The organism is Pararhizobium sp. (assembly GCF_035497515.1).
GTDB lineage: Bacteria > Pseudomonadota > Alphaproteobacteria > Rhizobiales > Rhizobiaceae > Pararhizobium.
In genome coordinates, this window is sequence record NZ_DATJDJ010000164.1 from 1 (window position 1) to 46,105 (window position 46,105).

Sequence of the window (46,105 nt, forward strand, 5' to 3'; positions counted from 1 at the left end):
GTACGACCAGTCGCCGCAGGAGACCCCCGCCTATACCAGCAATCCGAACTATGACGGCATGCCGCCGGGCCAGAATGGCGAGGCCTTCTCGCCCAAGCTGCTCGCCAAATACCAGGCGGCGCCGGACGTGGAACTGTTTGCGCAATGGGCCATGGCTTTCCGTTCCCCGACGGCCACCGAACTCTATCTCGATTACGGCGCGCCCGGCACCTATCTGAGGATCGGCAATCCGAATCTGAAGCCGGAAACCAGCAATGGTTTCGAAATCGGCGCCAATCTCGGCGACGAGGATTTCGGCGGCAGGATCACCGGCTTCTACAACCGCTATCGTGATTTCATCGACACGGAAGCCGTCGCGGGTTTCGATCCGACCTATCCCTTCGGCATCACCCGCAGCATCAACCGCGATCGGGTGCGAATCTACGGCGTCGAGCTTTCCGCGCACAAGCGTTTCGACAACGGGTTTCATCTCAACGGCTCACTGACCTACGCCAATGGCGAGGATTTGACGACGGGTGTGGAACTCGGTTCGGTGGCGCCTTTGAAGGGCGTGATCGGCGCTGGATATGCAACCGACACCTGGGGCGCCGATGTCACCTTCATCGCGGCCAAGTCGGTCTCGCAGAACAGCGACGCGACGCTCAAGGCGCCCGGATACGGGATCGTCGATCTCACGGGCTGGTGGAAGCCGGAACAGGTCGAGGGCCTTGCCGTGCGGGCAGGGGTCTACAACCTGTTCGACAAGGAATATTATGACGCCGTCAATGTTCGCGACGCCGTGCTTTCCAGCGCCGGACAATCCTATTTCTCCGAGCCGGGGCGCACCTTCAAGCTGTCGCTGACGCAACGGTTCTAGGCTCTGTCTTCGATTTTTCGCCCGCGGCGCTTGCGCAATCTCGCGTCACGGGCTAACAATTCCGCGATGACACAGGCACGCAACATTGCAATCTGGTGGTGGGCTCGCTAAAGCGGCCTTGACCAGTCATGCGTGATTGAGACGATAAGCCGCCCGGACGTTTCGAGGCGGCTTTTTTGTATTCGGGCCGCCGGAATGACGGGCCTGAATGGAGCGATAGATGGCGACGACAATTCTTGCAGACGGCGGGGAAACCTACACCACCAAGGGCGGCATTTCCGTCACCCGCCGGCGGCGCGAGGCTCCGTATGGCGAAGCGATCTCCAGCTATGTCGACAGGCTCGACGAGCGTCGGGGCGCGGTCTTTTCCTCCAACTACGAATATCCGGGCCGCTACACGCGCTGGGACACGGCGATCATCGATCCGCCGCTCGCCATCTCCTCCTTCGGACGGGCGCTGTGGGTCGAGGCTTACAACGAGCGCGGCGAAGCGCTTCTGTCGATGATCGCGGATCATCTGGCCGGCATCGCCGATATCACGCTCGGCGCATTGACAGGCCGTCGTCTCGACCTGACGATCAACATGCCGGACCGGGTGTTCACCGAGGAAGAGCGCTCGAAGATCCCGACGGTGTTCACGGTACTGCGCGCCGTCACCAGCCTGTTCTATTCGCAGGAAGATTCCAGCCTCGGCCTCTATGGCGCCTTCGGTTACGACCTGGCCTTCCAGTTCGACGCGATCGAGCTGAAATTGAAGCGCCCCGACGACCAGCGCGACATGGTGCTGTTCCTGCCCGACGAAATCCTCGTCGTCGATCACTATGCCGCCAAGGCGTGGATCGACCGCTATGATTTCGCCAAAGACGGGCAGACCACGGACGGCAAGGCGGGCGATATTGCTCCGGAACCCTTCCGCACAGTCGACAGCATCCCGCCGCATGGCGATCACCGTCCCGGCGAATATGCCGAGCTTGTCACCAAGGCCAAGGAAAGTTTTCGGCGCGGTGACCTGTTCGAAGTGGTGCCCGGCCAGAAATTTTTCGAGCGCTGCGAAAGCAAGCCGTCGGAAATCTCCAACCGCTTGAAGGCGATCAATCCGTCGCCCTATTCCTTCTTCATCAATCTCGGAAACCAGGAATATCTGGTCGGCGCGTCGCCGGAAATGTTCGTGCGCGTCTCCGGCCGCCGGATCGAGACCTGCCCGATTTCCGGCACGATCAAGCGCGGCGAGGATCCGATCGCCGATAGCGAGCAGATCCTCAAGCTGCTGAACTCCAAGAAGGACGAGTCTGAGCTGACCATGTGCTCGGACGTCGACAGAAACGACAAGTCCAGAGTTTGCGTGCCCGGATCGGTCAAGGTCATCGGCCGCCGCCAGATCGAGATGTATTCGCGCCTGATCCACACGGTGGATCATATCGAAGGCCGGTTGCGAGACGACATGGACGCGTTCGACGGTTTCCTGAGCCACGCCTGGGCCGTTACGGTCACCGGTGCGCCGAAGCTCTGGGCGATGCGGTTTATTGAAAGTCATGAAAAAAGCGCCCGGCTCTGGTATGGTGGCGCCATCGGCATGGTCGGTTTCAACGGCGACATGAACACTGGCCTGACGCTCCGCACCATTCGCATCAAGGACGGCATTGCCGAGGTGCGCGCTGGTGCCACATTGCTCAACGACAGCAATCCGGAAGAAGAAGAAGCCGAAACCGAACTGAAGGCATCCGCCATGATCGCAGCGATCCGCGACGCAAAATCCGCCAATAGCGGCGGCAACGGCCGTGACGTCGCTTCCGTCGGTAACGGCGTCAAGATTCTCCTGGTGGATCACGAGGATTCGTTCGTCCACACGCTGGCCAATTATTTCCGCCAGACGGGCGCGACGGTCACCACCGTGCGTTCGCCGGTCGCCGACGAAATTTTCGATCGGGTGAAGCCGGATCTCGTCGTGCTCTCGCCCGGTCCGGGCACGCCGAAGGATTTTGACTGCAAGGCCACGATCAAGAAGGCGCGGGCCCGCGATCTGCCGATCTTCGGTGTCTGCCTTGGCCTGCAGGCGTTGGCCGAAGCCTATGGGGGCGACCTGCGTCAACTCGCCGTTCCCATGCACGGCAAGCCGTCGCGTATCCGCGTACTCGAACCGGGTATCGTTTTTTCCGGTCTTGGCAAGGAAGTGACGGTCGGCCGCTATCACTCGATCTTTGCCGATCCCTCGACCCTGCCGCGCGATTTCATGATCACGGCCGAAAGCGACGACGGCACGATCATGGGCATAGAGCATACCAAGGAGCCGATCGCGGCCGTCCAGTTCCATCCGGAATCGATCATGACGCTCGGCGGCGATGCCGGCATGCGGATGATCGAGAACGTGGTGGCGCATCTGGCCAAAAAGGCGAAGATCAAGGCTGCCTGACAGAGCAGGGCCGCAAGGTTGAAAACCGTCGCGCCCGCAAGGACGCGGCGGTTCTTTTATTGAAACGGAGCCGGAAATGGCAACTGACAGTCACAAAAACAAGGCGCAACGCCTGGCGTTCTGGGGCATTCCGCTTGCCATTCTGGTGCTCGGCCTGAAACTGCTCGCCTGGTGGGTGACGGGGTCGGTGGCGCTTCTGTCCGACGGCCTGGAATCGATCGTCAATGTCGTGGCCGCCATCGTCGCTTTCCTCGTCATCGGTTACGCGGCCAAGCCCGCCGATGCGGGCCATCCCTTCGGCCATTACAAGGCGGAATATTTCTCGGCCGTCATCGAGGGCGTGCTGATCGTCGTGGCGGCGCTGCTGATTGTCTGGGAGGCGGTTCCGGCCATCCTTTCGCCGCGCCTGCTAGAAGCCCCGATGCTGGGCCTCGCGATCAATTTTCTCGCCGGCATCGTCAATGCAGTCTGGGCCTATGTGCTGATCCGCGCCGGCCGCGCCCTGCGGTCGCCTGCGCTGACAGCGGACGGTCACCATATTCTCTCCGACGTCGTCACCTCGATTGGCGTTCTGATCGGTCTCGTGCTGGCAATTGCCACCGGATATGCCCTGCTTGATCCCCTGCTTGCCGTGTTCGTTGCCTGCAACATCCTCTACCAAGGCTGGAAGGTGATTGCCCGTTCGATCGCCGGCCTGATGGACAAGGCGGTTGCCGCCGACGAAGAAGCGTCGATCAAGGCGGCGATCGCCGCCAATGCCACCGGTTCGCTCGGCGTCCACGACCTGAAGACCCGGGAGGCGGGTTCGGCGATCTTCGTCGATTTTCACATGGTCGTTCCCGCCGCCATGCCGGTCGGTGAAGCGCATGCTATTTGCGATCGCCTTGAAGACGCCATACGGGCGGTCAATCCCGGCGCCAAGATTGCCATTCACGTGGAGCCAGAGGGCGAAAAGGCCCATGGCATCCGCGTCAAAGTCACGGAAGGATTGAAATCATGACCCAGACGGATGTTTCCGGGCTCTCCCAACTCGGCCAGAACGTCGCTGCTCCAACGAGTCCCGAAGAAGCCGTCCTCGAACGCGTGCCGACCGGCCATGCCGGCACGGATTTCGTCGTCCGCTTTACAGCACCCGAGTTCACCTCGCTCTGCCCGATGACCGGCCAGCCGGACTTCGCCCATATCGTCATTGATTATATTCCCGATGGCTGGCTGGTCGAATCGAAGTCGCTCAAGCTCTACCTGCATTCGTTCCGCAATCACGGTGCGTTCCACGAGGACTGCACGATCGATATCGCCAAGCGCATCGTCGAACTGCTTGCGCCGAAATGGCTGCGGATTGGCGCCTACTGGTATCCGCGCGGTGGCATCCCGATCGACGTCTTCTGGCAGACCGGCAAGCCGCCTGAAAATGTCTGGCTGCCGGATCAGGGTGTCCAGCCCTATCGCGGTCGCGGCTGAAACGAAAAAGGCGGGCCTTTGACAGCCCACCTTTTCATTGGAATGGGGTGATGATCAGTTCCAGATCAGCGCCAAACCGGCGAATGCGGTCACTCCCCCGAGAATGCGCGAAATGATGCGTCCGGCTGATAGACGGCTGATGCCGAGGCCAAGGCCGATACCGGCCAGATGCAGAAGCGCCGTCGCGATGACGAAGCCAATGCTGAAGGGCAGGGCGCCGGCAGCCCCCAGTTCGCCACCATGGGCATAGCCATGAAACAGGGCAAAGACGCCGACGACGGCGGCGCAAGCAATCGTTTCCATTCGTACAGCCATGGCGACCAGGAGGCCAAGTGCTACGACCGAAGCAAGGATCGCAGGTTCGACGAAGGGCAGTTGGACGCCTGTCATCGCCAGCGCAAAGCCTATAGCCATTGTGCCGACGAAAGCGGATGGCACCGCCCAGAGTGCCCGTCTACCGATCTGTGCGGCCCAGAGACCAACGGCGACCATGACGAGGACATGATCGAGGCCCGACAACGGATGGCTGGCGCCGGCAAGCAGCGACCCGTGTTCGGCCGGATTGAGATGGGCAAAGGCTGGAGCGGTCGATGCGGCAAAGGCGACCGCGGCAAGAAGGAAGCGATTTTTCATTATGGACCCCACTGAAGGACGGGAGCGTGGGAGGCGACCCGCCGGATGCGAATTCGTGACATCGGCATCTTATTGCCGAACGAGCCGCTGTCCATACGGCAATTGCCTTAGCCGCCGTCTTTACCATAGCGGAAAACGCTTGCGGAATGCCCTTTCATCGGCAACCGCTTTTGTTGCATTGTTTTCGCAGTCGAGTCGCCTTATCTGACAACGGCAGGACAATTGATTTTATTTCGCGGGAGACTTCGCATGAACGAAGAAGACGACGACAAGACAAAGGAACTGCCGCTCGGCAAGGAAACGGAGGCGAACCTTTTCAAGTCGCGTTCGATCTTCATCTATGGCCCGATCACGCAAGAACTGGCGCAGAAGGTCAACACGCAACTCGTGGCGCTGTCCGCAGCCAGCGACGAAGACATCCGCGTCTACGTGAACTCGCCCGGCGGTCACGTCGAATCCGGCGATTCCATCCATGACATGATCAAGTTCATCAAGCCGAAGGTCTGGATGATCGGTACCGGTTGGGTCGCCTCCGCCGGCGCGCTGATCTATGTGTCGGTCCCGAAGGAACGGCGCATCTGCCTGCCGAACACCCGCTTCCTGCTTCATCAACCGTCGGGCGGCACGCGCGGCATGGCATCGGATATCGAGATCCAGGCCCGCGAGATCATCAAGATGAACGAGCGTCTGAACCGGATTTATTCCGAGGCAACCGGCCAGCCTTACGAAAAGATCGCCAAGGACACGGATCGTGATTATTGGCTGTCTGCCGACGAAGCCAAGACCTACGGCCTTGTCTCCCGGATCGTGACGTCGCAGGCCGAGATCTAAGCCATCGCTTGTGATTGAGTATCAAAACCCTGCCGGTTTGCCGGTGGGGTTTTGTTTGGGTATCGCTTAAGGTTTTGGCGTTTGCATCACTGGCGACGAGCCAACTGAAGAACTCAAATTGGTTTCTGCTCGCAACGGAACCATATCCATCACCGGTTTCCCGAAACGGGTAATCGTGATCGCCTCCCCAGCTTCTGCGCGGCGGATCAGCTCCGAAAACTGTCTTTGTCGATGCTAATTTGGATGTCGCTCATATATTTGCTTTAGTCGCGTGTGGCATATCTGCAATCGCAGAAGCTCAATTAATTCGTTTTTGCGGGCTATCCCTTGCCCTGAAATGCGTCTCCGGTTATACACCGCTTCATGTCGAACACAGGCGCCATCATCGTCGATCAGGTTTCCCGCGGGCAAGTTGCCTTTGCGGAACGTTCGCGCGCCTCGCTTCTTCTTCTCGGCCTTACACGCGGTTGCCGGGTTCTTTGAAGGAGCGCCCGGTGGCCCAAAGCCCACCGGCCCCAGCTCCTTGCCTTCCCTAAAATTCAGAACTGAAAAGAACCCGAGAGCCGCCATTTTCCATCGCCATGCGACCGTCGATCGGTTATTGCAGGCGGGAAGTGCGCCTTACAGATGAAGAGAAGCCGCAATGATCATGAAATCCCACACCGTCAAGCAGGGCATGCCCGAGGCCGCGGCCAAGTATCAGCCCTATCCGCAGATCAGCATTCCGGACCGTACCTGGCCCGGCAACACCATCACCAAAGCGCCGATCTGGTGCTCCGTCGATCTGCGCGACGGCAACCAGTCGCTGGTCGATCCAATGGGCCACGACCGCAAGGCGCGGATGTTCCAGCTGCTGCTGGACATGGGCTTCAAGGAAATCGAGATCGGTTTCCCTTCGGCCTCGCAGACCGACTTTGATTTCGCCCGCTGGTGCGTCGAGCAAGGCAATGTGCCCGCCGACGTTTCCCTGCAGGTTCTGGTCCAGTGCCGCCCCGAGCTGATCACACGCACGTTCGAAGCCTTGCAGGGTGCCAACAAGCCGATCGTGCATTTCTACAATTCCACCAGCGAATTGCAGCGCCGCGTCGTGTTCGCCAAGGATGTGCGGGGGATCAAGCAGATCGCCACCGATGCAGCCAAGATGGTCGCCGACATGGCGGCCAAGGCCGGCGGTGATTTCCGCTTCGAATACTCGCCGGAGAGCTTTACCGGTACTGAGCTGGAAGTGGCGCTGGAAATCTGCAATGCGGTTGCCGAAATCATTCAGCCGACGGCGGACAACAAGCTGATCCTCAACCTGCCGTCGACCGTCGAAATGGCGACGCCGAACATTTATGCCGACCAGATCGAGTGGATGTGCCGCAACCTCGACAACCGCGAGAACCTGATCATTTCGCTGCATCCGCACAATGATCGCGGCACCGGCATTGCTGCGACCGAGCTGGGCCTGATGGCCGGCGCCGACCGCGTCGAAGGCACGCTGTTCGGCAATGGCGAGCGCACCGGCAATGTCGACGTCGTGACGCTGGCGCTGAACATGTTCACGCAGGGCATCGATCCGCAACTGGATTGCTCCGACATCGAGCGGATCAAGGACGTCTACGAATATTCCAACCAGATGGTCATTCCCGAGCGCCATCCGTATGTCGGTGAACTGGTCTATACGGCCTTCTCCGGCTCGCACCAGGATGCGATCAACAAGGGCATGAAGGCGATCAAGGTCGCCAACAAGCCACTCTGGGAGGTGCCATACCTGCCGATCGATCCGCAGGATGTGGGACGGTCCTATGAGGCGATCATCCGCATCAACTCGCAGTCCGGCAAGGGTGGCATCGCCTATATCCTGTCAGAGGATTATGGCATCAACCTGCCGCGCAACCTGCAGGTCGAGTTCCGCGAGGACATCCAGCGTATCACCGACGAATTTGGCAAGGAACTGCCGTCGAAGGCGATCCACGCCCGCTTCATCGAGCGTTACGTTGATCAGCCCGGCGCGCGCATCCGTTTCGTTGACCACCACACCTATCCGGTCGGCGAACACAAGGGCGTGCGCGTCGTTGCCGCCGAGATTACCGACAACGGTGAAACAAAGCGGATAGAAGGCAAGGGCACAGGCCCGATCGACGGCTTCATCAATGCGCTGTCGATCTATCTCGGCATCGACATTTCGGTTGCGGACTATTCCGAACATTCGCTCCAGCATGGTTCCAACGCGGCGGCGATCGCCTATGTCGAGGTGGAACATCCAGGCGGCAAGCTGTTTGGCGTCGGCATCAACACCAACATTGTCGCGGCTTCGCTTGAAGCGATCGTTTCGGCCGCGAACAGGGTTCTGGACTTGAGATAACAGCTCAGATCCCGGTTGAAAATCGAGGCCATCGACGTGGTGGCCTCGAGAAAGCTGCCGGTTCTGATCGAATGTCACTCATTTCGCGTGTATTTTCTCCGAAAAAATTCGCGTTATTGCCATGGCGGCATGCCCGATCCCGGTTCACGCCGGGATGTCTTGAACATTCCCCATCATTCGAAGCGTCGCTGGTGCCCCGTTCGCGCCGGTCTGCAAGAGGATTCAAGATAAAAAGTGCATCGGGTTTTGGCACTGGAATGCGCCTCAGCATCGGCTTTGGCTTTCGTGTTCTACTTATGCTTCTTCTGACCCAGCAGTCGGTATCGCGGGTCAACGAAATCAACGACGACCTCGGTAAGATCAATGACGTCATCAGCGTCAAGCAGCGGTTCGCCATCAATTTTCGCGGCAAGGCGCCGGCGCCATGATACGCAAGGTCGCCTCGGCCTTCGGCAGCCGCTGCCCAGCTCCCGGTGACTGGCAGGAATTCTGATCACCGCCAGTGCACACAAATGACCGCATCCTTTCGGCGTGCGGTCATTTCTTCTGAAAACAGAAAATTTCAGATCGTCGCGGATACCGCTTCGGCGAGTTGCTGCAGGCTGGCATCCGCGGACGGGCCGACGACCACATAGGACACGCCGGATTTCTGCCAGGAAATCATCGCGATGTCGTCGCGCATGTTCTCCGTCATCTTGCTGTCGGCGGTGCCCGGCTTGCTCTTCAGAAAACAGATGGCGAAAATGTCGCCGTCCTCGTTCTGGTACATCAGCTGTGCCACCGGCTTGCCGGCCGCCACGAGAAGGCGGGCGCCTTCGAAGGTGAGGCCCTTTTCGGTCAGGTTCGGGAGGGCGAAGTTCACGCCGACGCTTGCCGACAGCCAGCTTTCGATCCTGTCGTCGGTGGCCGGTACCTCGACCAGATGTTCGGCTGTCTGGCGGGAATAGATGCGGTGATAATCGGCGATGTCGTCCAGCCAGGTGCGAGCGGACGCCACGTTTGTCGGCGCCATGCCGTCATTGCCGGTCTTGCCGATGATGAAACCGGTCGAGCCGCCAATGAGCAAAAGCGCGATCGAGGCGGCAAGCGCGCGCGGCCACAGGCGAACCTTCACCCGGCGCGGCGCGGATGTCATCACGCGCTCCGCCTTCGGGTTGGCGCCCGGGCCCTGCTTGATCTGGCGCACCAGCGACAGCGGCACCGGATCGTGCAGGAATTCCTCGAACGCCTTGTTGCCGAAGACGTTGCCGGCTTTCAACATTTCGAGCACCAGCCGGGCTTCGTCATCGCGCGCCACCAGCTGTTCGAGTTCCTTGCGTTCCGCTTCGTTGACTTCGCCGTCGATATAGGCCGACAGACGAACTTCGAGCGCGAGCCCTTTCGTGTTTTGCAACGCTCAGGCCCTCCTTTCCGTCGTCTCAGTAATCATTGCGGCCAGACGCATGCGCGCGGTCGAAAGCCTGCTCATCACCGTGCCGATCGGGATCTTCAGGATATCGGCGGCTTCCCGGTAGCTGTGGCCCTCGACATTGACGAGAACGAAGACGCTCGCCAGACCTTCCGGCATGGACAGGATCATCTTGTGCAACTGGTTGGCGTAAACGGCTTTTTCACCCGATGGTTCGATGGACAGTTCATCGTTTTCGGAGGCATCGACGGTTCCGCCGCCAGTGCGCACCTTGCGCTTTCTGATTTCATCGATCCACAGGTTGCGTGTCATTGCGTATATCCAGCTTTCGAGCCGTCCTTCACCGTTCCAGAGGTGATAGCGGGTGATGGCCCGTTCGCAGACCTCCTGCACCAGGTCATCGGCATCGGCAGCATTGCGCGTCAGTGTCATGGCGAAACGGCGCAACTTGGGCAGCACACTGACCAAGTCCCGTCTGAATTCGTTCGATTCTGCCGCTGGACGCATTGCTCTTCCAAAGAAACGTTCCGGATCGGGGCTTTATTCACCCCTGTCGAAATACACGCTGTTGATATGAAACATTTGACCCATGGTCTGCAAGTCAGCAGCGAGCCGGAAGAGCATATTTTGCCACATCGGGAGATTTCCCGATATTAAATAAGCGGCCGGGCGGGCCAGAAAGAGCAGCCCGGCCTGATGGCGAGGTCAATAATGACGGACGCCGCCGAGCGACTGCAGCAGTGCCTGATAGGCCCAGGTATTTTCACCGCCGCGATCACGGATTTCGAGCAGCTGGACCTTGGCGTCTTCTGTTCTGCCCTGCTCGACCAGCGCCTGGCCCATGTAGGAGCGGGCGAGGATGTAGTTTTCATCCGCCTGCAGCGCGCGCCTGTAATAGCTCATGCCCAGTTCCATGCGGCCGGCCTTGCGGTTGGAATAGCCGCGATAGTTGAGGATGCGGGCGCTGTTCTGGTCACGGACGGCGTCCAGCACCTTGAGCGAGTTTTCATACTGGCCGGCATAGGCAAGTTCCCGCGCCGCCTTGAACAGGGTGTCGTCGTCGAGCCCGCTCTTCTTCGGATCGACACATTCCTTCTTGTCCTTATCCCATACCTTTCCGTCCTTGCATTCGGTTGAGGTCTTGGTTTCTTCCGGCGGTTTGGTCGTGTCCTCACCCATCGCCCACGCTGTCTGGCCCAGGGCAAAGGTGGTGGCGGCTGAGAAAAATGCGATCAATGCAAACTTGCGGTTCATCATGGTCCACTCCTGGCTGAAAACTGCGTCCGGAAAACCGATTGCGCACGACATCTCCGATGTCGGCCGCCCCGTCTTCCACTCGGTCCTGTATGACGGACGACGAGCCCCGATTATTTCGCAAGCATACCGCCTTTTATGGCTTTGGCGAGTGACGCTCCGCTCATTTAGAACCGCGTCGTCTCCGCCAGCGTCACGGAGCGGCCGTCCACGGTGAGTTCGAACCGCTCGCGGATGAGGTTCCATTGTCCGGGGCTGCCGGAGATGGAAAACAGGTTGAAGGCGGCTGGCGGTTTCTTGCCGCCGCGCCCTTGCGAGGCCGAAGCAATGCCGACGACGGGCACCGGGTTCACCTGGCCTTTCAGCGAATAGACCGTGTTGAGATGCGTGTGTCCGTGCAGCACGAGTTCGGCCCCACCGGCCGAAATCGTCGCGGCAAAGCGCCGGATGCCGAGCATGCGCTTGTGCATCGAGGTCGCGCCGTGGATCGGCGGATGATGGATCATCACGACGCGGAACAGGCCGGCCTCGCCTGCGGCCCGCAGCAGGTTGACGGTCTCGCGCGCCTGACGGCTGCCGAAATAACCGCTGGCGGCAAAGGGCGGTGTCGCGACCGCCGTCGAGCAGCCGATCAAGGCGACCGGCCCGCGGATGCGCAGATAGGGATAGCAATGAAAATCCTCGTCCCATTCCGCCGGACCGCGCTCGCCGCGCATGAAGGGATACCAGGCCTTGGTGGTCTTCTCATAGGCGCCCGGCACGTAGGCGTCGTGATTGCCCGGCACGACCGAAATGGTTTCCGGCTCGCCGGCTGCCTTCAGCCATTCCGTCACCACCTCGATCTCGCGCGAGGATGCGAGATTGACCAGATCGCCTGTGATTGCCAAATGGTCCGGGTTAGCTCGGTCGATTTCATCCATCAGCAGATTGAGCGTATCGCCGACCAGATGGTTGCGGCGGTTGCGGTGCCAGTTGACGAAACCGGTGATCCGCTTCGACAGGAGTTCTCGGATCGAAAGTTCGGGCAGGGGGCCGAGATGAATATCGGAAATATGCGCGAGTTTGAACATCCTCCGTACCTAGCGCATATTCCGGAAAAGGGGAATCACTCACGGTGTATTATCCTCGGATGACGCCAAGCGAAGGAAAATCAACGGTATGACCGAAACGCCGCCGGAAATGCGGAGCTGGCGAGCAAGGCTCGTCACCCGGTTGATCCACGGATATTTTGCCTTTGCACGGGGCATGACCATGGGCGTGCGGGCGGCCTGTTTCGACGAGCAAGGCCGGATCTTCCTTGTCCGGCATTCCTACGTGCCCGGCTGGCACATGCCGGGCGGCGGGCTGGAACGGAGCGAGACGGCGTTTGCCGCGCTCGTCAAGGAATTGCGCGAGGAGGGTAACCTGGAACTGACCGAGAGGCCGGACCTGTTTCATGTCTACTTCAACCGGCTGACCAGCAAGCGCGACCATGTCCTGTTCTACCGCTGCCGAAACGTGCGGCAGATAACACCGAAAAAGCCGGATTTCGAAATCGTCGAAACCGGCTTTTTCGCTGTTGATGCACTGCCGCCGGAGACAACGCCGGCGACGCACCGCCGTCTGGCGGAGCTTGCCGGCCAAACCCCGCCGGCCGACGTCTGGTAGCGGTCAGGCGGAGAGTTTTTCGCGTCCATGCGGTGCGTCGAGGGCCAGCACCGGGCCGACGGGCACGACGCCGGTCGGATTGATCATTGTGTGGCTACGGTAATAGTGCTCCTTGATATGGCGCAGGTTCACCGTCTCGGCGACGCCATCGACCTGATAGAGGTCCTGCAGATAGGCCTGCAGGTTCTTGTAATCGGCGATGCGGCGAATGTTGCACTTGAAGTGGCCGACATAGACCGGATCGAACCGCACCAGCGTCGTGAACAGGCGCCAGTCGGCCTCGGTGATCGTGTTGCTGGTGAGATAACGCCGGGTCGACAAGCGCTCTTCCAGTTCGTCCAGTGCTTCGAACAGGATCGCAACATTTTCGGCATAGGCGTCCTGGGTCGTCGCAAAACCCGACTTGTAGACGCCATTGTTGACCGCGCCGTAGATCCGCTCGTTCAGCGCGTCGATCTCGCCGCGCAGGGCTTCGGGATAAAAATCCTCGTTCGATCCGGTGATCCCGTTAAAGGCGGAGTTGAACATGCGGATGATTTCAGAGGATTCGTTGGAGACCATCCTGTTCTGCTGCTTGTCCCACAGGACGGGCACGGTGACGCGGCCCGAATAATGCGAATCAGCCTTCACATAGACCTCCCAAAGGGCCTTCGAGCCGAACAGGTGATCGACCGTGCCGCCGATCTCGTTCTTGAATTCCCAGCCCTTCGACAGCATCAGCGGATCGACGATCGAGACGGTGATGAGGTCTTCCAGCTTCTTCAGCTTGCGAAAGATCAGGGTGCGGTGCGCCCAGGGGCAGGCGAGCGATACATAGAGGTGGTAGCGGCCGGCTTCCGCCTTGAAACCGCCTTCGCCGGAGGGGCCTGCCGAACCGTCGGCGGTGATCCAGTTGCGGAACTGCGATGCCGCCCGCTTGAAATGGCCCTTCGTTTCCTTGGTGTCGTACCAGACGTCCTGCCAGACGCCATCTACCAGCATGCCCATCGTGTTTGATCTCCTGCGGCATCGCCGCCATCTGTGGGTGTATTCCTTGCCTCTAGATAGCGCTTAAATCCGGCCGATATAGCCCGCGAACGCTGAACAGTGCGTTTTGGGCTTTGACGCCGGGATTTTTTCTGCTATCGGGCCTGACGCAATTTTTCATGCCGACGGATTCTATCGATGTTTTTCCCGGGAAGCCTACGACGACGCTGATGCTGAAAACGCCTTTGAGGGCGTAGCTATCGCCATTTTTCGTCTCGTATGCCCGGTTTCCCGATGTTCATGAAAAAGCACGACCTCGTCTATCTCACCGAAGACGCTTCCCACGACGCAGCCATCGAAATCATCAATGAAGAAGCGTTCGGTCCCGGCCGTTTCGCCCGTGCGGCCGCACGCATCCGCGAACAGGGGCCGCACGACCTGTCGCTGTCCTTCGTCTGCGCCGACGACGGCGAGACGATCGCCTCGGTGCGGATGACGCCGGTTATGGCCGGAACCATCAAGGGACACCTGCTCGGGCCACTCGCCGTTCGCCCCTCGCACAAGAACCGTGGCATCGGCCGCGAACTGGTGCGCATCGCCGTCGAAGCGGCCCGGCGCAATGGTTCGCAAGGCGTCATCCTGGTCGGCGACCCGCCCTATTACCAGCCCCTCGGCTTCGAAAAGGTCGCCTATGGCGCCCTGATTTTCCCGGGACCGGTCGATCCCAACCGGGTTCTGGTCGTGCCGATGACCGAAGGCGTGCATGCCGGGCTGAAGGGCGAGATTTGCTGGCGCGGGTGATCGGTTTTTCGACGACGAGCGGCGGATAAGCCGGTCGATCTCCCGCTCCGCTACGGCAAACTGCTGTGGTCTCCCCCATTTCCAAGGCGCGCCACCGCACGGTGGCCGCCTGAACAGTCAAATCCGGAGCAGTCGCTATCGCCCTTCGCGATGCCATGTCGCCGACAGCACGAACAATAGCGCCGCTAGCCCCAGGAAGCCTGCAAACAGCGACAGCGAATTGATGCCCTTCAGCACAGTCTCGTCGGTCATGCGCAGCGACATGCGCTGGTCGTCGGCGACGCGGACGGTGCCGCGTACCGGGAGGATCGCGGGGAGATCGACCGGGCCGTCGGCGCTGGCGAGGCGACGGACCAGGCCCTTGGTTTTTTCCGCCCAGGGCTTAAGCGTTTCCGTCGTCGAGATCGTTGCCTTGAATTCGGGTGCATCGACGCTGCCGACATGGACCAGCGTGTTGAGATCGCCATTGGTGACTTCGAACAGGCCCGTCTCGGTCGTCTTGACGCTGGCCTTGTAGAGGCCGGGCTCGCCTTCGGTCAGAGCCACCTGTTCGCTCCTGCCGGACGGATAGGTCAGCATTGCGGCGCCGGGATCGCCGGCAATGGTCTGGCGGGCGATTTCCAGCGTGCGGCCGCTGGCATGGGCGGTCAGTGCTTCTTCTTCCAGAGCCGGTTCCTGCATCAGCCAGTGGGCTGTGCGCCGATAGAGCGAGACGCTCGGCCCGCCGCCTTCGAAACCGCGCGCCCAGAGCCAGCCCTGATCGGACAGAAGCATGGCGACACGGCCCTTGCCGACGCGGTTGAGCACCAGCAGCGGCTTGCCGTCGGCGGCCTGCATCACCGTCTGGCCGAGCGGCCTGTCGACATCGACGGTGCGGAACCAGCGGCCCCAATTCGGCGGCTCGCTGTCGGCGCCTTCGAGACCACGGGTGACCGGATGCTTCTTGCCCTCGTCCGACAGGCGCGGATAGAAGGCCTTCTCGTTCATGAAGCCTGTCGGGCTTGCCGGCAGCACGGCCGAAAGCGGCGTCGTGGCGATCGAATCGTCGCCTGCATGTTCCGGTCCGGCGGCGATCAGCAGCGCGCCGCCGTTTTCGACATATTGCGCGATATTGTCGTAGTAGAGGATCGGCAGCACGCCGCGATGCTGGTAGCGATCGAAGATGATCAGGTCGAATTCCTTGATCTTGTCAACGAACAGTTCGCGGGTCGGGAAGGCGATCAGCGACAGTTCGTTGATCGGCGTTCCATCCTGCTTTTCCGGCGGCCGCAGAATGGTAAAATGAACGAGGTCGACGGCGGCGTCGGATTTCAGAAGGTTTCGCCAGGCCCGCTCGCCGGCATGTGGCTCGCCGGAGACCAGCAGCACGCGCAGGTTTTCGCGGATGCCGTCGATGACATGGACCGCGCGGTTGTTCGCATCCGTCACCTCGCCGTTCACAGGGGCGACGGCGAATTCGAGGATATTGTTGCCGCCGCGCGGCACAGTGAAGGCAAACGGCACATCGGTACCGGGCTCGGCCATTTCCGTGGCGATCTCGTTGCCATTGAGGCTGATGGTGACCTCGGCCGTGCCGCCGGGTGCCGCGCCATCGTCGACGATGCGGAAAGAGACTTTCTGTTCCTCGCCGACGATGCCGAAGCGCGGACCGCTGACGACCTCGATGCGGCGATCGAACTCGTCCGGCCTGCCGGTGATCAGCCCGTGGATCGGGGCGTCGAAGCCGAGCGGCTGGTTGACGTCGGGAACATCGTGGATCTGGCCGTCGGTGATGAAGATCGCGCCGCCGACGCGGGCGGGCGGAACATCGGCAAGCGCCGTCTGCAGCGCCGTGAACAGTTTGGTGGAGGGGGTTTCCGTATCCTCGTCGTCGGCGGCCTCGACAATGCGCGCCTCGATCTGCGGGAACTTGGCAAGCCGCTCCTTCAGCGTGGCAAGCGCCGCATCCGTCATGTCGCGACGGCCCGCATTGTCCTGGCTCTGGCTGCGATCGACAACGACGCCGACGATGGTCGAGAGCGGTTCGCGCTCCTCCTGGAAGAAGACCGGATTGGCGATGGCAAGGCATAAAGCCGCCAGCGCCGCCGTGCGAAAGGCTGCCCCCCTGATGCCGCGCCAGAAGCCGAGCGCCGACAACAGGATCGCGACGAGCGCAAGCACCGCGAGATAGGGCCAGGGAACGAGCGGCGAGAAATCGAGTGTCATGCCCACATCCTCACTGGCCAAGCCGTTCGAGCAGGGCGGGGATGTGCACCTGATCCGCCTTGTAGTTGCCCGTCAGCATGTACATCATGATGTTGACACCGGCCCGGAAGGCGTATTCGCGCTGCTGTTCGTCCGGCGGCACTGTCGGCAGCAGCGGCACCCCGTTGGAATCGATTGCCCAGGCGCCGGCAAAATCATTGCCGGTGATCATGATCGGCGAGACGCCATCGCCGGAGCGGGCAGGGCGCCCGGTCGGCTGCGAACCATTGTCCGGTTGCGCCTCGATCCAGAGCGGGCTGCCGCTGTAGCGACCCGGAAAGCTGGAGAGCAGGTAAAACGATTTCGTCAGCACGTTGTCGGTCGGAACCGGCTCCAGCGGCGGAATGTCGAGATCGGCGAGGATCGCCTGCAACCGTTCCGCATTCGGGCTGGAGCCGGAACTGGTGCCGAGCGAGGAAAACTGGTCGCGCGTATCGAACAGCACGGTGCCGCCGGCGCGCATATAGGCGTCGATCCGGCTGATTGCCTGCGCGCTTGGCATCGGCGCATTGGCGGAGACGGGCCAGTAGATCAGCGAATAGAACGAGAGTTCGTCCGCCGCGATATCGAGGCCCACGGGCGGGCCGGGCTCGAGCGTCGTGCGATAGGTCAGGAATTCGGTGAGGCCGGCGAGCCCACGCTCCGACAGGCGGTCCACATCCGTTTCACCGGTTACGACATAGGCCAGATGCGTCTTGTCCAGCCGCTCGAAAATCGCGTCGTCGCCCGGCTTGCTGTCATCGGCAAAGGCACGATCCGGCACCAGCATCATGGAGCCTGCGGCCAGTACCAGCAGGATCGCGGCGGCCGCCGGCATGCGCAGGCGGGCAAAGGCGCCGCCCATGAACAGGACCACGGCCGAGTCGACCAGCAGAAGCACGAGGGCAAGCGCAAACAGCGACGGCTTCAGCGACCAGGCCTCAGTGCCGATCAGCGGCTCGGTCGTATAGGCCGTCGAAAGACCAGTCGTGTCGATCGGCTTCAGTTCGGCGTCGCGTGGCAGGAGGTTCAGCGCGGTGAATCCTTCCTCCGAGCCATAGAGGCCAGGCGGGTTTTCGGGCGAGGAGGCAGGCGTCGTCCCCGCCTTGATGTCCAGCGGCCGGGCCTTGCCGGTCTCGCTGATCAGCACACCATCGGCATTGAGAAGACGGAAGGGCGGCAATGTCTGGCCCTTGGCGGTGCCCTCACCTGCGACGCCACCACTGCGCGACAGCTGTACGCTCCGGCGCAGCATCTCGACAAAATCACCGGAGATCGGCAGGTTTGACCAGGTCGCCTCGGCGCTGACATGGAACAGGATGATGCGACCGGCGCCTTGTGTCTTTGTCGTCACCAGCGGCGTTCCGTCGGCAAGGCTTGCCCAGGTGCGCGACGAGAGGTCGGCGGTCGGTTCGGCCAGCACCTGCCGCTTGACGAGGATGCCTTCGGGCCGCGGCATGCCGGCAAACGGGCTGAGCGCCGGATAATCGGCCAGCGGTTGTGGCTCCGACCAGGACAGGGCGCCGCCGAGCGCGCGTTCGCCCTGACGCAACGTCACCGGAACCAGTGGATCGTCGGCAGGCGCCGCTGCCAGTCTCGGGCCGGCGAAGCGCACCAGCGTGCCGCCGTTCTCGATCCATTTGGTGATCGGGGCGTATGTCTTTTCCGGCAGACGGCCGATATCGGCCATGATCAGCATGGACGGTTTTTGCGCCAGAAGTTCGGGGATCGATACGGCAAGATCGGCTTCGTTCGGCTGGATGAGATCGGCATAGGGCGCGAGCGCCCGGTTGATATAGTAGAGCGGCGAAAGCAAGGGCTGCGACTGGTCGCGCGCCTCGCCGCTCAAAAGCGCCACGCGGCGGCGGCGAAAACCGTCGTCAAGCAGGAAGGTGCCACCGGCAGTCGCCAGGCCATCGATGGAGATACGGGCAAAGTCATTGCGCAGTTCGAAGGGAGCGGCGAGGGTTCCCTTTGCCGTGCCTTCGCCAGCCGCAAAGGCGAGCGAACCATTGGCGATCGCCCGCCCGCGCGTGTCGTAGGCGGTAATTGGAAATGCGCGTGCACTTGCCGTCTCCAGACGGCTGGCGCTGACCACCATGGATTCGGCATCGTTGGCGGAGTTGGTGATGGCAACGGCGTGGTCGATGCCGCCCTCGATCAGCCGGAAATTTGCGGGCGTCAGCGCCGCAAGCTCAGCCATGATCTTCGTGTCGCCAGCCTCGATGCCATCCGACAGGAAAACCAGCGTGCCCGGTGTCGTGCCATTAAGAGCGGTGCGCAATGCGGTCACTGCAGTTTCGCGGTCAGGGCGCAGCGGTTGCGGCGATGCGGCGGCGACACGGTTGCGGGCTGCCGTTGCCGAGCCCGGCACGGCATTATGCTCGCTGTCTGCGGTAAAGACGATCGCGACCGGCAGGTCCTTCGATTCCGCGTCGCCGATCAGCGCGTCCGCCGTTTCCACGCGACGCTCCCAGTCGGTCGCGGTCGCCCAGCCGTTGTCGATGACCAAAGCCAGCGGTCCGTCCGCCGACAATGTATTCGAGCGCGGGTTGAACACCGGATCGGCGATGGCCAGAATGACGGCGGCGGCCATCAGCATGCGCAGCAGCGTCAGCCACCACGGGCTTTTAGACGGTGTTTCCTCGCGTTTCAGGACGCTGGCCAGGATGCGCAGCGGCGGAAAGACTTCCGTCACCGGCTTGGGCGGCGTCATGCGCAACAACCACCAGATCGCCGGCAGGGCAACGAGCGCCGCCAGCATCAGTGGATTGGCAAAGATGAAGGGCAGGAAGCTCACAACTGGCCTCCATGTGTCGCGCGTCCGGGCATGCCGGAAAGATACATATGCACGGCAACCAGCGCTTCCGACGCCAGGTGGTCGGTGCGGTGTGGCGTGAACGTCCAGCCGAGATGGCGCAGGTTTTCGCCCAGACTGTCCCGACGCGCGACATAGGCACGGCGATAGTCGTCGCGGACAATTTCGGCCCGGCCGGCGGTGAGCTTTTCGCCGGTTTCCGGGTCGGTGAACTCGGTGCGGCCGGCATAGGGGAAGCTCTCTTCGGCCGGATCGGCGATTTCAACCACGTGGCCGCGCAGTCCACGACGGGCGAGCGGGCCGAGTTGCGCCATGATTGTCTCGGCCGGATCGAGGAAGTCGCCGATCAGGACAAAGTCGCTCGCGCCACGGATCATGCCCGTCTGTGGCAGGCCGCCGGAGAGCGGCGTGTGCATCAGCGCGGTCGCCAGCCGCTCCGCAGCATTGCGGGCGGAGACCGGCTCCATCACCCCGGGGCAGCCGATCCGTTCACCGGAGCGGGCGAGGATTTCGGCAAGCGCCAGCATCAGCACCAGCGCCCGGCTTTCCTTCGAGACGCTGCCGAATTTCGATTTGTACATCATGGATGGGGAAAGGTCGGCCCAGAGCCAGATTGTGTGGGCGGCTTCCCACTCACGGTCGCGCACATAGGTATGATCGTCGCGGGCGGAGCGGCGCCAGTCGATGCGCGACAGGCTTTCGCCATCGCTATAGGGCCGGAACTGCCAGAAATTTTCGCCGATGCCGCGTTTGCGCCGGCCATGCCAGCCGGAAATCACCGTGTTGGCGATGCGTTTCGCCTCTACCATGCAATCCGGGATCAATCTGGCGCGGCTCTGCGCTCGGGAAAGAACTTCTCCGGACGGCGTCGGGTCGACGATTTGCCCTATGGCAGCCATTCATTATCCCTTGGCTTGATTAAGCCTTCGCCTGTTTGACCAGCCCGGTGATGACGTCACGCACCGTCATGCCTTCCGCCCGGGCTGAAAATGTCAGCGCCATGCGGTGCTGCAGAACGGGTTCGGCAAGAGCCATGATGTCATCGATGGATGGTGCCAGCCTGCCGTCATAGAGCGCGCGGGCACGGGCGCAGAGCATCAGCGACTGGCCGGCGCGCGGACCGGGACCCCAGGCAACGTGTCTGTCGGTGGCGTCATTGCCGTTGCCGGGACGGGCCGAGCGCACCAGCGAGAGGATGGCATCGACCACCTTTTCGCTGACCGGCATCTGCCGGATGAGGTGCTGGATATCCTGAAGCTGGCGGGCGTCGATGACGCCGTGGACCTCGTTTTCGCGGGTGCCGGTGGTTTCGAGCAGGATCTGCCGTTCGGCGGCAAGCTCGGGATAACCGACATCAACCTGCATCAGGAAGCGGTCGAGTTGGGCTTCGGGCAGGGGATAGGTGCCTTCCTGCTCCAGCGGGTTCTGCGTCGCAAGCACATGGAAGGGCTGCGGCAGGTCATTGCGCTGGCCGGCGACGGTGACGTGATATTCCTGCATGGCCTGCAGAAGCGCGGACTGCGTGCGCGGGCTGGCGCGGTTGATCTCGTCGGCCATCAGCAGTTGCGTGAAAATCGGTCCGGGCACGAAGCGGAAAGACCGGCGGCCGTTCTCGTCCTGGTCCATCACTTCGGAGCCCAGAATATCCGAAGGCATCAGGTCGGGGGTGAACTGGATACGGCTCGAATTCAGGCCAAGCACCGTGCCGAGCGTCGAGACCAGCTTGGTCTTGGCAAGACCGGGCACGCCGACCAGAAGCGCGTGACCGCCGGACAGGACCGCAAGCATCGTCTGTTCGACCACACTTTCCTGGCCGAAGATCACCTTGCCGACTTCCTTGCGGATCAGCGCGATCTCGCCAAGCGCCTTTTCCGCCGCGGCAATAATGGCCTTGTCGTCGGTTGCGTCGTCGGTCGATTTCATCACACCCATCGTTTGTCTCCAGTGGCCGGCCCCGCTGCCGAATCGCAAAAAGCGCTCTTTCCGTCGCTGATTTTCAATCTATGCTCCGATCAAAGGCTGACAAGACATGACCGGCGCACTATCTCGTGAGATAGGCCTCGAGAAATCGCAAGAATAGGGGCAATCGGGACGGAACAATGGCGGACGAGCAAATACATCAGACCGGCGATGCCGCGGGACTGGCAGCCTTGATCAGCCGGGCTGCGGGACAGACGAACGGCCAAACCAAGGGTTTGCCTCCGGTCGACAAATGGAATCCGCCCTTTTGCGGCGATATCGACATGGAAATCCGCGCCGACGGCACATGGTTCTACATGGGCACGCCGATCGGCCGGCAGCCGCTCGTGCGCCTGTTTTCCACGGTTTTGCGCAAGGACGAGGACGGCAGGACCTATCTTGTAACTCCTGTGGAAAAAGTCGGTATCCGCATCGTCGATGCGCCCTTCGTCGCAGTGGAAATGAACCTGACCGAAAATGACGGCGAGCCGGTGATCACGTTCCGAACCAATGTCGGCGATGTCGTGGAGGCCGGGCCGGAACATGGGCTGCGTTTCGTCATCGAAGGCGAGAACAGGGAATTGAAGCCTTATCTCCATGTGCGCGGCCGGCTGGAGGCGCTCGTCTCGCGCGCCGTGATGTACGATCTCGTCGAGCTTGGCGAGACGCGGACGATCGACAGCGTCGAGATGTTCGCGATCCGCTCCGGCGGCGTTCTGTTTCCCGTCATGCTGGCGCGAGAACTGGAAGCGCTTTCGGCATGACCGAGGCATTGTTTTCAGCGGAAGATTTTCGGCGTCGCGCGCTTGATCATTCCGGCAGCCCGGTGGATGACGCCTGGCGCGAGCATGGCGATTTCCTGCTCAATCCGGACACGATCCCCTATCTCGAAACGCTGAAGCTGAAGGATGCGGCCGTCCTCGTGCCGGTCATCGACGATGGCGACGAGGCCCGCGTGATCTTCACCCAGCGCACCAAGACGCTCCGCAAACATTCCGGACAGGTCGCTTTTCCCGGCGGCGCCATCGATCCGGAAGACGATACGCCCGAACGGGCGGCGCTGCGCGAAACCGAGGAGGAAATCGGCCTCGACCGGCGGTTCGTCGAAACGGTCGGACGGTTGCCGCATTACATGGCCATGTCCGGCTTTCGGATCACGCCAATCCTCGCGGTCGTTCAACCCGGATATGACCTTCAACTCAATCCGGCAGAGGTGGCGGCGGTGTTCGACGTGCCGCTGTCCTTCCTCATGAACCCGAACAATCACGGTCGGGGCCAAGTGACCTGGAAGGGGGCCGAGCGACATTTTTACAGCATGCCCTATGGTGATCAGCATATTTGGGGCATTACGGCGGGAATTGTCCGCATGCTGTATGAAAGGCTTTATGTATGACCTCCGTTGCCTCCGAGGCCTGGTTTTCCGCGCCGGCGCTGACCCGCGTCTTTGACCTGCTCAATGCCGATGGCGGCGAAGTGAGGGTGGTGGGCGGCGCCGTGCGAAACAGCCTGATGGGGCTTGCCGTCGCCGATATCGACATGGCGACGACGCTCCTGCCGGACGAGGTCGTGGCCCGCGCCAAGACGGCAAGCATCAAGTCGGTTCCAACCGGGATCGCGCATGGCACGGTCACACTCGTTATCGATGGCGTTCCCTATGAAGTGACGACGTTGCGGCGTGACGTGGAAACCAACGGCCGCCATGCCGAGGTCGCCTTTGCCACGGACTGGCGGGTGGATGCCGAGCGCCGGGACCTGACGATCAACGCGCTCTATGCCGATGCCAAGGGGGAGGTCATCGATCTCGTCGGCGGGCTGCCTGATATCGAAAAGCGCAACATCCGCTTCATCGGCAACGCGACTGAGCGGGTTGCCGAAGATTACCTGCGCATCCTGCGGTTCTTCCGGTTCTTTGCCCATTACGGGTCCGGTCGCCCGGACGCCGACGGGCTCAGGGCCTGCGCGCAGGCGCGCTCCAGACTGTCGGGCTTGTCGGCCGAACGCGTCTGGTCGGAGCTGAAGAAAATCCTCGCTGCCCGGGATCCGGGGCGGGCGCTTCTGTGGATGCGGACTGCCGGTGTCCTCACTGAAATCCTGCCAGAAAGCGAGAAATGGGGGATCGACGCCATCCCCGCCCTGATCGCGGCCGAGCAGGCCTTCAACTGGGAGCCCAACCCCTTGCTGCGGCTTGCCTCCATCATCCCGCCGGATGCCGAGCGCCTGGACGTCATGGCAAAGCGCCTGAGGCTGTCAAGGAACGAGGCCGCTGTTTTCGCCGAATGGGCCAAGGCGCCGCGCCTGCCGGCCACGATTGCCGACACGGCGTTCGATCGGCTTCTCTATCGTCACGGGACGGGTGGTTACGATACGAGCTTGCGTCTCGCTCTCGCCTCCGCCCGGCAGAAATCCGAGGGTGATCCGGCACAACTGCCTGAAACGGCCCGGCTGCAACGCCTGCTGACGCGGACAGAAAAATGGCAAAGGCCGATCTTCCCGTTGACGGGGGCCGATGTCTTGCAGAATGGCATCCCCGCCGGGCCGCGCGTCGGAGAAATATTGGGTGCGCTGGAAGACGAGTGGGTGGAGGGGAACTTCAATGCAGACCGGGCAACGCTCGTTGCCCGGCTTCAATCGATGGTCTGAGGTCAGGCCGCCTTCGTTTCGTCAACGATGCGTTCCTTGATATGATCGACCATGTTTTCGCGGATCAGTGTTTCGCCATGGGTTTGGCGCAGATGATCGACGGCGCGGCGAACGACTTCCGCGTCGCTGTCGGCGCGTGTGTGCCAGTCGCAACCCGGCACGAGGGACCCGCATTCAAACAGTCGCATGAGACTCCTCCTTGCATGTGACATTCCGCCCGTCTGCCGTTCGGCTGGCGGAATGGTCCAACTATAACCGAAATCGGGCTCGAATGGTTCCCCAATATCGGTTGCTGCCCGGTGCTTGTCTCGACATCGCCTTGAACCTTCCTTTTGAGGGTCACATTGTCGCCCGATCCATCCTGAAGTTTGGCCGCGGGGTTCGCCCTATTCGAAAAGGCGGTGAAAACCACCTTCAGATTGACCTAAGGAAGGAATGCATATGACCATTCGCCACATGCCCGTCGCGGCCCTGACCGCTGCAGCGCTCAGCCTGATCGTCATCAACTCGCCCGCATTTGCGCAAAGTGCTGCCGAGCCGCAAACCACCCAGCCGATGCAAGGAACCCCACCCGCCGCCATCAGCGACCAGAAGATCGAAGCCTTCGCGGTCGCCTATCTGCAGGTGGACAAGGTCAGGCGGGACTATGCCGCCAAGATCGGCGCCGAGAAGGACGCCACGAACAAGCAGAAGCTTCAGAACGAGGCCAACCAGCAGATGATCAATGCGGTCGAAAAGTCGCCGGATATGTCGCTGGACGAATACAAGACCATCATCACCGCGGCGCAGACCAATCCAGACGTCGCCAAGAAGGTGCAGGACAAGCTGAAGGTTTCGGCGCCCGCCCAGTAATCGCCATTTCGTCGGGGGCGGGGTGCGAGAATCTTCGTTCCCGCTCGCGGTCTGACGGCAAGAATCCGCTATAGGAAAATACGGCTTTGGTGCTATGCCTTCGTCTTCTCAAGACGTCCATAAAGGCATGCCTACCCTATGAGTTCTCCTCTTAGTCAAGAATTGATCGCTTCCATCCGCAACATCGCGGATTACCCGAAGCCCGGCATCATGTTTCGCGACATCACCACGCTGCTTGGCAATCCACGTGCTTTTCGCAGCGCGATCGATGCATTGATCCAGCCGTTTGCCGGTACCAAGATCGACAAGGTTGCAGGCGTTGAAGCGCGCGGGTTCATCATGGGCGGTGCGATGGCCCACCAGATGTCGGCCGGGTTCGTGCCGATCCGCAAGAAGGGCAAGCTGCCGCACGACACCGTACGCATCGCCTACAGCCTGGAATATGGCGTCGACGAAATGGAAATGCACCGCGACGCCATCAAGCCCGGCGAAAAGGTCGTTCTGGTCGATGACCTGATTGCCACCGGCGGTACAGCCGAGGGCGCGACCAAGCTGTTGCAGCAGATGGGCGCCGATATCGTTGCCGCCTGCTTTATCATTGATCTCCCGGAACTGGGCGGACGCAAGAAGCTCGAAGCGCTCGGCGTCGAGGTTCGTACACTGATCGAATTCGACGGTCACTGAACCAAAGAGGGCGCCCGATGGCATCGATAGGGGACGCGCTTCGCTCCGCCGCGGGCGAGGGGATCATAACGGGTGAGCAGGCCGAGAGGCTCGAGCCCTATCTGACCGGCCGAGGCGCCTGCATCGGCGGCGCAAGCGTTTTGACGGCGGACAACGTCGCCATGGCTGATGCGCTGCAGGCCGAGGAAAGCGAACAGCCTCGCTTCATTCGCGGCTTCCATGATATCCTCATCACCATCGGTATCGTGGTTGCGCTGGTCGGGCTCTGGGGTCTCGGCAGCCTTTTTGCCGTTTTGCCAGCCATTGTCATTCTCGCTGAAATCCTCGTGCGCCGGCAAAGGCTGGCGCTCCCGGCGGTCGTGCTGACCGTGGCACTCATCCAGTGGACGGGTGTGTTTGCCATGATGATGATTGCTGAGTTGGCCCCGGATGTCTTAAGGGACCTCGAACGTGCGCTTTTGGTTTTTCCAATAGGGGCTGTGACGCTCGCGATTTTCTACTGGCGTTATCGGGTGCCGCTCGCGCTCGCAGCTGTGCTTGTGTGTCTTTTCCTGATTGCTGTGAACATCGCTCTTCTACTGATCACCAAGGCGACGGGTGCTTTCTTCGTCTTCGTCGAATATCCAGCTCTCTCCGCATGTGTGCTGCTGATCGGTGCACTTGGCTTATTTGCGGCTGCCATGTCCTACGACATCGCCGATCCCGCGCGAAAAAGCCGGCTGTCGGATGTCGCCTTCTGGCTTCATCTCGCTGCCGCGCCGGCATTGCTCTACGCCATGCTGTCCTTCATTTTCCTGCGCAACATCAACGGCGACTGGTGGGGCGACGCAACGTCTCCTGGCGACGCGGCTGCCGTGCTTGCGATCGTCGTCGTGTTCATGGCGATCGGGCTGATCATCGACCGGCGCGCCTTCGTCACCTCCGGGCTGCTGTCGCTCGGTTTCGCCATCTGGACCATCCTGCAGCGCGGCGGCGCTTCACTCGGCGACTATTTCTCCGTCACGGTTCTCGCCGTCGGCCTCGTCGTGTTGCTCATCGGTATTTTCTGGCAAGCCTTGCGCCGGGCGGTCGTCTCACTCCTGCCCGAGACGATCACGTCCCGCCTGCACCCCATCTATCGCCCCAAGCGCTGAACGGTCACGGAAACTCGATCACCTTGCTTTCGAAGCGGATCACCGGCTGTCCGTTCTGGTTTTCGCCCTCGCACAGAATGGTGTTGACCCGCCAGCCCGGCCGCGATTCCAGGTCCTTGGCGGCAACGAAGGTGACGAAATAGGTGATGGTATCGCCGGCAAAGACGGGGCGCAGCCAGCGCATGTCGCGAAATCCGGGCGAGGGGCCAAGCTTCGGCGCCTCAATCCCCTGTTCCGCTAGCCGCCGGATTTCGTCCATCCAGTAGGGCACGAAACATTTCATCCAACCGGCGCAGGTGTGCCAGCCAGAGGCGCAGAGCCCGCCGAACAGCGAGTTTTTCGCCGTCTCGGCATCGAGGTGAAACGGCTGCGGGTCGAATTTCTCGGCGAAACCGATAATGTCCTCGGCGGTGAAGAGAACCGTGCCGATCGTCTCGCGCGTGCCTTCGGGGTGGAGTTCGGCCAACTTCATGCGCTGTCTCCCGTCGGCCGGCAGCGGATCATGTTGGCATAGTCGCAGATCGCCACCGTCTCGCCCCGCTGGTTGCTTACAACCGCGCGCAGCTTGACGATGCCGATCTCGGGCCGCGAGCGCGACACGCGCGCTTCGACGACGGTGCAGGCGCCCGAGAGGGTGTCGCCTGCCAAGACCGCCTTCTTCCATTCCATGCTGTCGACGCCGGGAGAGCCTTCCGACGCGGTCTCGAAAATATAGCTGTCGCAGAGCATGCGCATCATCATGGCACTGGTGTGCCAGCCGGATGCCGCGTGCCCGCCGAGAATGCTGGCCTTTCCGCCCTCATCCGACAGGTGCATCGGCTGGGGATCGAATTCCGCGGCGAAGGCACTGACCTCTTCGGCCTCTACTGCGACCGGCTTGAACTCGAACCGCCTGCCGGTGGGAAAATCTTCGAAATAAAGCATTCTTTGCGCCCTCCAACCGGCATGTTCTACCATCCCAACCGGTGATGGGAAACCAGCCGGTTGGGATGATCGCCCGCGAGCGATCAGGGCTGGAAGGGCAGGTCCTGGCCGTTGATCTTTACCTTCTTGGTCTCATCCACAACGATGTTCCACATCTGCCTGCCGTCCGGACCTTCCTTGGCGAGGCCCTTGACCATCAGCAACATGAAGGCGGCCTGGCCGAACTGCGGCACGGTCGCGGCGTTCTTCTGCAGGTATTCGACCGTCTTGTCGAAATCCTTGGCGTAGATCGTGATATCGGTGTTCTGCCGCTCCGGCTGGTCGGGATAGACGGTGGTCGTGCCCGACAGGCTGAAATCATAGATCGAGGAGCGGGCCGAGACATCGTCGTAACGGATCGTCATGGCGCCGCCCGGCAGGAAGATGCGGCCGACTTCTGTCGATTGCTCATCCGTCAGCGGCTTGTCCGCGTTGAAATCGGCATGATCGATGAAATAGGTGATGCCGCTGGCAAGATTGATGTTCTCCAGCGAGATGCGGGTGTTCATCGTCTCGGGCAGGGCGGAGACGAAGGCCTCCGGGATCACGCCCGGCGGTACCGATGGCTTGTCGATGGTGATGCCGAAGCCGACCTTCGCCTGGTCGCGCAGGCCATTGGTGTCGATCGTATAACGCAGGGTTTCGGCGCCGAAGGTTCCCGTCGGCGTGCCGACCTTGAGATTGGCGACCTCGATCGATTCCAGCAGCGTCTCGAACATCGGCAGGTTGGCGCGCACCAGTGCCTTCAACTCGACCTGTTCGGTCGCCAGCAGTTCCTTCTTGTCCTTCTCCATCTTGTCGAGCACGAAGAAGACGAGATCCTGCAACGGCTTGTAGCCCAGCCCGTTGAATGCGACATCGACTGTCAGGTTGTCGGCGGAAAGATCGACCTTGACCTTGGCGGGGTCAATGATGGTTTCGGTGAAGCCGTTCATCACCATGTTGGAACGGAGATCGACAGTTTGCGGCGTGGCGCGCTTGGCGTCGAGCGTCGACGTCAGCGCGCCGAAGGTGGCTTCTACAGATTGCAGCGGTGACTTCGACGTCATGGAGGCCTTGTCGGCACTCATTTTCGCCGATTTGAAATAGAGAAGGTCCGGATCGATCGTGCCATCAGCCTTCATGCCATCGATCTTGTAGCTGAAATCCGTCGTCTCTGTACCGACGGTGAATTGACCCTTCAAATCGAGATCCGCCGTCTGGTTGAACTGCCACAGGCCATCATCCATCGGCCGGATCAACGCCAGCCATGGCTGGAGCCCGGAAATGGTGAAGACCTTCGGATCGACATCCTTCAGCAACACGGTTGGATCAAAGGTCAGTTCATAATCCGTCGTGCCCGGACGGACCTTGATCAGTCCGGATTTCGCCAGTTTCTCGGGCAGATATTTGGTGAAGTTCTGTTCGATCTCCTGCGCGCCCTGATGGGTGATTTCCGCCGCCTGTGCGGATTGCGTGACAAGGGCGGTGGACAAAAGCAGGGCGGGAAGCAGGCGCATCCAAAAACTCCTCATTGAATATTGCGGCCAAACATATCGCCGATCGATACGAGGGCAAGCGGCACGTGCAAGAAAGCGGACACGGAAACGCCGCCCAATATGAACGGGCGGCGCCATCGTCTTATTCGAGGTTTGAAGGCCTTCCGTACGGTCGGCACGTCATTCCGTCAGGTGTTGAAGCGGAAGTGGATAACGTCGCCGTCGTTGACCACGTATTCCTTGCCTTCGTCGCGGCCCTTGCCGGCTTCCTTGGCGCCGGTTTCGCCTTTGTAAGCGATGTAGTCGTCATAGCCGATGGTGAAGGCACGGATGAAGCCGCGTTCGAAATCGGTGTGGATGACGCCGGCTGCCTGCGGCGCCTTGGTGCCGCGAACGATCGTCCAGGCGCGGGTTTCCTTGGGGCCGACGGTGAAATAGGTGATGAGGTCGAGCAGGTGGTAGCCGGCGCGGATCAGGCGGTCGAGACCCGCTTCCTCAAGGCCGAGGGCCGAGAGGAATTCCACCGATTCTTCTTCCGGCAACTGTGCGACTTCGGCTTCGATGGCGGCGGAGATGACGACGCATTCGGCGCCCTGTTCCTGGGCCATGGCGGCGACGGCTTTGGTGTGCTCGTTGCCGGTCGAGGCATCGGCTTCCGCGACGTTGCAGACGTATAGGACCGGATGCGAGGTGAGCAGGTTCAGACCCTTGAGGATTTCGATCTCTTCCGGTGCCAGGGTCTTCAGGAGCAGGCGGGCCGGCTTGCCCTCGTTGAGCAGCTTGACCACGGCTTCCATGATCGGCAGTTGCGCCAGCGATTCCTTGTCCTTGCTGCTGGCGCGCTTGCGCGTCTGGTCGACGCGGCGCTCCAGGCTTTCGAGGTCGGCAAGCATCAGCTCGGTCTCGATCGTGTCGGCATCGCCGACGGGGTTGATGCGGCCTTCGACATGGGTGATGTCGTCATCCTCGAAGCAGCGCAGCACGTGTACGACGGCATCGACTTCGCGGATATTGGCGAGGAACTTGTTGCCGAGGCCTTCGCCCTTCGACGCGCCGCGCACCAGGCCGGCAATGTCGACGAACGAGATGCGCGTCGGGATCAGTTCCTTCGACTTGGCGACATCGGCCAGCTTGCGCATGCGCGGATCGGGAACCGCCACTTCGCCGGTGTTCGGCTCGATCGTGCAGAACGGGTAGTTAGCCGCCTGTGCCTGCGCCGTCTTGGTCAGGGCGTTGAAGAGAGTAGACTTGCCGACATTCGGCAGCCCGACGATACCGCATTTGAAACCCATGGCACCTTGTCCATATCTTGAAAGACTGTGCCCTGCCTATGGGGGAAGGGCTCTTCCGGGTCAAGGCCTCGTTATAACCAAGCCAATTGAAAGAAGGCAGAGTTGCCTTACCTTGGCATGGTGGAGATAGCGTGATGGTCAAATTGAAGATTACAACCAAGGGGCAGGTGACCCTCAAAAGGGAAGTGCTTGATCATTTCGGTGCCAAGCCTGGAGATGACATTGAAATTGTCCTATTGCCGAAAGGTGAAGGAAATATCCATGCCATCGGGCGTAAGTTGCCGATCAAAAGTCTGTTTGGCATGTTCGCTTATAAGGCCAAGAGAACTCATTCAATCGACGAGATAAACGATGTGATCGAAGCGGGATGGGCGGGCGAGGTCAAATATTGAAAGTCATCGTCGGTACGAACGTTCTGATCAGAATATTCACACGCGATCACCCTGTTGAAAGTCACAGAGCTGAGGAGTTGTTGCGATCGTCTGAAGCTGTGAAATCAAACCAGACTCTCTGGGAAATGGTATGGGTTTTAAGAAGGGTTTACAAATTCACGGCAGCCGAACTCAAGCAAACAGTCGAATATCTGTCGTATGTGGGGCGAGTTGTTCTTGACCGCTGTGCAGTTGCACATGGTCTTTCTTTCATGAACGCTGGCGGCGATTTTGCCGATGGTATCATCGCGTTCGAGGGGCGCAGGCTTGGTGGCGAGGTTGTCGCGACATTTGACAAACGAACGGCGGCAATCCTGAAAAAGACCGATCAGGCCGTCCTGTTGCTCGCTGCCGATTGATGGTCGTTGCACGTCTTGCCTTGGTACTGATCGCGATGCACAATGTGTTCATTCTCCACTCACCCGCGAAAAGGGTGGATTTCCGATGGCCGAAAGCGACACCAGTCTCAGACCGAAAACCATCACCAAGCCCAAGCTGGAAAGGCCGAAGCTCTACAAGATCATCCTGATCAACGACGATTATACGCCGCGCGAGTTCGTCATCATGGTCCTGAAAGCGGTGTTCCGGATGAGCGAGGAGACCGGCTACCGGATGATGATGACCGCCCATAAGCTCGGCGTCTGCGTCATCCTCGTCTGCGCCAAGGACATTGCCGAAAGCAAGGCCAAGGAGGCGACCGACCTCGGCAGGCTGGCAGGCTTCCCGCTGATGTTCATAACGGAGCCCGAGGAGTAGGGGGCTTGCGTTTCATAAGCCGGCGGGGCGACGGACCTGGAAGCCGGTCTTGTTCTGGACGAAGCCGCAACCCTCGTAGAAGGCAAGCGTCGCCGTATCCGTCTTGCCCGTCAGCAGCATGACCTTGTAGCAGCCGGCGCTCCAGGCGCGGTCGAATGCCTGCCGGATCAAAGCGCCGGCATGGCCACGCTTGCGGTATCGGGCGTCCGTCACGACATTCTCGATCAGCCCATAGGATGCGCCGCCACGCGTCAGGTTGGGAATGACGGCAAGCGTCACGGTGGCGGTGACAGTCTCCAGACAGGCCAAGCAGCACGGTCATGCCGGGCTGTGCCGCAATTGCCGCGAAGCCTGCCGCAGTGGCATCCTCCGGCATGGCCGGATCATCCGGATTGAGCTGCCGGTAGAGGGAAAGAAGTGCGGGAAGGTCGTCTGCCGTCGCAGGGCGGATGCTGAAATCGTCCGGCGGCATCGGTCTATTCGCCCTTGTTGCCGAACAGTTTTTTCAGCATGTCGGCCATCGGACCGGTGGTCGGCAGGATTTTTGGCTGGGCATTGTTGCGGGCCTGGCGGATATGGGATTTCCCGGCCGGTTTCGCTGGCGCCGGTTCCGGTTCGGGCTTGCCGCCGGTGGCGAGCGTCAGTTTGTTGAGGAGTTGCGAGTCCTCGCCCTTTACCAGCATGTCGGCATTGTCGGCAATGGCCTCCAAGAGCGGCTCCAGCCAGACGCGATCGGCCTTTGCGAAATCTCCGAGGACATGGTTGTGCACCTGTTCCTTGGAGCCGGGATGGCCGATGCCGAGGCGCAGGCGGCGGTATTCCCTGCCGCAATGGGCGTCGAGCGACTTGATGCCGTTATGGCCGCCATGGCCGCCGCCGGTCTTGATCCGCGCCTTGCCCTGGATGAGGTCCAACTCGTCGTAGATCGCGACGATATCCTTGGGCTCCAGCTTGTAGAAGCGCATGGCCTCGCCAACGGCTTCGCCGGACAGGTTCATGTAGGTCTGCGGCTTGATCAGGAGCACGCGTTCGCCGCTGATCTCGCCTTCGGAAATCAGCGCCTTGAACTTCTTCGACCAGGGCGCGAACGTATGGCGCCGCTGGATCGCATCGACGGCCATGAAACCGATATTGTGGCGATTGCCGGCATATTGGCTGCCGGGATTACCGAGACCTGCGAAAATCTGCATGGATATATCTCTAACAGTCGGACGACAGCGCCGTGCGTCATATATGACGCATTCAGGTTCGCTGCAGCACTTTACACCGGCTGCATAATTTCATCCTTCAACGATTCCGGTTTAAGGATGAAATTATTCAGTAGGCTGTCTTGCACCGCGTCGGCGGCCGGATGTCAACCACCTGTCGTGTCGAAGACCTATTTTCCGGCCATGTCATACCGCTTGTAAATCTCTGCCTGGCCGCCGTTGGTGATCAGTTTGTCGAGTTCGACCTGCATGGCTGATATCGTCGCGTCGGGGACGGCGAGATTGCAGGCAATACCGGCCCGCGTTCCCTCCAGATTGAGCACCGTTTCGATCGGCTGTCCCTGCCGGCGCAGGCTTCCATGGGTGCGGGTCATGATCATCAGTTCGACCCGGTCGCTCAGAAGCTTCTTCAGCGACAGGTCGAGGCTGGGCGCGCTGTCAAGGCGCGGGAAGCCCTGCTGCTTGGCATAGATTTCCGCCGCGTCGTCCTTGTGCACGCCGATGCTGTAGCGTTTGGCTTCATCCAGTGTCGTCGGATTGAACGGTTTGCCGGCCTTGCGGACCAGGATCATCAGATCGAGCACCAGCGGCTGGACCCATTTGAAGCTGGCCATGCGTTCGGGCAGCAGGCCGGTGGTGAAGACGCAGGTATTGGGGGTGGTGCCCGCCAGCGCGAAGGCGCGGGCCCATGGCTGCATTTCCAGAGTGTAGTCGAGTTTTGCGCCCTGCATCAGCGTTTTGACCTGATCCACCGAAATGCCGACGATGCTGCCGTCTTTGGTGTAACTGAATGGCGGGTATTCTTCGGTCAGAAAGTGCAGGGGCTGGGCTTGGGCTGTACCGCAAAGGGCGAGGAGGAATGTGAATGCCGGATATTTCATGCTGGTCCTTACAGAGCTGTCAAACGAAGGTGGGAAGGCCTCGTCCGAATCCATTTATCATATAATATTATTAATATATTAGTGATGGCGAATATAATTCGCAAGGTTCAGGCGCGCATGTGCCGATGCAGAGATAACCCTATCGGTTCGGTCGCAGCCCGTATTTGACGAACAGCTTGTCCTGGGTGCCATCGGCAATCAGTGCAAACAGCGCGGCCTGCATTCTTGCCATCACGTCATCGGACATGCCGAGATTACAGGCGAAACCATAGAGCTTGCCCTCGAGTACGAGGGCTGATTCCACCGCCGTGCCCTGGTCGCGCATCATTTCGAAGGTCTTTTCCGAGGTCATCATCAGGTCGATGCGGCCGCTCAGCAGCTTCTTCTCGGTCGTTTCCATATCCACGGCGAGATCAATCTTCGGGAAATTGTTTTTTTTCAGAAAGTTGGCGGAAAAGTCCTCGCGCTGGGTGCCGACGGTGAAGCGCTTGGCGTCCTCGACCGATATCGGATTGATGCCGGACCCAGCCTTGCGCACCATCACCATGTGATCGACCAGCAGCGGCTCCACCCATTTGAATCGCTTGTCGCGTTCGTCGTCGTGGCCGGTGGTGAAGAGGCAGGTGGGTGCCTGGTTTTCGACGAGCGACAGAGCGCGCGCCCAGGGAAGGATTTCGAGGGAGTATTCGGCGCCAATACCCTCCATCATCAGTTCGGCCTGCTCGAACGATATGCCCTTGATGACGCCGTTCTCGCTGAAATTATAGGGCGGATATTCCTCCGTCAGCAGTTTCATCGGCTCGGCCTTCACAGAGCCGGAAAACAGGAGAACGAGTGCGAAAGCCAGCTGTCTCATACTCGTTTTCCCCTGGTTCGTCATGCGATGCTGGTCGCCTTTGCTTCAGACTCCATCTCCAGCATCAACAGCATATTTTCGATCGGCATGGGTCTGCTGAAAAGGTAACCCTGGCCGTAGTCGAGGCCGAGCTTGCGCAACAGTTCCCACTGCTCCTTCGTTTCGACGCCTTCGGCAACGACCGTGCAGCCCATCTGGTGCGAGATCGTCCGGATGCCCTTGATCAGCATGCGGCTCTTGCGGCGGATGTCGGCCGTCCCGGTCGTCAGCGACCGGGTGAAGGACTGGTCGACCTTGACGATATCGACCGGGAAGCGGTTGAGGTAGCTCAGCGACGAATAGCCGGTGCCGAAATCGTCGAGCGCGATCCGGCAACCGAATTCGCTCAACTGCTTCAGGACGGCGTGGACATCGGGATTGTCGAGCATCAGCACCGCTTCGGTGATTTCAATGACGATGCGGGCCGGCGCGATGTGGTTTTTCAGCAAAAGCGCCGCGAGCTTGTGGGGCAGGGTGGTCTCGAACTGCAGCGGCGAAAAATTGATGGCGAGATAGGTCGTCTCGGCGCCCTCGAGCTTTGTCAGGCGCGCCAGATGGCCGATCGCCTTTTCAAGCACGCGCTCGCCGATCTGGGCGATCGTTCCGGTTTCCTCGGCAATGCCGATGATCTTGGCGGGCGGCAGGATGCCCTTTTCCGGGTGGTTCAGGCGCATCAATGCCTCGAAGCCCGCGATGCGGCCGTCGCCCAGGCTGACGATCGGCTGCAGATAGGCTTCAAACCAGTCTTCCTTCAGCCCGGCCTCGATGTTTTGTTCCATCTCGTGGCGCTCGCGGGCCGTGTCGAGCATGCTGGTATCGAAGATCTGCATGCCGTTCTTGCCGTCGCGCTTGCGGGCATACATGGCCATGTCGGATTTCAGCAACAGTTCCGCGGCATTGGCGGCATGGTCCGGGTAGAGCGCGATGCCGACGCTGGCGCTGACCGAGAGTTCCGCACCCTCGATCAGGATCGGCTCGCGCAGGCTGGCGCAGATTCGGTCGCCGATCTCGCTTGCCAGGGCTTCCACCTCGGCGGCATTGACCAGAAGCGCGAATTCGTCACCGCCGAGGCGTGACATGGTGTCGTCCGGGCGCAGCGTCGTGCGGATGCGGGCAACGACCTGGCGCAGGACCTCGTCGCCGGCAGCATGGCCGAAATTGTCGTTGATCCATTTGAACCGGTCGAGATCGATGAAGATGCAGGCGAGCTGCATGTCCTGTTCGTCGGCGCTGCGGATCGCATCGTCGAGTGCAGCCTCGAAGCCCTGGCGGTTCAACAGGCCGGTCAGGTGATCGGTGATCGCCTGGGCGTGGTTGCGGCTTTCGGCCTGCTTCAGTTCGGTGACGTCGGTCATGACGGAGAGCGAAAGCGCGCCGCGCTCACCGCTGGTGGCGCTCTTCATTTCGAGAATGAGCACCGTCATCGTCTCGCCGTTCGCCTTGATGAAGGGCACGGTCACTTCACAGATATTGGGGTGATTCGAATTGGCGTTGGTGCGGCGCGCCCGATAGGTCTCGTGCCAATGCTCATCGACGAAATCGGTGAAGGTACGGCCGATGACGGCCTTGCGATCATAGCCGGTCGCGATCAGCCAGTAATCGCTGACGGCAGTGATGCGGTTGGCCGGATCGAGCGAGAACAGCATGGAGGGCGTGAGATTGTAGATGTCGGTGGCGCGGCTGTGCGCCAGCTTCAGCTCCTTCTCTTCCCGTTCCAGCCGGTTTTGCATCTCGTTGAAATTATGAGCGAGGCTGCCCATTTCGTCGTCCGAGGTCCAATCGACATGGTGACGCGAGCCGAGCCGGCGCGTCGCTTCGATCGCCGACGTCAGGCGCATCAGCGGATGGATGATCGTGACCCGGTTGCCGATGATGGCGGCGGCAAAGACGATGCCGATGGCGACGATCAGGATTGCGAAGACGGCAAGCTCGTCCTTGCTGAAACGCGACAGCAAGCCGGGCGAAGAAACCTGGACCTGAAGCGTGCCGACGGCTTTGCGACCGTCCTGCGAATTGTAGAAGATTTCCTTTGTCAGCGTGGTGTGCGGCAGGGTGGGATCGATGGTGATCATCGGCAGCTGAACAGAAATGGAATGCGAACTGTCACTGATCTGAACGGACATAACGTTGACATCGGCGATCAGCGAACGAGCGATCTGCTCGATGCCGTCCGTGTCGAAATCCCACAGCGGCTTGCCGAGCGCCTGCGTGCCAGCCTCCATCAGGATATTGGTATTCTGCAGCCGCTCGCGCGCAACGCGCTCCGTCGACAAAGTCAGAAACAAGGCGATCAGCGGGGCGACAAAAATCAGCATCGCGCCACAAATGATCGCAATAAAACGGTTCTCGACAGAGTGCATCATCGGACGCACCCTGCCGTCTTGCTTGTCTTACGTCTCATTAGGATTCTCGTACACTGAAGCCGAAATAGTCCCCCGCCAACAACTCACCACGAAAATCTTAAATGTTGCTGAAACCGAGAGATGAAAAATTGCGGCAACGATTGTGGCGACCGGTATTCAAGGTTGTCGCAAGACAACAAAAAACCCGCCACACGGTGGTGTGGCGGGCTCTTGATCAAGGCTATGAGGCCAGGATTATTCCGATGCGGGCTCTTCTTCCGTCGTGCCGCCAGCAGGCTGCGCGATGGTCGCGATCGTGAAGTCGCGATCGGCGATGACCGGCTGCGCGTTCTTCGGGAGCTTGATGTTCGAAATGTGGATACCGTCGCCGATCTTCAGGCCGGACAGGTCGGCCGTCAGGAACGCGGGAATGTCGTCGGCCGGAACGACCAGTTCGACTTCGTGGCGAACGATGTTGAGAACGCCGCCGATCTTGATGCCCGGGGACTTTTCTTCGTTGACGAAGTGAACCGGAACTTGAACGGTGACGACGCTGTCCTTCGAAATGCGAAGGAAGTCGACATGCATGGTGAAGTCACGGACCGGATCCAGCTGGTAGTCCTTCGGCAGGACGCGGATCTTCTCGCCGCCAACGTCGATCGTGGCGATGGTGGTCATGAAACCACCGGCGTGAATCTTCTGGGTGACTTCCTTCGTGGAGAGGGCGATGGAAATCGGTGCCTGCTTGTCGCCATAGATGACAGCAGGAATAAGACCGTTGCGGCGAAGTTCACGGGAGGACCCCTTACCAACCCGTTCGCGCGTTTCGGCCTTGAGCTCGTAGGATGCGTTGCTCATGGTCTTAACCTTTCTGGTGTTTTTGGAGAGTTCATCCGGCATTTCCATGCACGGGCTGAACCGAGACCTTTGACAGTCTCATCCGCGTTTGCCTCCAAGGGTGTCTGCGCGGACGCGCGTCCATAACCGGGAACGCGGCAGAATGCAAGCAAAGCCCGCCTTGAAAGAAAATCCATTCGCAGGTGGTCGCGGTTCGCCGATACCTGCCGGGCGTGGTTCCGTCCAGGGAACACGAAAACCGGCCGAAAGCCGCATGTGTGCGGATCAATGCCGTCTTGAACGCGTGAAGCGGGCGAGTGCCAGCATCAGCCCGCCGGCCAGAAGCCCCCAGAAGGCCCCGGATATTCCGGCAAAACCGACGCCGGACGCCGTGACCAGGAATGTGACCGCAGCCGCCTCCCTGTTGTCCTGATCCTTGAACGCCGCCATGGCGGACCCTGCGAAGGCGCCGATCAGCGCGAGGCCCGCGACCGCCTGAATGAGGATGGGTGGGGCAAGGCTGACGAAGGCCGTGACGGTGGCCGCCAACAGCCCGAAGACGATGTAGCAAATGCCCGCGACGACGGCCGACCAATAGCGCCGGGCCGGATCGTGATGCGCATCCTCACCCGCGCACATGGCGGCGGTGATGGCGGCCAGATTGACCGCATGGCCGCCGAAGGGCGCGCTGAGGATTGAGAACAGCCCGGTCGTGGCGAACAGGGGGCCGGGCCGGGGCTCATATCCATTGACCTTGAGCACCGCGATGCCGGGAATGTTCTGCGACGCCATGGTAACGATGAACAGCGGCAAAGCGATGCTGACGAGGCCGGCCAGGGTGAAGCTGGGGATCACCCATTGCGCGTGGGGAACAAGCGTTGCTGAAAGCCGGTTGATGGCATCCGCCGGCATATCGACCCCGAACGCCAGCACCAGAACGAAGGCGAGGAGGGCGGCGGGAACGGCGAACAGCCGATTGATGCTGCCGACGATCACCCAGGCGAGAACGATCGGCAGACCGAGCAACGGGTCGAAGGCAACGGCTTTCACCGGTGCAAAACAGAGCCCGATCAGCACGCCGGCCAGCATGGCATTTGCCAGGGCGGCCGGAATTGCCGCAACAGCCCGGCCCAGCGGTTTCCACAGGCCGGCAACAACGATCAATGCGCCGCAGATCAGGAAGCCTCCGACGGCGGTGTTGAACCCGCCCGCCACGGCGCCGGAACTGGCAAGCAGCGCGGCGCCCGGTGTCGACCAGGCGATGCTGACGGGCAGCCGCGTCGCTACACTCAGCACGATCGCGCCCACGCCCATCGACACCGAAAGCGCCATCAGCCCGGAGGCCGCCTGCGCCTCGGTCGCGCCGACGCCGGTCAGCCCGTGCAGCACGACCGCGAACGAACTGGCGAAGCCGACGAAGGCGGTGAGCACGCCCATGAAGAGGCTCTGGAGCGAGAAGTCACGAAACATTGCGGGAAACCGTGTTGCGAAAGTCGATGATGGAATCTGCCCTATCATATCGTCAGGTTCGTGCAATACCGGGCGCGGGTGCTGCCTGCTGTTGACCGACGAAAACGGTATCGCGCTCGAACGCCGCGGCGCCTCGGGCGAGGACAAGGATTTTCGAGGGCTCGGCCTCTGGTCGGGGACGATCTGGAGCGAGGCGAGCGTCGGCACCAACGGCATCGGCACGCCGATCGCCGACGAGCGGGCGGTGATCATCCAGCGCGATCAGCATTTTCTCAGTTGCAATACGGGCCTCAGTTGCGCCACGGTGCCGATCCGCGACCATCGCGGCAGGGTCACCGCAACGATCGATATATCCACCTGCCGCGACGATCTCGTCCTTGGCGCCACCCGCGCGGCGCGGCTGCGTCTCCATCTCGACGATCGCTGCCGGCGTTCCGGCAGCCGACCTCCTGAAAGAGGCACCCACAGGGCAGGGCGAGGATTTCATCGACGCCGAGCGCGCCGCACTTCGCCGCGTTCTATCACGTGTAAAGGGCCATGTTTCGCTGGCCGCCGATACGCTCGGCATCAGCCGCGCGACGCTCTATCGGAAGATGAAGAAGGCCCAGCATCAGGTCCGGACGAGCCGTGGACCATAAAGGGACGGTTCAGTCGAACAGGCTGGAAACCGATTCTTCCTGGCTGGTGCGGTTGATCGCTTCGCCGATCAGGCTGGCGGTCGTGATGACGCGGATATTGTGCGCCGACTGGACGGCCGTCGTCGGCTGAATCGAGTCGGTGATCACCAGTTCCTTCAGCTTCGAGGAGGTGACGCGGGCAACAGCGCCGCCGGAGAGCACGCCGTGGGTGATATAGGCGGTGACGCTGGTCGCGCCATTCTTCAAGAGCGCCTCGGCTGCGTTGCAGAGCGTGCCGCCGGAATCAACGATGTCATCGATCAGCAGACAGTCCTTGCCGGTGACGTCGCCGATGACGTTCATGACCTCGGATTCACCGGCCCGTTCGCGGCGCTTGTCGACGATCGCCAACTGGCAGTCGAGACGCTTGGCAAGTGCACGGGCGCGGACCACGCCGCCGACATCCGGCGAAACGACCATGACGTTTTCGAGATTGTAGTTTTCCTTGACGTCGCGCGACAGGATGGGCACGGCGTAGAGGTTATCGGTCGGGATATCGAAGAAGCCCTGGATCTGGCCGGCATGAAGATCGAGCGTCAGCACGCGGTCGGCGCCGGCCTCGGTGATCAGGTTGGCGACCAGTTTGGCCGAGATCGGCGTGCGCGGGCCGGCTTTGCGGTCCTGTCGGGCATAGCCGAAATAAGGAATGACGGCAGTGATGCGGCGGGCTGACGAGCGACGTATGGCGTCGATCATGATCAGCAGTTCCATCAGGTGGTCATTAGTCGGAAACGAGGTGGACTGGATGATGAAGACATCCTCGCCGCGCACGTTTTCCTGAATTTCCACGAAGATTTCCTGGTCTGCAAACCGTCTGACGGTCGCTTTGCCCAGGGGCAGGTTGAGATAATTGCAGATCGCTTCGGCAAGATGCCTGTTCGAGTTGCCTGCGAAAACCTTCATAGATGGTCCGCCTGTGCTGGCGCGGTCGTCGTCGCGCAATTCGTAAGCCAAGCCGGGATCTCGATCGCCCCAAGCCTATGCGCGCTTCATAACGCCCTTGACTTTGAATGCAAGGGGATTGCCGCGTTGCAGCGTAGTTTATCCTAAAAAGTTTTTAACGGGCGTGTCGCCGATGCGACGGCGACAGCAAAGTTCCGGTCAATGGGGAAGCATGATCCGGTCAGCCGGCGTTGCCGTCGCGCCAGCCGAGATAGGCATTGATGGTCTTGGTGGCAATGCCTTGCATGATCTGCGGCGGGACAGCCGACCAGAGATCCGCCGCCGAGCCTTCCACCACATCCTGCCCCTGGATCCGGTGAAGCCGGTTGCCGGAATTGTCCAGCACGTCCCAGACATAGATCACCGTCGTCCTGTTGCCGTCCTTGAAGGCCGAGAAATAGCCCTTGAGGATATGCCGGCTCGACGGATCCGATCCACTCTTGATCGTCAACCCGTGCGAGCGGGCTTCCGAGCCGAGCTGTTTCGACAGCGGCGTCACCGCCCCGACCGGCGCGCCGATAATCGGCAGGAAGCGGATCGAGCCCGTTGCGGCTGCCGGTGCGATCGACGCGGACTTCCGCGGCTGCTGCGCCGGTTCTTCGACCCGTGTCGTCTGCTCTGCGATGCGTTGCGGTTCAGTGGACGGCTCGACGCGAGAGGCATCGTCGAGCGATGCGGTGTCTTGCGGCTCGACGATCGGCATGGTTCGGGTCACTTGCCGTTCCTGCGCCGGGATTTCACCCTGCTGCAAGCGTCCGGCCTGCGCATCGAGCGATCCGGCCGGATCCGTGTAGTCGCTGTCGCCCTGGGCAAGCACAGTGCCTGTCGGACCTTCGTTGAAACCCTGTTGCTGCACGGACGAGGCAAGCGCGCTGCTTTGCACCGGCGTCGTTGCCTGCGGTGTTGTATAGGCCGTTTGCTGCGACATGGCGTCGAGGTCTTGCTGGTTGATCGGCGGGGAAACGAACGTGCCGCCGCCGACATCGACCTGCGGTGTCAGCGCATCCATGCTGTTGCAGCCCGAAAGAGCCGCAACCATTCCAAGGCCCGCAAAAAGCGCAGTCAGCTTGTGCATTGTTCTACCGTCCGGTTTCCTCGGTGACAGAGTGCCTGAAGGCCCCCACCTTCGTCTGTCGATCAGAAACACGATAGATCAAGTTTCCTAAGCAGATATGAAGTCCAACCCATACCGCGACAGCGCTTTCGGAGCGTTGTCGGTGGTCAGGTAGGTCTGGCCGAGCGTCATCGCCGTGCCGCTGTCGCTGTCCATGATGATCATATGTACGAACAGCGACATGTCGGGCAGGATGTCCTGCGGATTGCCGACGTGGAACATCTGCTGCTCCATCCAGGATGGCGAGAAGCGGGCGCCGAGCGAGTAGCCGCAGGCATTCAGCCGGTGACGGGTTAGCCCGCGTTCGTCCATGATCTTGGAATGGATATCGAACACGGTGCCGAACGTATTGCCGGGCCGCAGCACCATCTCGATCGCCTGGATGGTTTCACGGCAGGCGCTGTAGAGTTCGCGGTGGCGGTTGGACGGTTCGCCGATCACGACCGTCCGCATCATCGCCGCATGGTAGTGGGCGCTGACACCGGCCCATTCCAGCGTCAGCTGGTCCTGCGCCTCCAGCGTCCGGCGGCCGGCCTTGTAGCGGCACAGCAGCGCGTCGGCGCCCGAGCCGATGATGAATTCGTTGGCCGGATAGTCGCCGCCACCGGCAAAGACGGCGCCCTGCATGGCGGCGAGGATGGCGGCTTCGCTGCCGCCGGCATGGATCAGCGGGATCGCCGCATCCAGCGCGTCATCAGCAAGGCTCGCCGCCTTCTCGACATGGGCGATTTCCGCCGGGCTCTTGATCAGCCGCAGGCGACCGACCAGCAGCGATGCATCGACGATCTCGCCGAAGCTCATCAACTGGTTGTCGAGCAGGCGGGCGATGCGTCCGGTCATGCCATGGGTGTCGTATTCGACGCCGATGCGGGTGCCGAGCAGATCGAGTTCGCTGAGCAGGTTCTTGAGGTCCATCGTCGGATCGGCGTTGACGCGGTCCACCCAGACCTCGACGCGCTCGATATTCGACGTGTGCTTCGCCTGCCGGAGATCGGCCGAGCGGGTCAGCAACACCATCGACCCATCCGCCTTCACCACCAGAGTCTGGAAGAAGCAATAGCCGAACGTGTCGTAGCCGGTCAGCCAGTACATGCTTTCCTGGGCGAAAAGCAGCATGGCGCCGAGTTTCTCTTCCTTCATCCTGGCGGTCAGGCGCTCGAGCCGTGCTGCGTATTCGTCCTGCGTGAAGTGCAGTGCCATGTCATGCCTCCCGAATGGAAATTGCAGAAATCTGCCGGCCGTAATCCGGCTCGCTGCGATGGGTCGTGCGACGATAGGAGAAGAAGCGATCCTCGTCCGCATAGGTGCAAATGTCGAGATTTTCCGCCGTCACGCCGGCATCGGTGAGCCGCTTGGTCGTCAAACCCGGCAAGTCGAACATGGCGTGACCTTCTCGCTCGGACGGTGTGAAGAAAACGGCGTAGGCCGGATCCTTCTCCAGGAACCGTTCGAGGAACTCGGCGCCGACCTCGTAGTTCCGCCGGCTGATCGATGGGCCGAGGCAGGCAACGATGCGTTCGCGTGCAGCCCCCAGCGAAACCATGGCGTCGACCGTGTTTTCGAGCACGCCGGTCAGCGCGCCCTTCCAGCCAGCATGGGCCGCGCCGATCACGCCGGCCTCCGCATCGGCGAAAAGCACCGGACCGCAATCGGCCGAGAGCACGCCGAGCACGAGGCCGGGCGTCGCGGTTACCAGCGCATCGGCCTGCGGTCGGGCGCCGTCATAGCTCACATCGACGATGACGGTGTCGGGCGAATGGATCTGGTGGAGGGTCGCGAGCCTGTCCGTATCCGTGCCGAACCAGGCGCTGACCCGGGCGCGGTTCTCCTCGACATGCGCGCGCGCGTCATTCGAGCCGAGGCCGACATTCAGGCTGCGATAAAGACCTTCCGAGACGCCACCTTCGCGGGTGAAATAGCCATGCCGGATGCGGCTTCCAACTTTTTCCGTGAGAAGCGGGCTTTGGACAGGCGAGGGCAAGGCATCATCCTTCATCGGTTGTTTTGCCCTTTCGACATGCTGCGATGCAGTGGTTTTTCGGGCGTTTGATTTTTGTCAGCCCCGAGTGATTTGGCCGGATGTTGGCCTTCACGACCGCCGCTGTCAATCCACCGAAACGACCGTCGATGTCGCGCCCCGGTGTCGCGGGCAGCCTATTTCTGGAAGGGGATCAGTGCGACATCGGGGCTGCTGGCGGCGAGAACCTTGAACAATTCGCCCATTTTCCCGACGCCTGCGCCCGCCAGTCTTTCGGCGTCCGCCCGGATGTTTTCCTGAGTTTCCGCGTCCTTGTCGTGGCCGAGTGCCGATGCCCGTTCCGCCAGCCCGAGGGCGAGAAGGAAATCGCCCTGATAGGTCAGGCCGTTGATCTGCAGGCCCTCGGTCACGGCGCGGCGTGCCAGCTGTTCGAAATCGACATGGCTTGTGATGTCGGCTTCGCCGGGATGTTTCAGCGGTGGGTCGAACTCATGCTCACGCACCGCCTGCAACGTATCGCCGAGCCCGGTCACCATGTGGCCGTAGTCGATGATCAGGCCGGTTCCGCCGTTGGTGCGGATACGGCTCGCCAGGGCTGCCATGACGGCATCGCGGGCGGGGGCGATCTCGAAGATACCGCCGAGCGGCGCCGTCTGAGCCGAAGACGGCAGGAGCACCGGATCGATGCCGGCAACGCCAGCCGCGAACATCAGCTCGTCATTGGCGTCGAGACCGACGAGGCGCTCCTTGAAGCCCTGTGCCGTCATGACGAACTGGCGGATCGGAATGGCGTCGAACAGTTCGTTGGCGACGAGAAGCAGGAACCCGTCCGGCAATGTATCGAAACTGTCGTGCCAGTTCAGCTTGAACTTGTGGGCGACCAGCGTCTGCTGCTGCGCCTTCTGCAGCCGCTCGCTGGTTTCCACCAAATGCACGCTGGCTGCGTCATAGAGGGCCGGGGAAAGCTTGCGGATCACCCGCAGGATATCGGACATCATCGTGCCGCGACCGGGGCCGATCTCGGCGATGACGACGGGGCTCGGTTCGCCATGCCGCTGCCAGGCCTGAACGAGGAAGATGCCGATCATTTCGCCGAACAGCTGGCTGATTTCCGGCGCGGTGATGAAGTCGCCGGACCGTCCGAACGGTTCGCGGGTCTTGTAGTAGCCGTATTCCGGATCGGCGAGGCACAGCGAAAAATAATCGGTCACGCTGATGGGACCGTTGGCCAGGATGATGGACTTGATCTTTTCGCCCAGCGGGGTTGTCATGAAGCCCCCTTCAGGCCGTAGCGGGCGCGGCGCGGCGAGCCCGCATCACAGCCCAGAGACCGATGATAACCATCGGCAGCGACAGCAGCATACCCATCGTCAGCCAGCCGCCGAAGAGGTAGCCGAGCTGCGCGTCCGGCTCCCGGAAGAATTCGACGACGATGCGCGACAGGCCGTAACCGGTGACGAAGATGCCACAGACGAGGCCCGGGATTTTCAGGGCGTGGCGCCGGTAGATCATCACAGCCAGCACAGTCAGCAACAGCAGGCCTTCGAGCGCGGCTTCGTAAAGCTGGCTCGGATGGCGGGGGCCGGTTCCCGCGAGGCAGCCGTTCGCAGCCATCAGGTAGGTGTTGCAAAAGACGACGCTCCACGGAGCGCTTGTCGGTGCTCCCCACAACTCACCATTGATGAAATTGGCGATGCGGCCGAAGAAAAGACCGATCGGCACGACGGCAGAAACGATGTCGAACAGGCTCCAGACCGGGATCTTGTGGCGGCGGGCGAACAGGATCATGGCGATCATGGTGCCGATCAGGCCGCCGTGGAAGGACATGCCGCCGTTCCAGATTTCCAGCGCCCGGATGGGATTGGCGAGCACGCTGCCGAGATCGTAGAACAGGATATAGCCGATGCGCCCGCCCAGG

Annotated in this window: 45 protein-coding genes and 3 pseudogenes; 19 read left to right on the forward strand and 29 right to left on the reverse strand. The window is 61.2% G+C overall.

The features are described 5' to 3' along the window. From VL202_RS16170 to queF, 4 genes are all read left to right on the forward strand, one after another. The coding region (locus VL202_RS16170) for a TonB-dependent receptor domain-containing protein (RefSeq protein ID WP_325465113.1) at positions 1–856 on the forward strand (856 nt) is incomplete at its 5' end. A 220-nt stretch (positions 857–1,076) separates the two neighbouring features. Next, on the forward strand, positions 1,077–3,266 hold the full coding sequence (locus VL202_RS16175; protein ID WP_325465114.1) for an anthranilate synthase: 2,190 nt from the start codon (positions 1,077–1,079) through the stop codon (positions 3,264–3,266). Between the two features lie 76 nt (positions 3,267–3,342). After that, a complete protein-coding gene (locus VL202_RS16180; protein WP_325465115.1) occupies positions 3,343–4,266 on the forward strand; it encodes a cation diffusion facilitator family transporter in 924 nt (307 codons plus the stop codon). Further along, positions 4,263–4,727 carry a preQ(1) synthase gene (queF, locus tag VL202_RS16185; protein ID WP_325465116.1) on the forward strand — a complete coding sequence of 155 codons (465 nt, stop codon included), beginning with the start codon at positions 4,263–4,265 and terminating at the stop codon, positions 4,725–4,727. The genes VL202_RS16180 and queF overlap by 4 nt, the downstream gene beginning before the upstream one ends. A 54-nt stretch (positions 4,728–4,781) precedes the next feature. Here the strand turns inward: queF and VL202_RS16190 are convergent, their stop codons facing one another. Then, positions 4,782–5,360 carry a HupE/UreJ family protein gene (locus tag VL202_RS16190; RefSeq protein ID WP_325465117.1) on the reverse strand — a complete coding sequence of 193 codons (579 nt, stop codon included), beginning with the start codon at positions 5,358–5,360 and terminating at the stop codon, positions 4,782–4,784. A 249-nt stretch (positions 5,361–5,609) separates the two neighbouring features. Between VL202_RS16190 and VL202_RS16195 the strand changes: the two genes are divergently transcribed. After that, on the forward strand, positions 5,610–6,191 hold the full coding sequence (locus VL202_RS16195) for an ATP-dependent Clp protease proteolytic subunit (protein WP_325465118.1): 582 nt from the start codon (positions 5,610–5,612) through the stop codon (positions 6,189–6,191). Positions 6,192–6,257: 66 nt separating this feature from the next. Here the strand turns inward: VL202_RS16195 and VL202_RS16200 are convergent. Then, positions 6,258–6,407, reverse strand: a pseudogene (locus VL202_RS16200) (type II toxin-antitoxin system Phd/YefM family antitoxin); the annotation flags it as partial. Positions 6,408–6,834: 427 nt separating this feature from the next. Between VL202_RS16200 and leuA the strand changes: the two are divergent. Together leuA and VL202_RS16210 are read left to right on the forward strand one after the other, a co-directional pair. Further along, positions 6,835–8,538 carry a 2-isopropylmalate synthase gene (gene leuA, locus VL202_RS16205; RefSeq protein WP_325465119.1) on the forward strand — a complete coding sequence of 568 codons (1,704 nt, stop codon included), beginning with the start codon at positions 6,835–6,837 and terminating at the stop codon, positions 8,536–8,538. A gap of 71 nt (positions 8,539–8,609) precedes the next feature. Continuing rightward, the gene (locus tag VL202_RS16210) at positions 8,610–8,966 is read left to right on the forward strand and encodes a hypothetical protein (RefSeq protein WP_325465120.1); all 357 of its coding nucleotides are present in this window, start codon (positions 8,610–8,612) and stop codon (positions 8,964–8,966) included. A gap of 134 nt (positions 8,967–9,100) precedes the next feature. Here the strand turns inward: VL202_RS16210 and VL202_RS16215 are convergent, their stop codons facing one another. From VL202_RS16215 to VL202_RS16230, 4 genes are all read right to left on the reverse strand, one after another. Next, positions 9,101–9,931: an anti-sigma factor gene (locus VL202_RS16215; protein ID WP_325465121.1), complete on the reverse strand. Its 831-nt coding sequence runs from the start codon at positions 9,929–9,931 to the stop codon at positions 9,101–9,103. Between the two features lie 3 nt (positions 9,932–9,934). Continuing rightward, positions 9,935–10,453 (reverse strand): RNA polymerase sigma factor, encoded by a 519-nt coding sequence (locus VL202_RS16220; RefSeq protein WP_325465122.1) that lies wholly within the window; start codon positions 10,451–10,453, stop codon positions 9,935–9,937. Between the two features lie 198 nt (positions 10,454–10,651). After that, positions 10,652–11,200 (reverse strand): tetratricopeptide repeat protein, encoded by a 549-nt coding sequence (locus VL202_RS16225; RefSeq protein ID WP_325465157.1) that lies wholly within the window; start codon positions 11,198–11,200, stop codon positions 10,652–10,654. A 167-nt stretch (positions 11,201–11,367) separates the two neighbouring features. Further along, on the reverse strand, positions 11,368–12,270 hold the full coding sequence (locus tag VL202_RS16230) for a metallophosphoesterase (protein ID WP_325465123.1): 903 nt from the start codon (positions 12,268–12,270) through the stop codon (positions 11,368–11,370). Positions 12,271–12,358: 88 nt separating this feature from the next. On the opposite strand from VL202_RS16230, the gene VL202_RS16235 reads away from it, so the two are divergent. Further along, complete coding sequence (locus VL202_RS16235; RefSeq protein WP_325465124.1) at positions 12,359–12,847, forward strand: NUDIX domain-containing protein; 489 nt, start codon at positions 12,359–12,361, stop codon at positions 12,845–12,847. Positions 12,848–12,850: 3 nt separating this feature from the next. Here the strand turns inward: VL202_RS16235 and VL202_RS16240 are convergent, their stop codons facing one another. Then, positions 12,851–13,834: a glutathione S-transferase family protein gene (locus VL202_RS16240; protein ID WP_325465125.1), complete on the reverse strand. Its 984-nt coding sequence runs from the start codon at positions 13,832–13,834 to the stop codon at positions 12,851–12,853. A 279-nt stretch (positions 13,835–14,113) separates the two neighbouring features. On the opposite strand from VL202_RS16240, the gene VL202_RS16245 reads away from it, so the two are divergent. Continuing rightward, on the forward strand, positions 14,114–14,614 hold the full coding sequence (locus VL202_RS16245) for a GNAT family N-acetyltransferase (RefSeq protein ID WP_414692878.1): 501 nt from the start codon (positions 14,114–14,116) through the stop codon (positions 14,612–14,614). Between the two features lie 135 nt (positions 14,615–14,749). Here VL202_RS16245 and VL202_RS16250 read toward each other — a convergent pair whose 3' ends face one another. Genes VL202_RS16250 through VL202_RS16265 form a run of 4 tightly spaced genes read right to left on the reverse strand, consistent with a single transcriptional unit; the run spans position 14,750 to position 21,587 of the window. After that, positions 14,750–16,819 (reverse strand): hypothetical protein, encoded by a 2,070-nt coding sequence (locus tag VL202_RS16250; RefSeq protein WP_325465127.1) that lies wholly within the window; start codon positions 16,817–16,819, stop codon positions 14,750–14,752. A 10-nt stretch (positions 16,820–16,829) separates the two neighbouring features. Beyond that, complete coding sequence (locus tag VL202_RS16255) at positions 16,830–19,637, reverse strand: DUF4159 domain-containing protein (RefSeq protein ID WP_325465128.1); 2,808 nt, start codon at positions 19,635–19,637, stop codon at positions 16,830–16,832. Next, entirely contained in the window at positions 19,634–20,554 is a 921-nt protein-coding gene (locus VL202_RS16260; protein WP_325465129.1) for a DUF58 domain-containing protein, read from the reverse strand. The genes VL202_RS16255 and VL202_RS16260 overlap by 4 nt, the downstream gene beginning before the upstream one ends. Positions 20,555–20,573: 19 nt before the next feature. Further along, positions 20,574–21,587 (reverse strand): MoxR family ATPase, encoded by a 1,014-nt coding sequence (locus VL202_RS16265; protein ID WP_325465130.1) that lies wholly within the window; start codon positions 21,585–21,587, stop codon positions 20,574–20,576. Between the two features lie 167 nt (positions 21,588–21,754). Between VL202_RS16265 and VL202_RS16270 the strand changes: the two genes are divergently transcribed. Genes VL202_RS16270 through VL202_RS16280 form a run of 3 tightly spaced genes read left to right on the forward strand, consistent with a single transcriptional unit; the run spans position 21,755 to position 24,254 of the window. Further along, on the forward strand, positions 21,755–22,378 hold the full coding sequence (locus tag VL202_RS16270; RefSeq protein ID WP_325465131.1) for a DUF1285 domain-containing protein: 624 nt from the start codon (positions 21,755–21,757) through the stop codon (positions 22,376–22,378). Further along, a complete protein-coding gene (locus VL202_RS16275; RefSeq protein ID WP_325465132.1) occupies positions 22,375–23,007 on the forward strand; it encodes a CoA pyrophosphatase in 633 nt (210 codons plus the stop codon). Before VL202_RS16270 ends, VL202_RS16275 begins: the two co-directional genes overlap by 4 nt. After that, positions 23,004–24,254: a CCA tRNA nucleotidyltransferase gene (locus tag VL202_RS16280; RefSeq protein ID WP_325465133.1), complete on the forward strand. Its 1,251-nt coding sequence runs from the start codon at positions 23,004–23,006 to the stop codon at positions 24,252–24,254. Before VL202_RS16275 ends, VL202_RS16280 begins: the two co-directional genes overlap by 4 nt. A 2-nt stretch (positions 24,255–24,256) precedes the next feature. Here the strand turns inward: VL202_RS16280 and VL202_RS16285 are convergent, their stop codons facing one another. Continuing rightward, positions 24,257–24,442, reverse strand: coding sequence for a DUF1059 domain-containing protein (locus VL202_RS16285; protein WP_325465134.1), 186 nt, complete (start codon positions 24,440–24,442; stop codon positions 24,257–24,259). Between the two features lie 253 nt (positions 24,443–24,695). On the opposite strand from VL202_RS16285, the gene VL202_RS16290 reads away from it, so the two are divergent. From VL202_RS16290 to VL202_RS16300, 3 genes are all read left to right on the forward strand, one after another. Continuing rightward, positions 24,696–25,106, forward strand: a complete 411-nt coding sequence (locus tag VL202_RS16290; protein WP_325465135.1) for a DUF4168 domain-containing protein — start codon at positions 24,696–24,698, stop codon at positions 25,104–25,106. 138 nt (positions 25,107–25,244) lie between these two features. Then, positions 25,245–25,790 (forward strand): adenine phosphoribosyltransferase, encoded by a 546-nt coding sequence (locus VL202_RS16295; protein WP_325465136.1) that lies wholly within the window; start codon positions 25,245–25,247, stop codon positions 25,788–25,790. Between the two features lie 17 nt (positions 25,791–25,807). Beyond that, positions 25,808–26,923: a hypothetical protein gene (locus VL202_RS16300; protein WP_325465137.1), complete on the forward strand. Its 1,116-nt coding sequence runs from the start codon at positions 25,808–25,810 to the stop codon at positions 26,921–26,923. Positions 26,924–26,927: 4 nt separating this feature from the next. Here VL202_RS16300 and VL202_RS16305 read toward each other — a convergent pair whose 3' ends face one another. From VL202_RS16305 to ychF, 4 genes are all read right to left on the reverse strand, one after another. Further along, on the reverse strand, positions 26,928–27,395 hold the full coding sequence (locus tag VL202_RS16305; RefSeq protein ID WP_325465138.1) for a MaoC family dehydratase: 468 nt from the start codon (positions 27,393–27,395) through the stop codon (positions 26,928–26,930). After that, entirely contained in the window at positions 27,392–27,847 is a 456-nt protein-coding gene (locus VL202_RS16310) for a MaoC family dehydratase (protein ID WP_325465139.1), read from the reverse strand. Before VL202_RS16310 ends, VL202_RS16305 begins: the two co-directional genes overlap by 4 nt. Before the next feature lie 83 nt (positions 27,848–27,930). After that, complete coding sequence (locus VL202_RS16315; RefSeq protein ID WP_325465140.1) at positions 27,931–29,385, reverse strand: hypothetical protein; 1,455 nt, start codon at positions 29,383–29,385, stop codon at positions 27,931–27,933. A gap of 167 nt (positions 29,386–29,552) precedes the next feature. Beyond that, positions 29,553–30,656, reverse strand: a complete 1,104-nt coding sequence (gene ychF / locus VL202_RS16320) for a redox-regulated ATPase YchF (protein WP_325465141.1) — start codon at positions 30,654–30,656, stop codon at positions 29,553–29,555. A 134-nt stretch (positions 30,657–30,790) separates the two neighbouring features. On the opposite strand from ychF, the gene VL202_RS16325 reads away from it, so the two are divergent. The 3 genes from VL202_RS16325 (at position 30,791) to clpS (ending at position 31,843) form a co-directional block, all read left to right on the forward strand. Continuing rightward, complete coding sequence (locus VL202_RS16325) at positions 30,791–31,048, forward strand: AbrB/MazE/SpoVT family DNA-binding domain-containing protein (protein WP_325465142.1); 258 nt, start codon at positions 30,791–30,793, stop codon at positions 31,046–31,048. Beyond that, a complete protein-coding gene (locus VL202_RS16330) occupies positions 31,045–31,446 on the forward strand; it encodes a type II toxin-antitoxin system VapC family toxin (protein WP_325465143.1) in 402 nt (133 codons plus the stop codon). The genes VL202_RS16325 and VL202_RS16330 overlap by 4 nt, the downstream gene beginning before the upstream one ends. 85 nt (positions 31,447–31,531) lie before the next feature. Next, positions 31,532–31,843: an ATP-dependent Clp protease adapter ClpS gene (clpS, locus tag VL202_RS16335; protein WP_325465144.1), complete on the forward strand. Its 312-nt coding sequence runs from the start codon at positions 31,532–31,534 to the stop codon at positions 31,841–31,843. Between the two features lie 12 nt (positions 31,844–31,855). Here the strand turns inward: clpS and VL202_RS16340 are convergent. The 7 genes and pseudogenes from VL202_RS16340 to VL202_RS16370 all read right to left on the reverse strand — a co-directional run bounded on the left by VL202_RS16340 (position 31,856) and on the right by VL202_RS16370 (position 39,443). Next, positions 31,856–32,315: pseudogene (locus VL202_RS16340) on the reverse strand (GNAT family N-acetyltransferase). Positions 32,316–32,319: 4 nt separating this feature from the next. Beyond that, positions 32,320–33,033 carry an aminoacyl-tRNA hydrolase gene (pth, locus tag VL202_RS16345; RefSeq protein WP_325465145.1) on the reverse strand — a complete coding sequence of 238 codons (714 nt, stop codon included), beginning with the start codon at positions 33,031–33,033 and terminating at the stop codon, positions 32,320–32,322. Between the two features lie 188 nt (positions 33,034–33,221). Then, complete coding sequence (locus tag VL202_RS16350; RefSeq protein WP_325465146.1) at positions 33,222–33,932, reverse strand: substrate-binding periplasmic protein; 711 nt, start codon at positions 33,930–33,932, stop codon at positions 33,222–33,224. A 139-nt stretch (positions 33,933–34,071) separates the two neighbouring features. Beyond that, positions 34,072–34,788, reverse strand: coding sequence for a substrate-binding periplasmic protein (locus VL202_RS16355; RefSeq protein WP_325465147.1), 717 nt, complete (start codon positions 34,786–34,788; stop codon positions 34,072–34,074). A 20-nt stretch (positions 34,789–34,808) separates the two neighbouring features. After that, on the reverse strand, positions 34,809–37,190 hold the full coding sequence (locus VL202_RS16360; protein WP_325465148.1) for an EAL domain-containing protein: 2,382 nt from the start codon (positions 37,188–37,190) through the stop codon (positions 34,809–34,811). 234 nt (positions 37,191–37,424) lie between these two features. After that, positions 37,425–38,027 carry a 50S ribosomal protein L25/general stress protein Ctc gene (locus VL202_RS16365; protein WP_325465149.1) on the reverse strand — a complete coding sequence of 201 codons (603 nt, stop codon included), beginning with the start codon at positions 38,025–38,027 and terminating at the stop codon, positions 37,425–37,427. Between the two features lie 264 nt (positions 38,028–38,291). Then, positions 38,292–39,443, reverse strand: a complete 1,152-nt coding sequence (locus VL202_RS16370; RefSeq protein WP_414692879.1) for a benzoate/H(+) symporter BenE family transporter — start codon at positions 39,441–39,443, stop codon at positions 38,292–38,294. On the opposite strand from VL202_RS16370, the pseudogene VL202_RS16375 reads away from it, so the two are divergent. Then, positions 39,337–40,114 (forward strand): annotated as a pseudogene (locus tag VL202_RS16375) (helix-turn-helix domain-containing protein). The gene VL202_RS16370 and the pseudogene VL202_RS16375 overlap by 107 nt on opposite strands. 9 nt (positions 40,115–40,123) lie before the next feature. Here VL202_RS16375 and VL202_RS16380 read toward each other — a convergent pair. The 6 genes from VL202_RS16380 to lgt form a co-directional block, all read right to left on the reverse strand. Further along, the gene (locus VL202_RS16380; protein WP_325465151.1) at positions 40,124–41,056 is read right to left on the reverse strand and encodes a ribose-phosphate pyrophosphokinase; all 933 of its coding nucleotides are present in this window, start codon (positions 41,054–41,056) and stop codon (positions 40,124–40,126) included. A gap of 220 nt (positions 41,057–41,276) precedes the next feature. Next, positions 41,277–42,170, reverse strand: coding sequence for a hypothetical protein (locus VL202_RS16385; protein ID WP_325465152.1), 894 nt, complete (start codon positions 42,168–42,170; stop codon positions 41,277–41,279). Between the two features lie 87 nt (positions 42,171–42,257). After that, entirely contained in the window at positions 42,258–43,409 is a 1,152-nt protein-coding gene (locus tag VL202_RS16390) for a Xaa-Pro peptidase family protein (RefSeq protein WP_325465153.1), read from the reverse strand. A gap of 1 nt (position 43,410) precedes the next feature. Next, positions 43,411–44,205 carry a peptidoglycan editing factor PgeF gene (gene pgeF, locus VL202_RS16395; RefSeq protein ID WP_325465154.1) on the reverse strand — a complete coding sequence of 265 codons (795 nt, stop codon included), beginning with the start codon at positions 44,203–44,205 and terminating at the stop codon, positions 43,411–43,413. A 158-nt stretch (positions 44,206–44,363) separates the two neighbouring features. Next, positions 44,364–45,458 carry a class I SAM-dependent methyltransferase gene (locus VL202_RS16400; RefSeq protein WP_325465155.1) on the reverse strand — a complete coding sequence of 365 codons (1,095 nt, stop codon included), beginning with the start codon at positions 45,456–45,458 and terminating at the stop codon, positions 44,364–44,366. Positions 45,459–45,468: 10 nt separating this feature from the next. Next, positions 45,469–46,105: prolipoprotein diacylglyceryl transferase (gene lgt, locus VL202_RS16405; RefSeq protein WP_325465156.1), on the reverse strand; the 637-nt coding region annotated here is incomplete at its 5' end.

Coding starts and splice junctions, on each gene's coding strand:
- VL202_RS16315 (WP_325465140.1), bottom strand. CDS start 29,385: ATGCGCCTGCTTCCCGCCCTGCTTTTGTCCACCGCCCTTGTCACGCAA.
- VL202_RS16230 (WP_325465123.1), bottom strand. CDS start 12,270: ATGTTCAAACTCGCGCATATTTCCGATATTCATCTCGGCCCCCTGCCC.
- clpS (WP_325465144.1), top strand. CDS start 31,532: ATGGCCGAAAGCGACACCAGTCTCAGACCGAAAACCATCACCAAGCCC.
- VL202_RS16370 (WP_414692879.1), bottom strand. CDS start 39,443: ATGGGCGTGCTCACCGCCTTCGTCGGCTTCGCCAGTTCGTTCGCGGTC.
- VL202_RS16275 (WP_325465132.1), top strand. CDS start 22,375: ATGACCGAGGCATTGTTTTCAGCGGAAGATTTTCGGCGTCGCGCGCTT.
- VL202_RS16270 (WP_325465131.1), top strand. CDS start 21,755: ATGGCGGACGAGCAAATACATCAGACCGGCGATGCCGCGGGACTGGCA.
- ychF (WP_325465141.1), bottom strand. CDS start 30,656: ATGGGTTTCAAATGCGGTATCGTCGGGCTGCCGAATGTCGGCAAGTCT.
- pgeF (WP_325465154.1), bottom strand. CDS start 44,205: ATGAAGGATGATGCCTTGCCCTCGCCTGTCCAAAGCCCGCTTCTCACG.
- queF (WP_325465116.1), top strand. CDS start 4,263: ATGACCCAGACGGATGTTTCCGGGCTCTCCCAACTCGGCCAGAACGTC.
- VL202_RS16400 (WP_325465155.1), bottom strand. CDS start 45,458: ATGACAACCCCGCTGGGCGAAAAGATCAAGTCCATCATCCTGGCCAAC.
- VL202_RS16245 (WP_414692878.1), top strand. CDS start 14,114: ATGAAAAAGCACGACCTCGTCTATCTCACCGAAGACGCTTCCCACGAC.
- VL202_RS16210 (WP_325465120.1), top strand. CDS start 8,610: ATGTCACTCATTTCGCGTGTATTTTCTCCGAAAAAATTCGCGTTATTG.
- VL202_RS16195 (WP_325465118.1), top strand. CDS start 5,610: ATGAACGAAGAAGACGACGACAAGACAAAGGAACTGCCGCTCGGCAAG.
- VL202_RS16235 (WP_325465124.1), top strand. CDS start 12,359: ATGACCGAAACGCCGCCGGAAATGCGGAGCTGGCGAGCAAGGCTCGTC.
- VL202_RS16385 (WP_325465152.1), bottom strand. CDS start 42,170: ATGCACAAGCTGACTGCGCTTTTTGCGGGCCTTGGAATGGTTGCGGCT.
- VL202_RS16300 (WP_325465137.1), top strand. CDS start 25,808: ATGGCATCGATAGGGGACGCGCTTCGCTCCGCCGCGGGCGAGGGGATC.
- leuA (WP_325465119.1), top strand. CDS start 6,835: ATGATCATGAAATCCCACACCGTCAAGCAGGGCATGCCCGAGGCCGCG.
- VL202_RS16305 (WP_325465138.1), bottom strand. CDS start 27,395: ATGAAGTTGGCCGAACTCCACCCCGAAGGCACGCGCGAGACGATCGGC.
- VL202_RS16180 (WP_325465115.1), top strand. CDS start 3,343: ATGGCAACTGACAGTCACAAAAACAAGGCGCAACGCCTGGCGTTCTGG.
- VL202_RS16220 (WP_325465122.1), bottom strand. CDS start 10,453: ATGCGTCCAGCGGCAGAATCGAACGAATTCAGACGGGACTTGGTCAGT.
- VL202_RS16175 (WP_325465114.1), top strand. CDS start 1,077: ATGGCGACGACAATTCTTGCAGACGGCGGGGAAACCTACACCACCAAG.
- VL202_RS16240 (WP_325465125.1), bottom strand. CDS start 13,834: ATGGGCATGCTGGTAGATGGCGTCTGGCAGGACGTCTGGTACGACACC.
- VL202_RS16350 (WP_325465146.1), bottom strand. CDS start 33,932: ATGAAATATCCGGCATTCACATTCCTCCTCGCCCTTTGCGGTACAGCC.
- pth (WP_325465145.1), bottom strand. CDS start 33,033: ATGCAGATTTTCGCAGGTCTCGGTAATCCCGGCAGCCAATATGCCGGC.
- VL202_RS16225 (WP_325465157.1), bottom strand. CDS start 11,200: ATGAACCGCAAGTTTGCATTGATCGCATTTTTCTCAGCCGCCACCACC.
- VL202_RS16355 (WP_325465147.1), bottom strand. CDS start 34,788: ATGAGACAGCTGGCTTTCGCACTCGTTCTCCTGTTTTCCGGCTCTGTG.
- VL202_RS16365 (WP_325465149.1), bottom strand. CDS start 38,027: ATGAGCAACGCATCCTACGAGCTCAAGGCCGAAACGCGCGAACGGGTT.
- VL202_RS16250 (WP_325465127.1), bottom strand. CDS start 16,819: ATGACACTCGATTTCTCGCCGCTCGTTCCCTGGCCCTATCTCGCGGTG.
- VL202_RS16285 (WP_325465134.1), bottom strand. CDS start 24,442: ATGCGACTGTTTGAATGCGGGTCCCTCGTGCCGGGTTGCGACTGGCAC.
- VL202_RS16290 (WP_325465135.1), top strand. CDS start 24,696: ATGACCATTCGCCACATGCCCGTCGCGGCCCTGACCGCTGCAGCGCTC.
- VL202_RS16325 (WP_325465142.1), top strand. CDS start 30,791: ATGGTCAAATTGAAGATTACAACCAAGGGGCAGGTGACCCTCAAAAGG.
- VL202_RS16310 (WP_325465139.1), bottom strand. CDS start 27,847: ATGCTTTATTTCGAAGATTTTCCCACCGGCAGGCGGTTCGAGTTCAAG.
- VL202_RS16295 (WP_325465136.1), top strand. CDS start 25,245: ATGAGTTCTCCTCTTAGTCAAGAATTGATCGCTTCCATCCGCAACATC.
- VL202_RS16390 (WP_325465153.1), bottom strand. CDS start 43,409: ATGGCACTGCACTTCACGCAGGACGAATACGCAGCACGGCTCGAGCGC.
- VL202_RS16380 (WP_325465151.1), bottom strand. CDS start 41,056: ATGAAGGTTTTCGCAGGCAACTCGAACAGGCATCTTGCCGAAGCGATC.
- VL202_RS16260 (WP_325465129.1), bottom strand. CDS start 20,554: ATGGCTGCCATAGGGCAAATCGTCGACCCGACGCCGTCCGGAGAAGTT.
- VL202_RS16265 (WP_325465130.1), bottom strand. CDS start 21,587: ATGGGTGTGATGAAATCGACCGACGACGCAACCGACGACAAGGCCATT.
- VL202_RS16190 (WP_325465117.1), bottom strand. CDS start 5,360: ATGAAAAATCGCTTCCTTCTTGCCGCGGTCGCCTTTGCCGCATCGACC.
- VL202_RS16360 (WP_325465148.1), bottom strand. CDS start 37,190: ATGATGCACTCTGTCGAGAACCGTTTTATTGCGATCATTTGTGGCGCG.
- VL202_RS16280 (WP_325465133.1), top strand. CDS start 23,004: ATGACCTCCGTTGCCTCCGAGGCCTGGTTTTCCGCGCCGGCGCTGACC.